Source organism: Sphingobacterium sp. SG20118, from assembly GCF_044740685.1.
In the GTDB taxonomy this organism is placed as follows: domain Bacteria; phylum Bacteroidota; class Bacteroidia; order Sphingobacteriales; family Sphingobacteriaceae; genus Sphingobacterium.
Genome location: NZ_CP172826.1, coordinates 2,537,546 through 2,595,216, shown reverse-complemented (window position 1 = coordinate 2,595,216; position 57,671 = coordinate 2,537,546). Strand labels below are relative to the sequence as shown.

Genomic DNA, 57,671 nt, shown 5'->3' with positions numbered 1-57,671 from the left:
TTGAGCATGCATTTCTAAAAAAACAATCAAAGGAGAATATTATTCGAAAAGAAGCTTTGAATACTATAATTACAACAAAAATCTGCCCTTTGTGTTGTGGTAAAAGATTAAATAATACAATATTATCTTGTAAAATTAATGGTAAAGATATTTCCGACTGTACAGCACTTTCAATAGATGAACTTTTAGACTTTATCGATTCGCTGCAAGCTACAACTTTTGAGATTATTCTTGTTGAGATTAAAAAGAAACTTCAAAGTATCGTTGACATAGGATTGCAATATTTGACGCTAGATAGAAGAACAGATACCTTGTCGGGAGGTGAAAGCCAAAGAATAAAAATGGTTCGAAATCTAGGTAATAATCTAACTGACTTACTCTATATATTTGATGAACCTAGTATAGGACTTCATCCTAAGGATTTACAAAACATCTCTTCAATCATTAGACAAATAAGGGATAAAGGCAATACAATTTTAATTGTTGAACACGATCCTGATTTAATTAAAATAGCTGATTGGGTTATAGATATGGGACCGAAATCTGGAACGAAAGGTGGAGAGATTATTTACGAGGGTACCTTTAACGGCTTGAAAAATTCGAAGGGAATAACAGGCTCCTATTTTGCAAAAACACCTGAAATCAATCATAATCCTAGACATAAAAAGGGGTGTTTTGAAATTTTAAACGCCAATCTTTATAATCTAAAAAATATCCATGTAGAAATCCCTCATAATGTTTTAACAGTAGTAACAGGCGTAGCGGGTTCTGGTAAGAGTACATTAATTAATAAAGAATTACCTAAATTTTATCCTGAAGTAACAATTATTGACCAAAGCTTATTTGCAGCGAGTATTCGTTCCAATTTACTTACATATCTAAATTTATCTGATGATATAAGAAAACGTTTTTCAACAGCAAACCATGTGTCCAATAAACTTTTTAGTAGAAACAGTGAAGGCGCTTGTAAAAATTGCAAAGGAAATGGAGTGGAAAAAATTGATTTGGCATTTATGGATGACATAGAACAACCTTGTGAAGTTTGTGGAGGCTCGGGGTTTAAACCAGATGTCTTAAAATATCTATACAATAATAAAAATATTGTTGCAATAATGGAGATGACAGTTGAAGAAGCAATCGATTTTTTTCCTGATAAATTGTATTACGACTCCTTTAGTATGTTGATTAAATTAGGTTTGAGTTACCTTACTTTGGGACAACGTTTGGACAGTTTTTCAGGTGGCGAAAGGCAACGTCTCAAATTATCGAAAGAGCTGAAATGCTCCAATAAAATAATCGTCCTTGATGAACCAAGCACAGGTTTACATCCTAGTGATACCGTAAAGCTCATGGGTCTTATAAATGATTTGGTTGATCATAATAATTCCGTGATAGTTATAGAACACAATCTCGATGTTATTGCCCAAGCTGACTGGGTTATTGATGTTGGAATTGGTGCAGGTAAATATGGTGGAGAAATTTTATTTACGGGAACGGTTTCTGATTTATTGAAAGATAATTTGTCTGTAACAGCAGCTTATTTACGGAAACATCTCTCTAATAGCCATTAATCACTAAACTCTTTTATAGCTAATAACTATTCCAATATTCTTCTTACTGTCTTTTGATCTAAGCTATATGTGAACTTTTTGAAATATTGATTACTTTAAGTTATAGGTAGGTGTGTACGAACCCATCCCCAAGCTTCTGTTCTCATCCCATTGGAAACAAAAAAAGCCTAATCTTTCGATTAAGCTTTTTTGTGATCCAGCTGGGATTCGAACCCAGGACCCATACATTAAAAGTGTATTGCTCTACCAGCTGAGCTACTGAATCGTACTCTAATTGTTAGAAGTTTCCTTCGTTGTTTGGAGTGATGCAAAGGTAGAAAAATCTACCATATAGGACAAATATATTGGCTATTTTTTTTTAAATATGTTGTAACGTATTCTCTTTTAAAAGTTTATTTTTCTTGTAAGGTGAATGGATGGGTGTGAAATCCAAAACAAAAGGGACGATTCTGATTGAATCGTCCCTTTTATTTGCTCCATAGGCGTTTGTTATTCGACAACTACACCCATGTTGCTGAATTTCGCAATACGTTCGTCTACCAAAACATCTTTATCCTTAGCGATCAAAATCGCTAAATCTTCTACTAATTTTGCTTTCAGGTATTCTGCCGCTAATTCTGGATTTTGGTGTGCTCCACCTAATGGCTCCGTGATGATACCATCAATAAGACCATTACCCAGCATGTCTTTAGAGGTTAATTTCAACGCTTCTGCAGCCTTCTCCTTATGATCCCAACTTCTCCATAGGATAGAGGAGCAAGACTCAGGAGAGATCACCGAATACCAAGTGTGCTCCAACATGTATACACGGTCACCGATACCGATACCCAATGCACCACCTGAAGCGCCTTCACCGATCACGACACAGATAATCGGAACTTTTAAGACCGACATCTCCAGTAGGTTGCGCGCAATGGCTTCACCTTGACCTCTTTCTTCTGCTTCTAGACCTGGATAAGCACCCATGGTATCAATCAATGTGACTACAGGTTTGTTGAATTTCTCTGCCATTTTCATTAAACGAAGTGCTTTACGATACCCTTCAGGATTTGCCATACCAAAATTGCGGTATTGACGCTCTTTTGTATTTTTTCCTTTTTGATGACCGATAACCATAACAGATTGTCCACCGATAGAGGCGAATCCGCCAACAATCGCCTTATCATCTCTTACGGTACGGTCTCCATGCAATTCGATAAAATCATCACAGATCATGTTAATGTAATCGAATGTTTGGGGTCTCTCGGGGTGACGTGACATCTGCACATTTTCCCAACCAGACAAATTACCGTATATTTCTTTTTCAGCGTTCGCTAATTTTTCTTTTAGTTCCAACACAGTAGCACTCATATCGACTTTAGTCTTTACGGCTACTTGTTCCACTTTTTCTATTTGCAATTGCAAATCTGCAATTGGCTTCTCAAAATCAAATGTAGTTTTCATATATAGTTGTTATGAAAAAATCAGATCGCTAAATTAGTGCATTTTTTCCGAAATTAAAATTACGTATGACATTTACATTGGAAATGCTTTATTACTTTTGTGTTTCAATAAAGTAGAGATGGCTTACTTTTTGTTTGATTATAATTATCAATTTATACATATGTCAAAAAAATTACTATTCATTATAGGTTTGTCTTTTTCTTCTGCAACGTGCTTGTTTGCACAAACTTACCCGGAGGTTGTGTTTGAAAACAGCCTCTTGTCAGGTAATTATGCTAAAAGTATAGTAAACTATTCTGGAGATAGTTGGGTGCAGAATGTTAAAAAGAATTTACCCAGTACGGACTCTTTGTTTTTCACTCCAGGGAACTCGCTTTCACTCCGTTATCTGTCTTCTAACGCGGGTAACTGGAATGTTACCTTATTAAATGATCGTCACAAAGTCTATTACCAAGTATTGGCTAATGATGTGTTGACAATCAAAATGTATGTGCAAACGGCACATACAAAACCGAAGTCATTGCCTAAAATCCAGTTGATCCAGGGGGATTCGCAAACGAACAGTTTAGAATTGGCTCCTTTTATTGATGATTTTGATCATGATACTTGGTTGAATGTAGAAATTCCGCTTTCGAAATTTTCAAATTTGAAAGCAGGTGAATCGGTGTCCGAAGTGGTGCTTCATCAAAATATGGCGGATGAAATGACACATCAGGTATTTTTAGACCAAGTGGAGTTCTTGCCTAAGAATCCATCTCGGGTGAAACTGTCTTCTGGCGCTATCTTATCGCAGGTGTCAAGCGTAGATAAGCAGGTCGAGTTGCAGTGGCAATTGCCATTAACTCCGAGTATACGTTATATCAAAATCTATAGATCTTCGGATAATGTTGATTTCAAACCAATCGCTATTCGCCCGGTATTCATGCAAAAATGTTATGATTTGGTTGATGAGTTTGACAAAACTTATTATTATAAAATTGCATGGGTAGACTACGATTATTTGGAATCACCATTTTCAGTTGTCAAGGAGATTAAGGCGAAACCTGCTAGTGATTTGGAATTGTCAGATTTAATCAAACAGGCAAATGTCAATTATTTTATCGAAAATTATGATATTAACAGCGGTCTTTTTCTTCCTAACAAATCCAATAAAAGGGCTATTGTTTCGATTGAAGAATCGGGTTACGCCATTCTATCTCTTTTAATAGGAGTTGAAAACAACCAGATTTCTCGACAAGCAGTTTTAATGCGATTGGATCGAATGATGAAATTTTTGAGCAAGGTGCAACATCATGAAGGGATATTTACTGCATTTTATGACGGTAGACTAGGTGTTCCATTTTACCGTAATAATGTGCAAGAATATGATGTAAAGGCAACGGCGACTTTATTGGAAGCGATGCTTGTAGCACGCGAATATTTCTTTAAAGACGAATCGCAGGAAAAATCTTTCCGCGAAGCGGTAACGGCGTTATGGCGACGTGCCAATTGGACTAAATATACTTCCAGCTCAAATCCCGATGCGCTTATTGACAGGTGGTCATCAATCGATAGTAATTTATATTCGAAAAAACTAAGTGGCCTGGAGGATGGACTAAGTGCTTATTTATTAGCCATGTCATCGCCAACGTTTGCCTTGAGTGAAGCGAGTTATAAAAATGGTTATGCTCGAAAGTATGATTCTACTGATAGTTCAGTTATTGTGCCTTCTCTAATCATGGGGAATGAGTCAAGTGTGCAATCGGATATACAATTTATCATGCCAGACGCGGTATCGGTAGAGGAGCATCAGGTAGAAGATAGTTTAATCTTTGAAGATCACATTTTATATGGTAAGAAAATTGAAATCGGAGATCTGAGCTCATCCATGATGGGTTTTTATAGACCATTTTTAACCTTGGATCCCCGTGGGAAGTACGATGGTCACGTGGATTATGGTCAATTGGCGAGCAATTATATCCTTGCTTATAAACGAAGAGATAATGAATTGAACTTAGGTTTCTAGTTATACCGATATCTGGGGAGTGCAAAATCCTGCGGATAGTTTGGGCCAATATTTGGTGAACCCGGCTATTTCGATTGGCGCTGTTGCTTTTGAAAAGGAAATTGGCCAAAAATCTTTACGTAAGTTTTATGAGCAATATGCACCGGTACTCTTTACCCAATATGGATTTAGATCGTGGATTGATTTGAAAAACAATGACGTTTCGGATGGATTTACGGCTAGGAATCAAGCTACTGTTGCTATTTTAATGGAGAATGCCAAATCTGGATTGATATGGAAACTGTATGACCAGATACCTGAAATAAATGCGACACTTAAAAAGATCTATCAGAAAAAGTAAGGGGGCATAGCGCTCCAGAATTCACTTTTTTTTATATCTTTACAGTTAGTTTTGGCTTTCATAAAAATCTAAACAATCAATGATTAAAAAAATAAATAGTATAGCTGTTGCTGTGCTTTGTTCGCTTTCTATCTTTTCATGTAAACAACAGGCTGTGATCGTTAATCCAGGGGCTGTCGTTAGTATTGATGGTACAGATGATGGTTTGAAAAATGTAAAACGTGATTTTGAAGATGCTACACGGACAAGCGAGGGTATTAAATTTACCATTTCTTCGGATTTACTTTTCCCTACAAACTCTTCTTATTTGACTGAGAAGGCTAAATTGGAATTAAGTAAAGTGGCGACACTTTTGAAGGAAAGTAGCAGTAAAATCCGTGTTGATGGCCATACTGATGCGACAGGAACTGTGGAATATAACCAATGGTTGGCAGAGAAAAGGGCTAATTCGGTAAAGAAATTTTTGACGGATGCTGGTATTTCTGGTGCACGCATTTCCGCTAAGGGTATTGGTCAGACTAAACCTGTAGCTGATAATAAAACACCTGAAGGACGTCAAAGAAATAGACGTGTTGAGGTGGTTATCTTAGATGAAAAATAAGACGATCTAATAACATGATATAAAAGGCTTTCCTCAGGAAGGCCTTTTTTTATGTTCTTATTTTATTGTAGCGCCTTCTGCAATCTCTTTTTTTATTATTCCTCTTGAACTGATATAGAGGTTTTTTAGTATATTATTATGTCTCGTATATCCTAGGTTAATCTCGTTCTAGTTTGGCAATGAGACTGGCTTTGATTTGTGTGTAGGCATGATCTTTGGCCTCAGCATATGAAATATCGTATTTACGTTGAAATTGTTTGATTTCAAGAGGGAACTGTTGACTTAGTTTATCGTAATATTTGTCAAGTTCTGTGTGAGTCGGCAAGTTGTAGCTGATTTGCAATTGAAACCTACGTAACAGCGCTTTGTCGATAATTTCCGCATGGTTGGTTGCAGCAATCAATAGGGCTGTTTGAGGAAGATAGTCGATGAGCTGGATCAACGTGTTGACCAAGCGTCTCATTTCACCCACATCCTTGTCGTCGTTGCCCCTTGCTTTGGCAATTTGATCAAATTCATCTAAAAAAAGAACGGATCGCTCACGTCCTGCCTTATCAAATACCTGTTTGATATTTTGTGATGTTTCTCCAATGCGCGCAGAAACTATCGTGCTGAGGTTGAGGATCAAGATTGGCTTGTCTAGTGCTTGGGCAATGGCCTTGGCAGTGGTGGTCTTCCCGCATCCAGAACTACCATGTAATAAGACTTTATTGTTTACTGGAAGTCCATACTGAAGGAGTTCGGTGCTATAGATGTGCTCTTTTATCAATTGCTGAATGGCCTCTTGATTTTCAGTGTGGAGGAAAATATCAGCCAGTTCGGTTTGTTCTTTTTTGTTGATGATTAGATCAGAAATATTCATGGTGGCAATTTATTAATTTTTCGGATATTTTCGGGAATACATAGTGGAAGAATGACGAACGCTTTACGTCCGCCACCCACCATAGGTTATTTCCACCAATGATAGTAATTGTGCTGGCCATCATATTCGAATCCACATCGCGGGTACAATCTATTACCCACATCATTTGTTTTTTCGGTTTCCAACATCAATCCACATGCATCGGTCTCATCGCACCAAAGTTTATTGCGACCGATCAAAGCAATGGATAGTCCCTGACCACGGTAATCGGGATGCGTACCACACGATCATTATCTGACAACGGCGACCTTGACTGTTGAGTGAAGTTTGAAATTATTGGCTTTGGCTGAGTTGATCAAGGAGGGAGATCTGAAGCGGCACTTGAAGAAAGCGAAGAAATGCTACCATCAAAGACGCGACTATCTTGATTTGTTATTGCAAAAACAGCTGGGGGATTATCTTACATATGACCTGCCTTCTGGAGGCATGGCTATATGGTTGATATTGAGACCTGAATTTTCAATTGAGAAATTGCAGCTTAATCGTTCATTGAAAATTGCTCGAATAGCTGTCGAACAGAATGCTTTTCGTTTTGGCTTCGCCTCTTTAACGGAAGATGAATTAAACCGTGCTGTTTCAGAGCTCAATAAAGCTTTTAAAAAAATGGAATAAGCTCGTAGTCATGATGATGTATTTGGAATTGATAAATACCAAAGAATTGATGGTCGTAATCCGAAAAAATATAGCGTGCAATTTTTTTAAAAATGACGCATTTTCCAGTTTAAGTGAGGAATAATTTTGTAAATTAGTAGACTTTTGAAAATAGCAATTTAGTGTTATTTTTGTGGTTGTTATGGCTTGATTTTTAGCTGTTTAGAAAAGGATAAAAGAAGAAGGTATGTACATTATATTTGATACGGAAACAACAGGATTGCCCAAACGTTGGGATGCGCCGATTACAGATACTGATAATTGGCCGAGATGTATTCAAATAGCTTGGCAGTTGCACGACGATATGGGTAACCTGCTGGAGCATGAGGATTACTTGATTAAACCAGATGGTTATAATATTCCTTACGATTCCGAGAAAATTCATGGTATATCGACTGAATTGGCTGCCGAACAGGGTGTTCCAATTCAAGACGTATTAGTGAAATTCAATGCTGCATTGGCAAAAGCTAAGTTTGTAGTGGGGCAAAATATTGGTTTTGACCTCAATATCATGGGCTGTGAGTTTTATCGCTATGATGTCGAGTCGCCAATGGGTGATATGGCTATTTTGGATACTTGTACGGAAGTAACTGCAGGCTTACTGCAATTACCTGGAGGTCGTGGTGGTCGGTTTAAATTGCCTAATTTAACGGAACTCCATTCTTACCTTTTTGGTGTGCCTTTTGCCGAAGCGCACAACGCTACGGCCGATGTGGAGGCAACAACTCGTTGTTTCTTCGAATTGGTAAGGAGAGAAGTTTTTACCCTTGATCAGTTACAGGCGGATACAGGTTATTTTGTTGATTTTAAGCAAAATAATCCTATTGTAATCCCAACTGTCGGATTGAAGCATGTGAATCTAAAAGCAGCTTCAGATGAAATCCGCAAACGTAATAAACCAAGTGGTGAGCAAAATATCGTCATCGACCATGATGTGCTGAACGATTTTGAAAATGCAGATTTTGCGCATTTGCATAATCACTCTCAATTTTCGGTGCTTCAATCTACAATCTCTATTGCTAATCTGGTAGATACAGCTGCTAAATACCGGATGCCTGCTGTTGCGCTAACAGATCATGGTAATATGATGGGTGCATTTCACTTTGTGTCCAAGGTTGGTGATCATAATAAGGCTGCGAAAGCTAAAAATGAAGAGTTAGAAGCTGCTGGAGAGAGTCCTACTGAGAAGATAATCAAGCCTATTGTTGGCTGTGAGTTTTTCGTATGTGACGACCACTTTGACAAGAAGAGAAAAGATAACGGTTATCAGATTGTCTTTTTGGCTAAGAATAAAAAAGGTTATCATAATCTCGCAAAGATGGCATCTGTAGCCTATACGGAGGGCTTTTATTATGTACCCCGTATCGATAGAAAGGTCGTTGAACAATATAAGGAGGATTTAATCGTCTTGTCGGGTAATTTACAAGGTGAGGTGCCAAATAAGGTGCTCAATATTGGTGAAAATCAAGCTGAGGAAGCTTTGCTTTGGTGGAAAGAGCAATTTGGATCTGATTTTTACATGGAATTGATGCGCCATGGTCAGGAGGATGAGGATCGGGTAAATACGACATTGATTAGTTTGGCACGCAAGCATGATGTGAAATTGATTGCGACCAATAATACTTATTATATCAACCAAGCGGATGCACATGCGCATGATATTTTGTTGTGCGTGAAAGACGGTGAAAAGTTAAGTACACCAAAGGGTCGTGGTCGTGGATTTCGTTTTGGATTGCCTAATCAAGAATATTACTTCAAACCTGCTGCAGAAATGAAGAAAATATTTAAAGATGTGCCCGAAGCTATCATCAATATTCAAGATATCGTTGACAAGATTGAGATCTTTACTTTATATCGCGATGTTTTATTGCCTGCATTTGATATTCCTGTGGAGTTTCAGTTTGAAGAGGATCAACAGGACAAAGGTAAAAGGGGAGAAAATAAATACTTAAGGTATCTGACGCTTGAGGGTGCTAAACGCCGTTATAAGGACGGTGTGACCGATGCTATTATGGAGCGCTTGGACTTTGAGTTGACTGTTATTGAAAAGACAGGTTATCCTGGTTATTTCTTAATTGTACAGGATTTTATTGCAGAAGCGCGCAGAATGGGGGTCTCCGTTGGGCCTGGGCGTGGTTTCCGCAGCGGGTTCTGCTGTTGCTTATTGTTTAGGTATTACCAATTTAGATCCTATTCAGTATGATTTGCTATTTGAGCGCTTCTTAAATCCGGATCGTGTTTCAATGCCCGATATCGATATTGACTTTGACGATGAGGGACGTGGACGTGTGATGCAGTATGTTATTGATAAATATGGTGCGTCACAAGTTGCCCAAATTATCACCTATGGTACAATGGCTGCGAAATCTTCTATAAAGGATACCGCGCGGGTATTGGACTTACCTTTACAAGAGGCTAATGAAATTGCTAAATTGATTCCAAACCTGAAATTGGCCAAGATCTTTAATATGGATGAAAAGGCTTTGAAAGAAACGTTGCGTGCGGATGAATTGGAGGCTGTCAATCGTTTAATAGCCATATCTGAAGGTGCTGGTCTAGAAGCTGAAACCATTAAACAGGCGCGTGTATTGGAGGGGTCAATGCGTAATACTGGAATCCATGCTTGTGGGGTTATCATCACTCCGGATGACATCACGAATTTTGTTCCGGTTTCGTTGGCAAAAGACTCGGATCTGTATGTGACGCAGTTTGATAACTCGGTTGTTGAGTCTGCAGGATTGCTGAAAATGGATTTTTTGGGTTTGAAAACGTTGACCTTGATTAAGGATACGGTTGCAAATGTTAAGCTGAGCAATGGGCTCGAGTTAGATCCGGATGAGTTTCCAATCGATGATTTGTTGACTTACGAGTTATTCCAAAGGGGAGAAACTGTCGGAGTGTTTCAGTATGAGTCACCTGGTATGCAGAAACATATGAAGGATTTGAAACCTACTGTTTTTGCAGATTTAATCGCGATGAATGCGCTTTATAGACCCGGTCCAATGGAGAATATCCCGAGTTTTATTAAGCGTAAGCACGGTACGGAACCTATTGTATATGATTTGGATGCTTGCGAAGAGTATCTGCAAGAGACTTACGGTATTAGTGTGTACCAAGAGCAGGTAATGCTCCTTTCGCAAAAATTAGCGGGATTTTCTAAAGGTGATGCCGACGTTTTACGTAAGGCCATGGGTAAAAAGCAAAAGGCTGTCTTGGATAAGATGAAGCCGAAGTTTATTGCCCAAGCAGAGGAAAAAGGCCATAATCCGAAAGTTCTGGAAAAAATCTGGACCGACTGGGAGGCATTTGCAAGTTACGCCTTTAATAAGTCGCACTCTACCTGTTATGCATGGATCGCTTATCAAACGGCTTATTTGAAAGCACATTTTCCAGCTGAATATATGGCAGCTGTACTTTCTAATAACATGAACGATATTAAGCAGGTCACCTTCTTTATGGAGGAGTGTAAGCGAATGGGATTGGAAGTATTGGCCCCGGATGTAAATGAGTCCCACTATAAGTTTACGGTGAACGACCGTGGTGCAATTCGATTTGGGATGGGTGCTGTAAAAGGTGTTGGGGCAGGAGCAGTAGATACCATTGTACAGACGCGTGCTTCAGGACCTTATAAATCAGTTTTTGATTTAGCAAAACGTATCGATCTACGTGCAGCCAATAAAAAAGCATTTGAGAGTTTGGCTTATGCCGGTGGTTTTGATGGTTTTCAAAATATGCATCGTGCGCAATATTTCCATGCAGAGGATAACTCGACCGGATTGGAGAAGGCAATCAAATTTGCGCAGCGTTTTAAAGAAAATGAAAATTCTGCTCAAGCGAGCTTATTTGGAGGGGAGGGAATGGCAGATCTTCCGGAACCTGTTTTGATGTCGTGTCCACCTTGGGGTCTTATCGAGAAGTTGAAATACGAGAAAGAAGTGATTGGTATTTACCTGACGAGTCATCCTTTGGATAATTATAAATTTGAAATCAAGCATTTCTGTCAGAATAAAGTGAGTGATCTGCAATTGATCAATAAGGTGAAAGCTTCTGAAGTGGAGGAGGATGTTCTGTTAGATTTTAATCGGATCAAAAATAAAGAAGTTGTCATTGGGGGGATTATTGCACTCGCGAATCATCGAATAGCGAAGTCTGGAAAACCTTTTGGCTCATTTATCATTGAGGATTACTCTGATTCTTATGAAATTATGGTATTTGGTGAGGATTATGTGAAGTTTAAAGGCTATTTGGAGGAAGGCTATTTTGTTCAACTTCGTGGTTTGGTGCAGGAGCGATTTAAACAGGTGGGTAACTGGGGTTTTGAGATTAAGGCCATTCAGCTATTGTCGGATTTAAGGGAAAAAATGGCGAAAATTTTCACGATAAATATAGCGCTCCCAGCATTGAATGATATCTTTTTAGAAGAGATGAAACAAGTGTTGGATGCAAATGAAATTGAGGGTGTTGTACCTAATTGTCAACTGCGTTTCAAAATTTTCGACCCACAGGATGAAATTTCAATTGAAATGCCATCCAAATTGAAACGTATCAATTTGACAAATGAATTTTTAGATGCGATTGAGCGGTTTGAAGGGGTAAATTATCGATTGAATTAAATGTTGTCGATTTAAGATTACGGACATCTTTTTTAGATCTCCTTTTTCATAATAGTTCTTGATGGTAGAGAAGAAATCGATAAAATTGTTTATTTATGACACAATTACAATGGTAAATAAAACAATTTTATCTAAGTTTGTTTTATAAATGAGTAAATAATATTTATCAAATAACTTCGGTTAAAAAAATAAGAGTATGGCTTTAGAAATTACAGATAGCAACTTTGAAGAAGTTGTATTGAAATCGGAAAAACCAGTATTAGTTGACTTTTGGGCAGAATGGTGTGGTCCATGTCGTATGGTAGGTCCAATTGTAGAAGAATTGGCAAATGATTACGGTGATAAAGCGGTAATCGGTAAAGTAAACGTGGATGAAAATCCAGAAATATCGGTTCGTTTCGGTATCCGTAACATTCCTGCTTTATTATTCTTCAAAAATGGTGAAATTGTTGATAAACAGATTGGCGCAGTGCCTAAATCGGTTTTAGCTGAAAAATTAGATAAACAAATGTAGTTTTTCTTATATATTTTACAAAAAGGGGGTAAATTTTATATTTACCCCCTTTTTTTTGGCTATTTATTTTATCATATGTGCATATTTTATATTTTTATTTGATTTATTTGAATGTTTTGTTTGTTTTTTTTAATAATTATAGAAATAGTAGTTGGTAATTACACAAATTTTACCTTAATTTGGTTATTGATTTAAAAATAGAAATAATATATGATGTTAATTTGATATTTATTTCAGTTTTTGGTTATTATTTTTAAGTTTAGTTCTTTTTTTTGCGATAAATTATAAATAATGATATTTTTTAATATTTATGTTTGATTTTATAGTATTTTTTAATATTTATACATGAAATTACACTTGTTTTTATGGAATATCACTTTTTTCATCTCCATTTATGGAGTATGATGGTTATATCGTATTATATTTGATTGTTCGCTCATTTTTTATGGAAAGTTCTGTTAAAACTTTCCATAAATGAAATGATTATAATCTTCAGAAGCACGTGGTGCAACTTGGAGCATTATTTATAAGATTTCCTTTCAATTTCCCTTTCAATTCTGAAACGCACAACATCGCTCGATGTGTGCGTTTCTTATATGTGTTAGAATTTATATAAGTTTATTGGTCTCTTCTTTATGGTTGGAATACAATAGCGTATATTGTTGTTTTATTCGGAGTATAGAAAGTTGGTTTTTCATTAACATGTTTACTTTATCATAAGTGAGCCTATGTTTAGCAGAAGGCGGTATATGGCAAACTTTTTAGTGTATCAGGCCTGAAATGATGTTGATGGTGAGCGCTACTACAAATGTATTGAGTGCAAATGCAAGTAGACCATGGAATAAAACAACTCTTCTGATCTTTCGAGATGATACCTCGACATCTGATACTTGGAATGTACAGCCAAGTACAAATGAGAAATAGGCAAAATCTACATAGTCAGGTTTTTCACTTCCGGGGAAATCCAAGCCTTTTCCAGGGGAGCCTTCGGCATAGAATAAATGAGCATAATGAAAAACATAGGTGGTATGGACTAGAAACCAAGAGCTGATGATGCTCATAACGCAGATACCAATGCTAAGCCCTTTGGACATGTCGGTTTCTAGTATCTGCTATAATAATGAGAAGTACGGCAAATAAGCAAGTGAAACTAGCCAAAAGTATGAATATGGTAACAAATAAGCGGCTACCATCTTCAGAAGCGGCTTTTTTAATAATCTGAGTCACGGGCATCTGGTAAAAGATATACCAGGACAAGGCGCTGTAGCTCATACAGAAGGTTATCCAAAAAAGTAGCGTAGTCATGATTAGATTGATTCCGTACCAGCTGCTGATGGCTACTGTAACTAGGCTGATGGTAAATGAAATTAGGCTTTTTTGAATCGGTGTAAAATCCTGAATTTTATTTTTCAATTTCATGGTTAACAATCAAATTGTACATTCTGTTGGAAGCTGCTCTTCTCGATATCATTATTATTTATCTGAGAAGATAGGATCAGCCTGATACTGTTTTCTTCGTAATCAGTAGGGTCGGAGATAATAAAGTCAAGTTTTCCATCGCGATCGATGTCGCCTACAAACAAAGTTTTGATAAAAGTATCGTTGAATTGCTCGACTTGAAGCATGTTGGCTTCTGTAGATTCATTATGGGAATAGGTGAGTTTATAATTTTTAACATCGTGAAATATTTCTTCGTGACCTTTGTCATTGGTCTGTACCTGTGTACTGGTAATATCTCCATAGCCTTTCAATTGATACTTCTGGCTATTGAAATTATATATTACACTTTCCCCAGGCCAAACTTCTGCTTGGATTATTTTTAGGTGGTCGACTTCTCCAGATTTTAAAAAAGGGAAATTGAGGAATAGGATCGAATTCCGTTTTGAAACTACAGTTTTGGTTTCAACTTCTGCACACTCATTATAGCCATCTTCAATCTTATAATCTATGGGCGCTAAATGATAATGCCCATTTTCTTCGTATAGATCAAGCCAATTCTCATCTAATATTTTGCTTGGATCTTCCATGCCTTCAAAAATACGGTAAGTATCAATCATGAAAATGGATGGACTTAAATTGGTAGCCGATGGTTTGTCACCAACGGCTAGTCCTTGACTTGAGCTATCAATGGATGGGCTTGCAACGCTATCTAATGCGGCATGTTGTCTGACTTGGGTATTTTGTTGACAAGATTGAAAAGTCAGGACAAAAAATAGGATTGGAAGGCTTATATATTTCATCGTGCATTATATTATATAATAAACATAGATAAATTTGCTTAGATACGCAATATAATTGCGAGGATATAAAAGTAAATTGACTCTATGTAGTAACCATTTATAAATTATAATGCACGATGTAAGTTTAACTTTCTAATCAGTCAATGCTTCTTTTAATAAGGTAAATGACTCAAGGCATTTTTCATCATCATAAATATACGATATGACCATAAGTTCGTCAATTTGGAGTTCTTCGATGAAAGGCTCCAATTGTCTTCTGATAGTTTCTTTGTTGCCAATAAAACTACAGGCAAGCATATTGTCTGCCGCTTGTTCAATGCTCGGAATACCTTTGTATATGACTTCGAAAGTGGGTGGTGATAAAGGCGCTCTCGTGTTGGTCAAGATGCCTGCAAATAGATTTTTGACACTGGTAGATTGTAATTGCGCTTCTTCGTTTGTTTTGGCAGCAATAACATTGACACAAACGATGAAATATGGAGCAGAAAGCGTTTCCGAAGGTTGGAAGTTCTGATGGTAGATTGCACTAGCCTGGGCTAGCTGCGCTGGCGCAAAATGCGCGGCAAATGCGTAAGGTAGACCTAAGCTAGCAGCTAAATAGGCACTATCTGTACTTGAACCCAGTATATAAAGGGGAACGTTTAAACCTTCGGCAGGAAAAGCACGCACTTTAGCATCAGCATTGTCATCGCTGAAGTATTGTTGCAATGCTGCTACGTCTTGTGGAAATTGGTAAGCTGTATTGAAATTGTTCCGACGTAAAGCCATTGCTGTTTCTTGATCCGTCCCCGGGGCTCTTCCTAAGCCCAAGTCGATGCGATTTGGAAACAAGGTCTCTAAAGTGCCGAATTGTTCTGCAATGACCAATGGAGAATGATTGGGCAACATGATACCGCCTGAACCGACACGGATCGTTTTGGTATTGGCTGCGATATGTTGAATAATCAAAGAAGTAGCCGAACTGGCGATATATTCCATGTTATGGTGTTCAGCTACCCAAATTCTCTTATATCCAATCTTCTCAATATGTTGCGCTATTGTAATTGTTCTGTTGTATGCTTCTGATGTTGTGCAACCTTTTTTGATTGGCGCAAGATCTAAAGCTGATAAAGCAATATTTCTCATATTTTAAAATTATGCTTTATTTTAGAAAACTATGTAATGCTATTGTCGATTTCATATTTTCGTGTCGCATGGATGACAATTAAGGTGCCGGTAGCATCTGTAGTAAAGAAACTGTGCTTCATACCCCCATCTGCAATTTTAAATTTCTTTTTCAGAACTTCTGTTTTTAAAGGGAAATTTTTAGCTACTGCATTGGTCTTAATCTTCTCTTTTGATTTTTTGAAGTTTGTAAATGGTATGACTTCGGTGATGTCGTAGATCTTGCCTAAAAAATCTGGTCTATACCTATTTGATGTATAGAGGTGTGTATGCTGATGTAGTTTTTTGAGGTCAAATGCTGCTGCTGTACTTTTGAAAGCACCGGCTTTGGTTAGGCATACATCAGGTTCGTATAGGTACTGTAAAGGTGTGGAGTAATCAACTGTTGTTGCAGACTCGAGCTGTTGGTTAAAGGTAAACTTTTGAACGTTATCACCAAAAATACGTACTGCGGTAATATCAGGTTGTCCGGAAAATTCTTTTTCTTGAATGAACAAGAGCTCTTTGCAGTCGTTGTTCAGACTGATTACGTATATTCCGCTGACATGTTCCAATTCGGAAAGTGCTGCAGTAATATCTAAAAGAGGAGCGACCTTAGTTATGATATGCGATGCTTTTTCTAAGAATGATTTCTGCAGCTTAACGATATTAGGCTCACAGTCACTAAGCATGAAGACTTTTTGATGGGCAACTCTTCGAGATGGGTCTATGTAAATGTAGTCTACTTTAAGGTCTTTTTTTTCAGCAATATAGCCAACTCCATCCGAAGCGATAACTTCGATATTTCCAGCATTTAATTGGGTCGCATTGTATTGCGATATGGTTGCTAAAGTACTGTTGATCTCGCAAGATATCACTTTCGTTGCTTTTTTTGAAAAGTAATAATCATCGACACCGAAACCACTGGTGATATCAATCAATGTGCTACCTTTTGTGATTAAAGATGCTTTAAATTGCGCTGTTTTTTCCGAAGAGCATTGCTCTAAATTCAATTTGTCAGGGTAGTAAATGGTTGCAGTTTCAGCCCATAAGGGTATTTTTTTTCGACACCTTTGCTTCCCGTCTATTTGTGAAGCGAGCTCGGAGGATGTAATTCCTTCAAAAGGAGATTTTTTTAATGCAAGCTGAGCGGAAGATTCATCTTCATGTTGATTTATAAAATCTTGAACTTCCTTTTGAAGGATACGTGTATTCATCTATATTTTTTTTACGAGTAGCTGGCAGGTGTATGTATCTTTAAGCTCACTGATGACTTCTTTATTAATCAATACACGATTGATTGTTTCTTGGTTGTAATATCGGATTGTGATCAATTCCAGACCAGTTTCAATATTGACTTTGAACTTTTTCTTGAGTTCTTCCAATACATCGATCAGGTTTTGGCCGGTATCATCTACAGCAACTGAGAAATTGATGGCACTGTTGTGCATCATATTGATCTTGATCCGAAATTGGTGGAATAGATTGAAAATATCCCGGAGATTATCTTCCACAATAAATGAAAAGTCACGCGGTGATATCGATACCAAGATCTGATTGACTTTAAAGATAAAGGATGGGACAGGTAGTGAAGCATTTGTGCTCTTGATTTTTGTACCCGGTAGTTTCCGGATTCAAAAATGAACGAACATTGAGCTGTATATTTTTATTTTGGAGTGGTTTTATCGTTTTTGGATGTATTACCGTTGCTCCATAGTAAGTCAGTTCAATGGCATCCGTGTATGATAGCTCGGGTATCAATTCTGTTTTTTCAAACCATTTTGGGTCAGCGTTCAATACGCCAGGAACGTCTTTCCAGATGGTGACATATTCGGCATTCAAGCAAGATGCAAAAATAGCTGCTGAATAGTCTGAGCCTTCTCGCCCAAGAGTAGTGGTGAAATTTTCAGATGTAGAGCCTATAAAGCCTTGTGTGACAGCAATATATTCATCCAATATTGAGGGGATTTCTGTTCGAATAATTTCCTCGGTTTTTTCCCAGTTCACTTGTGCTTCTGTATAGGTATTGTCGGTCATGATATAATTACGCGCATCTAACCATTTGGATTTTTCTCCGATATGATGTAAGTATGCTGCAAGTATTTTAGACGAAACAAGTTCTCCTGTAGAAACAATCTGATCGAATAAATAATCAAAGGGATCTTGTGGATCTTCTTCAAGTATCCATTCAATTTCTACAAAACAGTTGGCAATTTCATCAAAAATAGGATGATTATGATCATCAAATAAATCAGATAAAATGTTGAAATGAAATGCTTTGGCCTTTTCTAGAATTTCAAACGCTTTACCTGTATGATGGTAATACGCTTTTGTAACTTCTTCTAACAAATTGGTTGTTTTTCCCATGGCCGAAACTACGACCAATAGTGCGTCAACTTTATAGTTAGAAATAATATGTGCTGAATTTTTTACACTTTCAGCATCTTTGACTGATGCGCCACCAAATTTAAAAACTTGCATCGATTTGTTGAGGTTGATTGCTAATTAATACTGTTGATATATTCTAATCCCTTATTTGAAATCAAGTGTTTGATATCCGTATAGGGGACTTGTAAGGTTGTGTTACCTCCAGAGTAAGGTTTGATTTCATAAACATTGTAATAGAACAATAGGCCTTCTTTGTTTAAGGCAAAATTATTGGCAAGCGTAAACTTACCTCCTTCAAAAAAGAACTTATCGTTTAAGGATTCGGTTTCAGATAACTTTTCCGATTTTCGAAAATACCCTTCAGCAATTTTAATCAATTCTTTCTGGTTTTGGGGGGCAACGATATCCGCTAATGTTATCTTTTGATCCGTATGGATGTCAAAATGATTGAATAGGGTAAAGTGATCACCGTGTGCTCCGCCAGTATATTCAGATTGATTGGTGCTAATACTGATAAATTTAGGTGTGTTTTGGTATACGTTAGCTTGTAAATTGCGAAACCATGTTGATGAAGATTGTCCATTGTTTTCTTCTACATATTCATCATATGCATCTACAAACCTTTTCGCAGCCACACTGATTAGAGAGTCACCATCTAAATTAATGGATGTACTCAACAATGTATTGATCAGTGTGTCTTTAAATTGCGGATACTGTGCCTTAAAATAGGTAGTGTCTATTTTTTCGCCATCTTTCATGAAAAATTTACTATACCTATGCACCTCTTTCATGTCATAATGAAGGGTATCTCCACTCATTGCTTCTTGGATTTTTGATGTATGTTCATTGGTACATGAAGTACTGCTGAACAAAGCAAAAATCACATATAGGTTTAAATAGTATTTTGGTTTCATTAAACTTAACCGTCCTTTTCTCTTTAATATGTTATCGATACATTAATCCATTCGGCATCGAAATCAGCTTTATATTTTTTATAAAATTGAATAGCAGGTTCATTCCAGTCTAACACCTGCCAAACCATGCCCTGATATCCTTTTGATTTACCAAAATTAAGAGTTTCTTCGAAAAGTTGTTTGCCAATTCCATAGCCACGCATACTTTCTGTCACAATTAGATCTTCAAGATAAAGTCTTCTTCCTTTCCAAGTGGAATAACGAATGTAATATAGTGAAATTCCGACAATTTTCCCATCTAATTCTGCAACAAAAGCTCCCCAAATAGGATTTTCTCCAAAACCTGCATCGATAAACTCTTGCATTGAGACAGTTACGGCATCTGGTGCTTTTTCTAAAATTGCAAGCTCGCGGATTAAATCTAACATCGCAGGGCAGTCAGCCTCTACAGCATATCTAATAATAGCTTTAGTCATTGTTTTTTAAATGTTTTATTACACGTTTACCAAAAATAGTACTTCCAAGTCTAACCATTGTAGAGCCTTTTTCTATTGCTAATTTGTAATCCGATGACATGCCCATGGATAGGGTGTCGAAATTTTCATTTTTGCGATAGAAACTTGCCTTGATACCATCATAAAGAGATTTCAATTCATAAAATTCTTCTTTTATTTCTTTTTCGTTCTCGGTATTCGTGGCTATACCCATTAATCCACGGATATTGATGTGTTTTAAAGCCAAAAACTCTTCGTCGCGTAACATTTCAACCAATTCGATATGATCAAAACCAAACTTCGTATCTTCTTCAGCAATATCAACCTGCAATAAGCAATCAATCGTACGTTTGTTTTTAGCTGCTTGTTTATCTATTTCTTTTAATAGTTTGAAAGAATCAACTGAGTGGATCAAAGTGACAAATGGTGCTATATATTTTACTTTGTTCGATTGAAGGTGGCCAATGAGGTGCCATTCAATGTCTTTCGGTAGGGATTCGTATTTTTCAACAAGCTCTTGAACTAGATTTTCACCAAAAACACGCTGCCCAGCTTCATAGGCTTTCATGATATCTTCATTTGGTTTTGTCTTTGATACAGCGACTAGCTGAACGCCCAGCGCCTTAACTTCTAAATTAATCGCTTCTAGGTTACTTGCAATACTCATGATAATTGTATATTTAAGAATTCAAAGGGTGACAAATGTCAGGCCTTTTTATAAATTTGTACAAAATTACGAAATGCAACGATTAATACTGAATGTACTTACGCTGATTTTTTTATTTGTTTCTTGTAAAAGTACGAATGAGAAAGATATTATTCCAAAAAAGGATTTTGTGAAGGTCTTAACGGAGATTTATACTACTGATGCTTATCTGTCAACTTTAAGTCAGGATAGTGCTAAGCGTGTTATTTTTTCGCTATATGACCACACTTTCAAAAAATATGCGTTAGATTCTACAAGTTTCAAGGAGAATTTGTCATTTTATGCGAGCGATGCCGAATCGATGGATAAAATATACGATGAAGTGGGGAAGAATCTAAAAAAGATGAATGAGGGCTATATGAAAATCGAAAAGGAGAAGAACGACGCCATACGCAGGAAAGATTCTATTCAAAATGCTTCTATTCAAGATAGCTTATTGCGGGTCCGCAACTGGGTGGAACTATATGAATTTCAGAAAAAAATGATTTTGAATTATAAACCGGATAGTGTTCGCTTTGATTATAAAAAGGCAGTCCGTGTGTTTTTTGAAGGAACAGGGTTAAAAGGAGGGTATAATTTGGGTACATTTTTGATGAAGGCAGACAGCCTATATGCGAGTCCGAAATTGGATTCAACAGCTGTTGTTAAAGCTGATTCGATAGCTGTTTCAAAAATTGAAAATAAATCTACGAATAGGGCCAAGGAAGGAGATAAGATGCCACTAAAAGAAGCGCCAAAACCAAGGTCGAATGAGAAAGAGGTTAAAAAATCTAGTAATCCTCCCATTTTATTGGATAGAAATAACGGCAATAGGCTGAATTCATTAGATGCTAAGCCGGTTAAATAATACGAATATAAAACATGATTTATCCTAATAACGCAAGTGATAAGCTCGGTTTTGCCGAGATTAAGGAGTTGATAAAACAAAAATGTATCAGTGAGTCGGGGCGTAATTTGGTTGATAAAATACAACCGCAAACTCGATTTGATCAGATAGATAAATTTTTACGTCAAACAAATGAATTCAAGGATCTATTGACTAGCGATGACGCGCTACCAGTAGATCATCTATATCCTATCCGGACTTTAGTTGAAAAAGCAAGAGTTGAAGGTGCTTTTTTAATGGAGGAGGAGTTCCATCGTGTTCTTCTTTCATTGAAAACTGTTTACGCCATTATTCGATATTTTAATGATCGAGAGGGGCAGTACCCAAATTTAGAATTGCTATTTGAGCATCTTCCAATAGAAAAACAGATCATACGTGATATCGAGATGATCATTGATGACCGTGGTAAAATGAAGCACAATGCTTCTCGACTTTTACTAGATCTTTCTCAAGGTATTTTGAAAGCAGAACAAGAGGCACGTAAGCGGATTGATATTATTTTTAAGACTGCACAAAATAGTGGTTGGACAGCAGATGGCAATTTAACTATCAGGGATGGTCGACTTTGTATTCCTATTTTAGCGGAGAACAAACGTAAGCTAAAGGGGCTTATTCACGATGAGTCTGCTACAGGTCAAACAGCTTATATAGAGCCAGAAGAGGTGTTTCACCTCAATAATAAAGTGAGAGATCTAGAGTTTGAACGTAGACGTGAGGTGATTCGAATTCTTGTTGAATTGACGTCCAAACTCAGACCGCATATCCCGTTGATGTTATCTTACGATGGCTTATTGACAAAGGTGGATTTTGTACGTTCAAAGGCTATGTTCGCTTTGGATATTGGGGCGGAAATGCCTGAATTATCGAAAGAGCCAGAGATTGACCTTGTGAATGCTCGTCACCCATTGCTTTCTTTGCATGCCCAACAGGAACGGACGACAATTGTGCCCCTGAATATTAAGATTGATGAGATACAAAGGGTCATTGTGGTTTCAGGACCTAACGCTGGTGGTAAATCGGTCTGTATGAAAACTGTAGGTTTGATGCAATTGATGTTGCAATCGGGCTTGTTGATACCGGCTGATGCCAATTCAAAATTAGGGGTCTTCAAACAAATATTTGCAGATATTGGTGATGATCAATCGATAGAGAGTGATTTGAGTACTTATAGTGCGCATCTCTCTAAGATGAAATACTTTACTGAGTTTGCAAATGCGCGTACTTTGGTTTTGATCGATGAATTTGGGACTGGTACAGACCCATTGTTTGGTGGCCCAATTGCAGAGGCAGTTTTAGAAACGTTGAATAAGAAAAACATTCGTGGTGTAGTGACTACCCATTATTCTAATTTGAAAGTTTTTGCTAATCAGACTACAGGATTGGAGAATGCATCGATGTTGTTTGATAATGTGGCTATGAAACCGCTTTATATTTTGCAAATCGGTAAACCTGGTAGTTCTTACGCTTTTGAAATTGCGCAAAAAATAGGATTGAATAAGGAAATTATTCATTTAGCAAAAATGAAAGTAGGAAACCACCAGAAAAAGGTCGATACACTTTTGGTGGATTTGGAGCGCGAGAAGAAAGAGATATTCGATACCAAGGTGGCGATAACGAAAAGAGAAAAAGAGTTAATTCGTATCAAATCCGATTATGAAGAGTTGCAGTCTTATTTGGAAGATAATAAAAAAGTTATTCTCAAGAAGGCAAAAGAGGAAGCGCAGTCACTAATTAAACAGTCTAATAAATTAATCGAAAATACGGTAGCTGAAATTAAATTGGCACAGGCCGACAAAGAAAAAACTAAACTTATAAGGGCGAACTTGGATAGTTCATTTTCTACTATGCTACCCAAGGATAAGAAGATAGAGAAGAAGCCAGTCGCGGTTGTGGATCTTAACGAGCAAATTGCTGTTGGAGATTGGGTGAAGATCATTGATTCTGATAACGAAGCTGTTGTACTGGAGATTGCTAAGAATAATTTGATATTGGCTATGGGAGAGTTGAGGACAGTTCAGAAGCGTAAAAATGTCATTAAATTAGCGGGAAAAGACTTGAAAAAAGCAGCTAAGGCTGGATCGAAGACCCTTTCAGCACATGCTGTTGCAGATTTTAATCCAGAAATTGACCTTCGTGGTATGCGAACAGAAGATGCGCTGTACGAGTTGGAAAAGGTGCTGGATAGGGCAGTAATGATTGGTTACCCATCGTTGAAAATTATCCATGGTAAGGGTGATGGAATCCTTCGTAAATTTATTCGAGACTATCTAAGGAAATATAGTCATGTCTCTCGATTCGAAGATGAACATCAGGATCGTGGTGGGGATGGTATTACATACGCTTATTTGTAATAATGGTGAACTAGCTGTGATATAGTACTCTTCCAGATAAAGTTTATATCTTAAAAGAATATCATTACTATTGATGTAAAAATATCTTCATTAAAAAAAAGTTCAGTAGATTATTCTACTGAACTTTTTTTATGAAGTGAATAATTGCTATTAATCCTCTAGTTCCATTATTTCTTCTGCTAAGTCTTCCCAATTTTTTTGTAATTGTTCTAACTCAGCTTTGGATGAATTATAATTGCGCGTATATTCCTGCAGTTTAACAGCATTTGAATAGATTACTTCCGTCGCTAAATCCGATTCCAGTGCTTTCACAATAACTTCTTTTTCAGCAACTTTTAGTTCTAGCGCTGCTAGTTCTTTATTTTTTTTGCTAATCAATTTGAATTTATCATCAGATGGAGCAGTTTTTGCTTTTTTAGGTTCTTCCGCTACCGCTTTTTTCTCTACCACTTTTTCCTCTGGTTTGATTATGCGTTTTGAATTCCAATCTTCAAATTCTTGGTAAGTACCTGGATACTCTTTGATTTTTTTATCTTCGATATACCAAATTTTGTTTGCCACGTGATCTAAGAAGTAACGATCGTGGGATACCACAATCAACGTACCTTCAAATTGTTGCAATGCTTGAATCAAAATATTCACCGATTGCATATCCAAGTGGTTGGTAGGCTCATCGAGTGCCAAAAAGTTAGCATCAGCTGTCAATGCTTTTGCTAGGGCAACGCGTGATTTCTCTCCTCCTGAAAGGACTTTAATCTTTTTAAAGGCATCGTCACCTGAAAATAAGAAACAACCTAATATGGAGCGTATTTCTGTTTCCGAATGTTTAGGAGCAAAAGCTTGCATCTCTGCAATAATACTATTTTCTAGATGTAATGCTTCTAACTGATGCTGTGCAAAGAAAGTTTGCGATACATTATGGCCATGTTCAGATTTCCCTTCGAATTCTAGATCTGCGCCAGCGACTATACGTAATAAGGTAGATTTACCCTTCCCGTTTGCACCGATTAAAGCAATTTTATCGCCTTTTTCGATGATACCTTCTGTGTCTTCTAGTATTTCGAGGTTTGGATAAGACTTAGAAACCTTTTCTAAGGTTACGACGTGTCTTCCTGATGGTTTCGAAAATTTAAAGCTGAAGTTTACAGTTGGGTTGTCATCATCTACATCTTCTACTTTTTCCATCTTATCCAAAGCTTTGATACGTGACTGCGCCATTTTCGCTTTTGAAGCTTTGGCTCTGAAACGTTCGATCAAACGTTCCTCTTGTTTAATCTTGGCTTGTTGGTTTTTAAATTGACCAGCTTGAATCTCACTTCGCGATGCTTTTTCTTCTAAATAGTAACTGTAGTTACCGGCATAGAGTGTAAGCTTGCCTTTTCTTGACTCTACCGTCTTCTTAATAATACGGTCTAAGAAATATCTATCGTGAGAAACGATAACAATGGCACCTTCAAATCCTTGCAGATAATTTTCTAACCATTTAATGGATGGTAGATCCATGTGGTTGGTTGGCTCATCCAGTAATAAGATGTCTGGTGTTTGCAATAAGATACGGGCTAGCATGACACGCATGCGCCATCCTCCAGAGAAGGTAGCTAAAGGACGTTTCTGTTCATCTTCTGAAAAACCTAGACCTGCTAAAATTTCATGCGCACGAAATTCGATACTGTAGCCATCTAAGGCCTCAAATTCCATTTGCTTGTCACTTAATTTATTTAGAATATCATCAGAATAATCTGTTTCTAATTTTTGGAGTAAGGTTTCTATTTCTGAATGCAGCTGATTTTGGCGTTCAAAAGCCTCCATTGCTACATGTAAAATACTTTTATCAGAATGATAAGATAATAAATCTTGGTTAAGGTAACCAAGCTTCAAGTCCTTAGCCATCGATATACTGCCAGAAGTAGGTGAATATTGCCCTACAATTAATCGCAATAAAGTAGATTTACCAGTACCGTTAGCACCAATTAGACCGACTTTATCGCCAGGTTTAATATGCCAGTTAGCCTCATCATACAATGCGCGTGAGCCTATTTCAAATGTTAAGTTATTTATTGATATCATTTCGATTGCAAAAGTAATGAAATTTCTTCTTCTTTAGCTACCTTTGTAACATGTACAAGTTGGTAAAACCTATTTTCTTTTCAATGGATCCTGAATCTGCGCACCATACGGTGACAGGAGGGTTAAAAGTATTCTCAAAAATCTGGGGTTCTCAAAAATTATTAAGTAGCCTGTATACTTATGAAAACTCGAACTTAGCGCGTGAAGTGTTTGGTCTAAAGTTTAAAAATCCAGTAGGATTAGCAGCCGGATTTGATAAGAATGCTGAATATATTACCGATATGGCTAATTTTGGTTTTGGTTTTATCGAAATTGGTACTGTAACACCAAGGCCTCAACCCGGTAATGATAAACCGCGTATGTTTCGTTTAGTGCCCGACAAGGCATTGATCAATCGCATGGGTTTTAACAATCAAGGTGCTGATGTGGCCGCTAATCGTCTCAAACATTTATCTGCCGATGATCGCAAAGGTCTATTGATTGGGGGAAATATTGGTAAAAATAAAATAACTCCAAATGAGCAAGCGGTAGATGATTATATATACTGTTTTAATGCATTATTTGATTATGTTGATTATTTCGTTGTTAATGTAAGTTCCCCTAATACGCCAGGGTTACGTGACCTGCAGGAAAAAGAACCTTTGAAACATATTTTGAATACACTTCAAGAATTAAATGAACGTAAAACCAGTAAGAAGCCAATATTATTGAAAATTGCACCCGATTTGACCAATAGTCAATTGGATGATATTGTCGAGATTGTGCAGGAAACTGGCATTGCGGGTGTTATAGCGACAAATACGACTATTTCTAGAGAAGGATTACGTAGTGATGCAAATCTGGTAAAAGAAATGGGTGGTGTGAGCGGTGCTCCGTTGACGAAACGTTCGACAGAAGTCATTCGCTATTTAGCTGTAAAATCAAATCGTTCTTTTCCAATAATTGGCGTCGGTGGCGTTCATTCTGCTGCAGATGCTATAGAAAAGTTAGATGCGGGTGCAAGTCTTATCCAAATTTATACAGGATTTATTTACGAAGGTCCTGCTTTAGTTTCGGAAATCTGTAAAGGAATTGCCCAAGCGGGTAAGTAGAAGCTAGATTTTATATATAAAAAAGCGCGTTCTTACCATATAGTAAGAACGCGCTTTTTTATTTTGGATAAGATTATACCAATGGAGCAGGAGCTTCTTCTTCAAATAATGGTAAATCTTTAATGATGTTGTACCAAGTGAAAATCTTTTTTATGTCTGATGAATACACACGTGATTCATCATGACCTGGTGCAATTTCACGGAAAGTGTCGCGTAATGCTTGACCATCTGCTTTTGCATCTACTGTCAATCCTTTTTCTTTGATTGTTTCAAAAACATTCAATAAACGAATTTCTTCTTCCTCTCCGTAGATTGTAATGTCTTCTAAAGTTGCCATTTTGGTAGTAGATAAGCTAACTACTGATTTTATTTTAGCGCTATCTAAAGACTCTAAAATAAACCCTCCTTTATTTTGTCCAATTAATTTGAACAAACCTGGTTTTCCTGTTACAGAAACTAATGCTCTTAAATTCATAATACACTTTTACTTATCGAGAACTAGTCTTCGATAACTTCAATACTTAAAATACGATCACCTTGACGGATCTCATCTACTAGATCAACATTTTCGATAACTTTACCAAAACAAGTGTGGTTTCTGTCTAAATGTGCTGTATTGGTACGGCTGTGGCAAACGAAGAATTGAGATCCACCTGTGTTACGACCAGCATGAGCCATCGATAATACACCTCTGTCGTGGTATTGGTTTTCTCCAGTCAATTCACAATCAATTTTGTAACCTGGGCCACCTGTTCCTGGCATACCAGAAGCACCCTCACGTGAATTTGGGCATCCACCTTGAATAACGAAGTCTGGAAGCACACGGTGGAATGTTAATCCGTCGTAATATCCTTCTTTCGCTAATTTGATGAAATTTGCAACTGTATTTGGAGCATCTGCTGTATAGAATTGTACAGTCATGTCGCCTTTTTCTGTTTTGATAATCGCTTTACTCATTTTATTAAAATAAATATGTTCAATTACAAATATAAGATTTCAAAACGATTTGAAAAAAAGAATACTTGATCGAATTAAGTAAGAAGCATTAATATTTATTTAAATAATTGATTCTAATAATTTTATCTTTTATATTTAGACTTAAATTACTTCATAATATAGACCTTAAATTCAATTTATTTTAATGATATGAGCAAACTGGTTATTCGGGAGTGGGCAGAGTCTGATCGCCCACGAGAAAAATTGTTGGAACAAGGACGTCGGGTTTTGTCAGATGCAGAGCTTTTGGCAATTTTAATTGGTTCTGGATCTCGGGATGAAACTGCTGTGGAATTATGCAGACGAATCTTATCCAGTGCGCAACATAATCTGGATAATCTTTCCAAAATGGAAGTTATTGATTTATGTAATTTTAAAGGAATAGGAGAGGCAAAAGCTATTAGTATTATTGCGGCCCTTGAATTGGGACGTAGAAGAAAGGAATCTATTCAAATTGAAAGACCTGTACTCAATAGCAGCAAGCGCGTATATGAATATTTTAAATATCAATTACAAGATCTTCCTCATGAAGAATTTTGGGTATTATATCTTAATACAGCATGTAAAATTTTAGATAAACAGTTGATCGGTAGAGGGGGAAATGATTTTACACCAGTTGATGTCCGGATTATCTTAAGAAATGCTTTGAATTGTAAGGCAAATTCGATGATTTTGATTCATAATCATCCTTCAGGAAACCTTACATGCTAGTCAAGCAGACAAGGTAATAACTAAAAAAATCATCGACGCTGCTAAACTCATGGATATTAAGGTCAATGATCATGTGATTTTTACCGACAATGCGTACTACAGTTTTCGAGATGATGGATTATTAGATTAATAACCGAAAAACTGAGCACAAGCAGGTTGAAAAATATTGGGTTTTCCCCGTGAGAATGGGGAAATTAAATCTCCCCACTTTCGTTTAATCGTTAAATTTTCTCTTTTGTCTCCTATAGAGGATATAGACAATTGCCAGTAAAGCGACAACTGCAAGAATGATATAACTTGAATTAGAATTTTGTTGTGTATTAATGGTATCTGCAAAAACCAAGTTGCCTACCATAATTAGTAGAATTGTTAACCACTTAGCCATAATTTATAATATTTTATATATTTAGTAACTCCACAATGTAGTGAATATAATATTATGAAGCAAATTTTCGGCCATCTTTTTATTTAGACCAGACATTTGCACTTTTTTAACAAAAAAACGTTGGATCTGGCACAGATCCAACGTTTTTCACCTGCGAAAAGCAAGCTAGGGTTGGTTGATATTCGGTTTCTTAATGTATTATTTAGTCAATCTCAGCAATGAAGTTTCCTGTTTGATTAATTTCAGATTTAAATGCTGTAATTTTCTGTAAATTGACTGTTCCGATTACATATTTAAAATTTGGAGCGTAATATCTTTCGATGATGTTAGAAAAGCCTAATTTTTCGATTAAGCTATCGTCCTCATATCTTAAATACACTTTGATTTCATGGTCGGTACTATATGACAGTGCATTTGTGTTTAAGTGTTTTTTGTATTCATACCTATAATCATAGCGCAACGCTGTGATATCAGATAATACCGCAGAACCTGTTGGATGACCTCCAGCTCCTTTACCATAAAAAAACTGCTCATCCGCGAAAGCAGCCTTTACAAGTACGCCGTTGTTTTCGTTTTCAACATTGAACAAAATGTTATCAGCGCTGATGAACTTTGGGATGACATAAAGGACAACTTTATTTTGATCGATTTCTCGAGCTGTAGGGATAAGTTTTATTTTAAAATTTTTCTCTTTAGCAAAGCGTATGTCTTGAACACCCAATTTATCAATCCCTATGTTAAATACGTCATCTGGGTTGACATTTATACCGTATGCGTGAGCGGCAACAATCGTCAACTTGTACTTAGGGTCAAATCCACCGACGTCCAAGGTGGGATCTGTTTCTGCAAAACCTAAATCTTGAGCTTCTTTTAAAGCATCTGCGTATGGTTGGTTTTCATTAAATACCTTTGAGAGTATAAAGTTGGAAGAACCGTTAAAGATACCCGTTACAGCGTGCAATAGCTCGTTGTCGTAATACTCTTCCAAATTACGTATAATAGGAATACTACCACAAACTGCACCTTCGTAGAGTAGGCTTGTGCCATATTCTTGTTGGATGGAAGCTAATTCCTCTAAATGCGTAGCAATCATTTTTTTATTTGCAGATACTACATTTTTTCCAGATTTAAGCGCACGAACAGTTAATGCATAGGCAGCATCTGCATCGTCGATCAATTCTACAACGGTATTGATTTCAGGATCTGAGAGAATAGCCTCAGCATCTGTTGTGAATAATTCAGCAGGTAGTGATCTTTGTTTGTCAGCATTTTTGATGACAAATTTTTTAATTTCTAAATTTAAGTTTTTAGTCTTGATAATGTCGTACAATCCTTGCCCTACAACTCCGAATCCAAACATTCCAATCGTTAATTTCTTACTCATAGTTATTTTTTGCGCTTTATATAATGTTGCTATCTGAATTATTTTATTTTATCGAATGCTTGTTGTAAATCTGCTTTGATATCATCAATATGCTCGATACCGACAGATAAACGAAGTAAGCCTACAAATACTCCTGCTGCATTTTTTGCTTCATCACTAAGCTGTTGATGAGTTGTAGCCGCAGGGTGAATGATTAATGTTTTTGTATCTCCAACATTTGCCACGTGACTGATTAATTCTAGACTGTCAATAAATTCATCAGCTTTTGTTACGTCGCCTTTAATTTGGAAAGAAAGAACAGCACCGTAGCCATTTTTTAGATATTTTTGAGCGTTAGCATAACTTGGTGAACTCTTTAATCCTGGATAGTTTACATTTTCTACCTGTGGATGTGATTCTAACCATTTTGCTACTTCTAACGTATTGTCTACATGACGCTGAACGCGTAGGGATAATGTTTCTAAACCTTGAATCAGTTGAAATGAGTTGAAAGGCGATATTGCAGGACCAAAATCACGTAGCCCTTCTACACGCGCACGGATAGCAAATTGGATATTGCCAAATGGGCCATTAATACCAAATACGTCTGCAAATACCAATCCATGATATCCTTCTGATGGTTCTGAGAATTGTTTAAATTTACCATTTCCCCAGTTGTAATTTCCACCATCAACGATAACACCGCCGATGCTAGTTCCATGACCACCAATCCATTTTGTTGCTGATTGAACAACTACAGAGGCACCGTGCTCTAAAGGTTTGAATAAATAGCCGGCTGCACCGAATGTATTGTCAACAATAAATGGAATATCATGTTTTTTAGCAACAGCAGCTATTTTGTCAAAATCAGGGATATCGTAACTTGGGTTTCCGATAGTTTCCAAGTAAAGTGCTTTTGTGTTTTCATCGATTAATGATTCAAAGTCTTCAGCTGTAGTTTCTTTTGTAAAACGTACATCAATACCTATTCTTTTGAACGCTACTTTAAATTGATTATAAGTACCACCGTAGACATTACTGCTTGAAACAAAGTTATCTCCAGCTTCTAAAATGTTGTTTAATGCAATAAACTGCGCTGCTTGGCCAGAAGCAACAGCTAGTGCAGCTACACCACCTTCTAAAGCAGCTACTCGTTTTTCAAAAACATCTGTTGTAGGGTTTTGAAGACGTGTGTAGATGTTTCCAAATTGTTTTAATGCAAATAAATTAGCGCCATGTTCTGCGTTTTCAAATACATAAGAACTTGTTTGATATATAGGCACTGCACGTGAACCAGTTGTTGGGTCAGCAACTTGACCTGCATGCACTTGAAGTGTTTCGAATTTCAAATTTTTATTTGTAGACATTGTAGTTATAATTAATTAGTTAAAGATTCATTAGTAAAAAGGGGATAGGGCTTCGCACATGAATATGTACTCGCAATCAATAAATTAAAAACAGATTGATTAACAAGAAAACGTAAACATGTGCCAACACATTCGCGTCGAAGTCGATGCAAAAGTTGAGCTTGTTACGTTGGTTTTAGAATTTACCTTCTTGTTTTGTTGTAATGTGATTATCATTGTCGTTTCATTTATATCCTCCAAAGCAGTATTACTTTGGACAGGAATTGGCACCTTTTCAAACGTATTTTGAAGGTTGCCAGTGGGTCATTGAGCCAGTCTCTCGCCACTTCTTTATAAATCAAGACCTGATTGAAAGGTTTTGATTAGATGTATTTCTATTTGAAGTACATTGCAAATATATGCCTTGATTTTTATAAAGCAAAATATTTTGTGCTATTTATTTAAATAATTAAATAAAACAAGGATTTAGAGGAGTGTAGATGGATTACGTGTTTGAGGTAACCAGAATAAAAAGATAGGAGCATTGCCTCCTATCTTTTTTATATAATGGTCCTTCGACACTTTACACACAATGTTTACAAGATGGTGTAAAGTGTCTATTTTATAATGCGCTTAATCTTATTCGATTTTTTAATGAGTTTATGTAGCTCGCTATAATTCTCGTCTTGAATGGCATCTTTCAAGGCTTGAAGCTGTTTGATGTTTTCTTCCAATACTTCTAATACGTTTACTCTATTTTGTTTGAAAATAGGAGTCCACATATCAGGTGAACTTTTCGCTAAACGTACTGTTGATTCAAATCCGGAACCTGCTAACTCAAAAATTCTACCTTGCGATTTCTCTTTTTCCAGAACTGTTAGGGCTAAAGCAAAAGAGGTCAAGTGTGAAATATGAGAGACATAGGCTGTGTGAGTGTCATGCTCTTCGGCTGTCATAAAAGAAGAACGCATTTCCAGCAATTCAGTAATAGAATCTGTTAGTTCGAAGGCATCTTCATCAGATTTAAATGCCTCTACGTAGACCATCATTTTATCTTTAAACAGATCTGGGAGCGCGGCTTCAGGTCCAGAATACTCTGTACCTGCCATAGGATGCGCAGCGACATAGCGTCCACGTTTAGGGTGGTCAGAAATCAATTGTAAGATATTTAGTTTGGTAGAGCCCATGTCAACGATAACCTGATCTGTTACTTGATCGAGTAACTTTGGTGCTAAAGCGATGATTGCATCTACAGGAGCAGTTAAAATGATAACCTTACATTTTCCCAAAGCTTCTTCCAGTGTCGCTTTGTGGTCAATGAAGCCAATTTGCATTGCTTTGTTAAGGTTTGCATCACTTTTGTCTACACCAAAAACTTGATCGCAGAATCTTTTTTCTTTTAGTTTCATGGCGACTGAGCCGCCAATTAAACCGACGCCAATAATGGCTATATTTATCATGTTATTCTAATCTTAATTCGTTTCCTTTGCTACCTTAATCCGTGTAATTGCCTCTTTTAAAACTTCAACTGAGGCGCATAAACTAATTCTAATATAGGTGTTACCTGCGCTGCCGAATATTCCTCCAGGTGTGATGAATACACGTGCGAGATCCAAAACTTCATCACTTAAAGTGTATCCTGACGCGTAATTTTCAGGAACTTTAGCCCAGACAAATAGACCCACCTGATTCTTTTTATAAACACAGCCCAGTAAATCCATGATAGCAAATACCAGAAGTCTTCTTTCGTTATAAATGGTGTTCAACTCTTGATACCATGCTTTATCCAGCTGCAATGCTTTTGCTGCAGCAAGCTGAGCTGGTAAGAACATACCCGAATCCATATTACTTTTGAATCGCAATACTTCATTGATGCGTTCTTCTGCGCCAACCAACATACCGATACGCCATCCGGCCATATTAGAAGATTTGCTGAGCGAATTTAATTCCAAAGCGACTTCTTTTGCCCCATCTATGGACATAATACTTTTAGGAGCGTCGGTCAATATAAAACTATATGGGTTATCATGACAGATCAAAATATGATGTGTTTTTGCAAAGGCAATCAATTCATGATAGAATGCTTCACTGGCACTTGCACCGGTTGGCATATGAGGATAATTGATCCACATTAATTTTACTTTCGACAGATCGTTTTCAGCAAGCTTTTTTAGGTTCGGTAACCAATCTGTTTCCTCAGCTAAATCATAGGTGATTGCTGTTGCCCCGCTTAGACGAACTGCTGCAGCATAGGCAGGGTAGCCAGGGTTAGGTATTAAAACCTGATCTCCTTCTTGTAAATAGGTCATGCAAATATGGACGATACCTTCTTTAGACCCTATCAAGGGTAAGATTTCTGTATTTGCATTGAATGTAGCATGATAATATCGTTGATACCAATCTGCAATAGCTTGTCTCAAAACCGGAGATCCTTTATAGTTTTGATAACCATGTACATTAGTCTTAGCCGCTTCCGTGCTCAATGTCTGAATCACTTCAGGATGAGGAGGTAGGTCAGGACTTCCAATGCCTAAATTAATCACGCGAGCCCCTGCTTTATTAAGCTCGTCAATCTCTCTTAATTTTTTGGAGAAATAATATTCTTCGGTTTGTTGCAACCTTTTGGCAACTTCTATCTGCATTATATTCTGGTATTTTACAATTTACAAAGACTAAATTAGGGTTTTTCTATTAAAATAATAGTAATTTGTCGCTTTAATTGCTAATTGTTGAAGAAAATTAATTCTATCATCCAGATGCAAGATTTTTTCTATAGGTAAGTATTCCTCACGTATTGCGGGTAATTTTACTATTTTTGCTACTTTAATATTATAAATGAAAACTTACTTTAGGTTATTATCTTTTGCCAAGCCCATTGAGAAATATGCAGTCCCGTACATTATCTGTACGTTAATCACGGTTGTATTTAGTACTTTAAACTTGGCCTTATTAGCTCCGTTATTACAGACTTTGTTTAATACTGATCAGGTTTCTGCACAGGCAGTATTAGAAAAACCAGAAGGATACTTTGATATTCTTGGCCATTTTAATTACTACGCTAGTTTAGCAAACCAACAATTTGGTGCTTACGGTGCTCTGAAATACGTCTGTATAGTCATCGTTATTTCTGTGTTTATTAGTAACTTATTTCGCTATTTAGCACAGCGTATAATGGAGAATTTACGTATACATACGTTGTTGAATTTGCGTAAGACAGTTTTTGACAATGTCATGGACCTGCATTTGGGTTTTTTTAATGGGCAACGTAAGGGTGATATTATTTCAAAAGTTTCATCTGATGTTCAGGTTGTACAATATTCTGTTACAGGTACCTTACAAGTTGCATTTAAAGAGCCTCTTCAGCTAGTTGCTTATTTAGTGATGCTCTTTATCATATCGGCAAAATTAACATTTTTTGCCATGCTCGTGATTCCTATATCGGCGTTTTTCATATCTAAAATTGTGAAAACTTTAAAGGCACAAGCAATCGCAGGTCAAACATCTTATGCCAATATGATTTCTTATCTGGATGAGGCTTTATCGGGAGTTCGTATCATCAAGGCATTTAATGGTACGAATTTCGTTAAAAAAAGATTCAATGATGAAAATGATCATTATGCAGGTATTATGCGTGCAATGGCGAGACGTCAACAATTGGGATCACCTGTTTCTGAATTGTTGGGTGTAATCATGGTTGCCATTATCTTGTTATATGGAGGTAATTTGGTTTTGTCAGGTAGTGACGAGTTTGGAGCTTCTGAATTCATTGCCTATATCGCTATATTTTCACAGGTTATGCGTCCTGCAAAGGCATTGACGGATGCCTTTAGTAATATCCATAATGGCATTGCGGCAGGTGAACGTGTTTTGGAATTGATCGACACGAAAAGTGAGGTGACGGATAAACCCAATGCGAAAGTAGTATCTGATTTCAATCAATCTATTGAATTACAGCAGGTTGATTTTGCTTATGGAGAGAAAGCTATTTTGAAAGGAATCAATTTAACCATCGAAAAGGGGAAAACAATTGCGTTGGTAGGACCATCTGGTGGAGGAAAATCTACGCTAGTTGATTTGATCCCACGTTTTATGGATGTCACTGCAGGTAAAATTCTATTTGATGGCATAGATTTAAGGGATTTGGATCAGGAATCCTTGCGAAGAATGATTGGAATGGTGAATCAAGAGTCTATTTTATTTAACGATAGTATCTTTAATAATATCACATTTTCGAATACAAATGCAACTCAAGAAGAGGTGGAGACTGCAGCAAAAATTGCAAATGCGCATGAATTTATCTTAAAAACTGAAGCAGGCTATCAAACAAATATTGGTGATCGTGGAGCAAAACTTTCAGGTGGCCAACGTCAAAGAATCTGTATTGCTAGAGCTGTTTTGAAAAATCCACCAATCATGTTGTTGGATGAGGCAACGTCGGCATTGGATACCGAATCAGAAAAACTAGTCCAAGATTCGTTATATAAACTCATGGACAATCGGACAACTATTGTCATTGCACACAGATTGAGTACCATTCAGAATGCAGATAAAATAGTTGTTATCGATGGAGGACAAATTGTAGAGTTTGGAAGTCACAGCGAATTGATTCAAAAAGAAGGCTTATATAGAAAATTGATAGATATGCAACAATTCACAGACTAATTGTTGCTGACCTCATATTGATGTACCAAAAACAAGGCTAAATTCTACGGATTTAGCCTTGTTTTTGGTACATTTGCTATAGACTAGGAGACATGCTAATGGATGCTAAAGAAAAATTAAACTTCTTAATCTCTAATCCACTTTTGGATAGTGAGTTAAGAGGTATAGCAAATAAAGTGATGCAAGAAGAACGTATCACATTTGATGAAGGTGTATACCTTTACGAAAAAGCCGAATTGGGTTATTTGGGTGTTTTGGCGAATTATATTCGCGAGAAAAGACATGGAGATGTTACCTATTTCAACCGCAATTTTCATATTGAACCTACAAACGTATGTGTATACGACTGTAAGTTTTGTTCATATTCGCGTATGATTAAGGAACGAGCAGAAGGCTGGGAGATGGATGTAGAAGGAATGATGGATATCGTAAAGAAGTATGATGACGAAGCTGTCACTGAAGTACATATTACAGGTGGCGTTGTACCAAAACAAAATCTAGAGTTCTATGCAGAGTTCTTTAAAAAGTGCAAAGAGCATCGTCCTTCATTACATATAAAAGGGCTAACACCTGTAGAGTATTATTACATTTTCAAGAAGGCGAAGCTGAGCCATTATGAAGGTATGAAATATTTACAGTCCTGTGGCTTGGATTCAATGCCTGGTGGAGGCGCTGAAATATTCCATCCAGAAATCAGAGAAAAGATAGCGCACGATAAATGTACCGCTGAGCAATGGTTAGATATCCATGAGCAGGCTCATTCATTAGGTATGCATACCAACGCAACTATGCTATATGGGCATATTGAAGCTTATTGGCATCGTGTGGATCATATGGAGCGTCTTCGTCAACTACAAGATAAGACTGGAGGATTCCAAACCTTTATTCCATTAAAATTTAGAAATAAAGAAAATCAAATGTCCCATGTTCCTGAGGTTTCTGTTATTGAGGATTTAAGAAACTATGCAATAGCCCGTATATATATGGATAATTTTTCTCATATAAAGGCATACTGGGCAATGATTTCTCGTGATACGGCGCAGATGTCGTTGGCATTTGGGGTTGACGATATTGATGGCACTTTAGATGATACAACAAAGATCTATAGTATGGCAGGTGCTGAGGAACAAAATCCAGGTATGTCAACGCAACAATTGGTCGAGCTGATCCGGAATGTAGGTCGTCACCCAATTGAACGGGATACATTATACCATGTCGTCACGGATTATAAAGACGTGGTTTTTGAAGAGAACAGCAAGAAGAAGAATTATTATGCACTTCCTGTTGTAAATAATTAAGATATATTTTGAAAAAGACTTTTTACTTTATCCGTCATGGACAAACCGATCTGAACTTGAAAGGTATTGTACAAGGACGTGGCGTAAATTCACCGCTAAACGAAACAGGCTTGGCACAAGCTCAAGCTTTTTATAATTCTTATAAAGATGTTAATTTTGATAAAATCTATACGTCTACATTAATAAGGACTCACCAAACTGTTGCTAGTTTTATCAACGATGGGGTTTCCTGGCAAGAGTTAGCGGGTTTAGATGAAATCAGTTGGGGTGTTTACGAAGGTAAAGAGCAAAATGAATCTATCATGTCTGGTTTTAGCGAACTAGTTTCAGCATGGAAAAATGGTGAATTGGATGTCAGTGTAGATCAGGGGGAGTCTCCGAATGCATTGATGCAACGTCAAAGTGAAGCTATTCAACATATGGTAAAGCAAGAGCATGAAGAGACTATATTGGTCTGCATGCATGGTCGCGCCTTACGTATTATACTTTGCCTACTGACAGGTGTAGATGCCTCTAAGATGGATGAATTTCCCCATACAAACACTGCCCTATATAAATTAACGTATGTTAATGGTCAATTTGAAATTATTGACTATTATAATACTAAACATCTAGAGGTATTAACAAATGGATAAAGTGAGAGTATCGGCAGTTTCGTATACGAATACATTGCCGTTTTTAAATGGAATAAGACATTCTTCAGTTTTAGATCGTATCGAATTGAGTTTGGATAATCCAAGTGTCTGTGCGCAAAAAGTAATCGATGATGAAGCTGATTTGGGAATTATTCCCGTTGCAGCATTATTGAGTTTGCCAGAGGCACATATTATTACTGATTATTGTATTGGTACTGAAGGTGCTGTGGATTCGGTTTTTATTTTTTCTCAAAAACCGATTACTGAGGTTGAAACCCTCTATTTAGATAAACAATCGCGTACTTCCAATGGATTGGCTAGAGTTTTGTTAAAGCACCATTGGAAGAAAGAAGTGAAGATTGTGGATGATATTGAAGACGCTGATGCTTATGTATTGATAGGTGATCGTACTTTTGGTAAAAAAGATACCGTTGCTTTTATTTATGACTTGGGTTTGTATTGGAAAGAATTTACGGGCCTTCCATTTGCTTTTGCGGTTTGGGTAAGTAAAAAGGAGTTGCCAAGGGATTTTATTTATGAATTCAATGACGCTCTACGAGAAGGTGTTTCCAAACCAGAGGATGTAATTGTTGGATTGCCTGAATATGCAAATTTTGATTACCGTCATTATTTGACAGAAAGTCTAAACTATCATCTTACCGATGAAAAACGTGAAGCTATTAAAAAATATTTAACGCTATTGTCAGATTTAGATACATAATGCGTCAAAACAAATTAAAAGCGATTATACCTATAATAATCGCTTTTTAATTTGTTCGTATTTAAAATGAAAATTTATGAATAAGATCTATTTAGCAGGCGCTATGATTGTCGATCATGCTAATCGGCTATTGGTTGTCAGGAAGAAAGATTCTGTGTACTATATGATGCCTGGTGGAAAAATCGAAAAAGGGGAATTATCTGCTCAGGCACTCATCCGCGAACTTAAGGAAGAGTTAGATCTCAACATCTCTGCACGCGAATTGGAATATCTTGGTTTTCATGAAACCGATGCCGTTAACGAAGCTGATACCATAGTAAGAGGAGAGGTTTTTCGCCTTGAATTGAAAGAAAATGTGCAGATTGTTCCATTAGCTGAAATTGCTGAGGCTGTTTGGTTGACGGTTGATGATTATAAAAATTATAAATTAGCCCATCTGATTGAAGAATTTACAGTACCCATTTGGTTGGCGGGAACTTTTGAATACTAAAAATAAGTACTTATTTTTTATCCTAGATTACTGTTATGTTATCTTTTGCAAATGCCAAAATAAATTTAGGTCTTCATGTCGTTGGCAAGCGATCTGATGGTTATCATGATTTGGAAACTATATTTTACCCTGTGAAAATCTATGATGTAGTTGAAATAAATCCAATTCAAACAGGTGTAACAACATTTTCTTCTGAAGGAATTTCTATTCCTGGCGATGATATAAACCTATGCGAGAAAGCATACCGTATCGTTAAACAGGATTTTGATATTCCTGCAGTAGCAATCAATTTGATTAAACGAATTCCTATTGGTGCAGGGATGGGCGGAGGGTCAGCAGATGCCGCTTCTGTTCTTAAGATGTTGAATGAAACATTCAATCTTCAGGTGACAAATGCTCAACTCGAAGTCTATGCGAGACTGCTGGGTGCAGATTGTCCGTTTTTCATAGAAAACAAACCTGTTTATGCCACTGGTATAGGAACTGATTTTGAATCGATAAATTTGGATTTAAATGCGTATTATATTGTGGTAATCAATCCTGGGATCCATGTTTCTACTGTCGAAGCTTATCGAGGTGTGGAGGCCAGAAAATCTGAATTTGATTTAAGAACTATTGTCAAATTGCCGGTTCAAGAGTGGAAGTTTTATTTGAAAAACGATTTTGAGGATTCAATTTTTGAACAATATCCAAGAATAATGGAACTTAAGGACGCCCTTTACCTTTCGGGCGCACTTTATGCTTCGATGTCCGGTTTCTGGATCCTCTGTATTTGGTATATTTGATCGGCAAGTTAGATTGGATCATTTGAGGTCATTAGGCGAGATATACTACCCAATTGATTTATAATTAGCGTTCATTAACTTCCATTATTTTTAGGATGTTAAGTTTGAAGATGAAAAAACATTGGGCGAATTAAAGCGGTTGATGCTTACGTTATTAATAAGGTAAGCATGTTTTTCTTTTTACATAGCGGAAAAAGAAAAACATGGTTTAGTTTAACTACATGGCTTACTCATCTTCCAGTTTATAGTCAATCAATTCTTTAGCCTCTTCAAGTACCAGTTTTAATTTTTCAGAACCTAATTGAAGTGATTGTAGTGCTTTCTTGTTGCTGATAATATCTTTTACTAATATGATTTGGTTTTGAAGTAGTGTCTTTTTTTCTTCATCTGTCAAGGTTGTTAAGCAGGTAACAGGGTAAAAAACTGCTTTATCTACTCGTTTTTTGATGCTATTGTCTTCTGGATAATCCCAAGAAAGAAAATTGACCTGATAGTACTTTCCAAAATCTTTTGAGTCTGAAGTCAAATAGGCGTTGGTGACCAACCAGCCTTGTGTGAAAGTTCTATCTTTTCCAAAAAATTGATAGTTGAGGTTACTGATATCCTTAAATCGAGATAAGAAGTACATTGGAGTCGTCACTGAAATCTTTGCATCAATATCATTTCGAAATTTGCATTCGATAGCGAGCATTTCATCACCTTTTGATGCTACCACATCAATCTCATGTGTGACAGCATGACCTTGAACAGTTTGCCCCGTGGTACTTTCAAAGCCATATTCTTGAAATAAGCGTGCAATCCATTTTTCAAAATAAAAGCCTTCTGGTCCAAGCTCCCGAAGAGCTTTTTTGAGGCTATATCGTGCGGCATACGAATTACGTTGTGATTTTAAGGCTTCGAATGCTAATTGGTAGAGTTCTCTTGTTGTTATCCCGTCAAATAATTTTTCTTTTATCTGTGTGTATACTTTTTCCACTTGCTCATTATTGGCTCCAGAACGAGTCAATGAATGGTGTAAACTTTCGCTATTAAATGGAACTAATTCTCCTGAATATTTTTTTACCAGCATGCTATCTTTTATATTAAAAATGTTAATGGTGCAATTAGTATGCTAACCTTACTAAAAATAACTAAAAGAGTTCTTTAATTAAAATATATATACCGACAATAAATATAAACCATCCGAAAATGGGCTTTAGCTGTTCCGTGGCGATTTTTTTCTGTAAATAATTTCCTATTGCCACGCCCAGAATTGTGATGGAAAGCAATTTTAGTAAAAATATCCAGTCCATTTGTACATGGTCAACATCACCAAGAAAGCCGATAAGTGAATTGATCGTTATGATAAGAAGAGATGTTCCAATTGCTTTGCGAATTGGCATCTGGAGTAAAATCACCAAAGCAGGGATTATCAAAAACCCACCTCCTGCACCTAAAAATCCGGTAACCAATCCGATGCCAATACCCCAAGCAACCATTTTTGTCGTATGTTGTTTAATCGGATGATGTAGACCTGCTTGTACCGGCCTGTTTTTTATCATACTCCAGGATGAACCTAACATCAGTACAGCAAACGCAATCATAGTGAGCGTTGATTTTGTTAGCTGGAAATCATTGATGTCTAAAATGACTTCAGGAATGTGAATCAATAAGAGTTTTCGAACGATAAGCACAACGATGACGGATGAAATTCCAAAATAAGTAGCAGCAGCATAATCGACGCATTTTTCTCTTGATTTGATTAAGCTACCAATCATACTTGTGAAGCCTACGATAAAAAGAGAGTAGGAGGTCGCTAGTGTAGGATGTACATGGAATAGGTAGACTAATACTGGTACGGTTAATATGGAACCACCTGCACCGATTAATCCGAGCGTGATACCGATGAAAATAGACAAAAAGTAACCTATAATTTCCATCGTTGAAACATTGTGTGCCAAAGAACGGAATAATTATTAGGAATCAAAAACAAAATAATAGTGCATTTGTTATCATAGTGTAGGACAACTTATAAAATTTATATATATGGGTACGCTAGTAGATAAAGTAATAAGCAAAGTAAAAAGTAGGATAGATGAAAACTGTGAGAATGGCAAGATAGAAACCTCAGAACGTATACTTTCTGTTGTAGCAGGTGGATTTATACTCGGGGCAGGTGTTCGCTATTTAATTAAACATCCGCTCACCGCACTTTCTGGTTTATCTTTAGGCGGGGCACTAGTCTACCGTGGCGTGACAGGTCGTTGTGCCGTAAAGAAAGCAATCGAAGACGAAGGGGAGCGTGTTGAGGTTATCGAACATCATTATTTCGTGAAAAAAGATTAATTACGTCTAATAATTTAGGTTTATACTGAAAAGGTCTAATATGTCATGTATTAGGCCTTTTGTTTTTAAAACAAAATATTGCAGGATGATGCTTGCATTTTTTTTGATTGAAAGGGCAAAAATTGGAGCATACTTATCGCTAATTAATAAAAATAGTCTAAAATATGATTCTTTTATTTTTTCTATTCGATAAATAAGAAAAAAAAACCTACATTATCGTGATTTTTACAGTAAAGATAAAAAATATTGAAATTTACAGAATTTGGTTTAGCATCTTCTTTGGAAGAGGGCTTAGATAGCATGGGTTATGAAGATGCAACACCTATACAGGAACAGGCGATTCCTGTTGTCCTAAATAACAAAGATTTAATAGCGTGTGCACAGACAGGTACCGGTAAGACGGCTTCCTATTTATTACCTGTATTACATAAGATAGCAGAAGAACAATCTGATTATATCAACACCTTAATATTAGTTCCAACCCGAGAGCTTGCCTTGCAGATTGATCAGCAAATTATGGGGTTAGGTTATTTTACGGGAGCGACTTCTATTGCGGTATATGGTGGGGGTAATGGCATGGACTATGAACAGCAGCGAACTGCTATCAAAGAGGGAGCTAATATCATTGTTGCTACACCGGGGCGATTGATTGCTCACCTTGCTTCAGGAAAACTTCACTTTAATAAAGTGAAACATTTTATATTAGATGAAGCGGATCGTATGTTGGATATGGGTTTTCATGAGGATATTATGAAAATCATCAGCTTTCTTCCTGAAAAAAGACAAAACTTATTGTTTTCGGCTACTATGCCCCCAAAGATCAGAACTTTAGCAAAAAATATTTTACATGATCCTACTGAGATAAATATTGCTTTATCAAAACCTTCTGAAGGTATCAGCCAACAGGTATATATGGTATACGATGATCAAAAAATTGCTTTGATCCAGGATATTTTGAAGAACCCTATGTTTACAAGTACAATTATTTTTGCTTCTAAAAAAGATATTGTAAAACGATTGACGAGTGAATTGCATAAGAATGGAATTGCAGCAGAAGCTTTCCATTCGGATTTGGAACAGGCGCAGCGTGAAGATGTAATGAGTCGTTTCAAAGCAAGGCGAATAAATGTTTTAATAGGTACGGATGTTATCTCTAGAGGGATTGATATCGTGGGAATTAGTTTAGTCATTAATTATGATGTTCCTCCTGATCCTGAAGATTATATTCACCGAGTTGGACGTACTGCACGTGCAGCTACTACTGGCACCGCTATTACATTTGTCAATCAGAAAGATCAACAGCGTTTCGCCAAGATTGAACAGTTGATTGGTTCAAGTATTGAAAGGATTACTTTACCATCGGGTTTCTCTGAAGGACCAGTTTATGATCCAACGCGTTTTACAGAGCATAAAAAGAAGAGTGTGAAGAAGAAAAAATTCAAGAAATTTGTCAAGAAAGACGTTGTCGTGAATAAAGATTAATAAAAGAAGGTTTGATTTTGTCAAACCTTCTTTTATTAGGGAATGAGTATAGTTTCAAATCTATCTTAAGGAAGAGTGACGTATCGGTTATTGCAAACAATATTTCCAAAAGCCTGTTGTTGGATTAAAAATAGTCGTTGTTATGGTCTTCTATGGGAATTACATATATAACTGAATATTTTACTGTATTTTCGATTTAGAATTGATCTTGTATTAATTAATATCACATGAACCGTTGTAAATTTCAGCTGAAAAAGCAGGCATATTATATTGCTATTTCCTCTTTAATATCATTACCTGTAGTAACATTTGCGCAATCTCCGGAAAGATCAGAAGTGGATTCGGTTTTTACAGTGATCGATCCTACCTATAATCAGGTGAGCAAACTCCATCGCTTTTGGTTGGGAGATTCTTATCGGGAACTGTATAATACACCTGTTAAAATGCGGGTGATGAATCTTCAGAAAGAATTTGGAGGTCTTACCATTGTAAAATTAGGTGGCGGCATGCAGACGCAATCGTTAAGATTAAAAGATAACAGCGGTCGAGAATGGGTACTGCGTTCGATAAATAAGTTTCCGGAACGGAGCCTTCCAGAAAATTTAAGAAATACCATCGCTAAAGATATTGTACAGGATCAAATTTCGATTGCACACCCTTATGGTGCACTAACAGTACCAACATTTAATCGTGCTTTGCAAATACCGCATGTGAGCCCTTCTCTGGTATTTGTAGGGGATGATCCAGGATTAGGTGAATATCGTGAACTCTTTAAAAATAGAGCTTATATGTTCGAGCCTAGAGTGCCGTTAGAAGATGAGGATGCTAAGACCGATAATACACTCAAAGCACAACGGAAGCTGGAAGAGGATAATGATATTCAAGTAAATCAGCGATTGACTTTGCGTGCTCGACTATTGGATTTTATTTTGGGAGATTGGGATCGGCACGAGGATAATTGGCGCTGGGATGTGCAAAAGATTGAAGATAAAAAGATTTATGATCCTGTTCCTAGAGATCGGGATAAAGTTTATTACAAGACTTCGGGAGTATTCCCAATCTTATTATCAAAGCAATGGTTGAAAGCACATTTGCAACCTTTTGGAGATCATATCCGTCATATCGATCAATGGAATTTTAATGAAAGACACTTTGATCGTTATTTTTTAAATCAACTGGATAGAGAGGATTGGAAAGAGGAAATCAGCTATGTACAAAAGGTTGTTACAGATTCATTGATCGAAGTGGCGATAGCACAAATGCCTGACACGATAGTTCGATTGAGTGGAGAGCAATTGAAAGGCCACATTCGTGCAAGGAGAAACAACTTAATGGAGACAGCCTTGACGTATTATGCGAGTTTGGCTAAGAATGTCGATATAGGCACTTCAGCTAAAAATGAATTCTTCTATCTTAAATATAAGAAAGACGGTGCCATAGCGTTAGAAATTAGGAATAAGAAAAAAGACGGCTCAGTAGGTAGAAAATTGGTGAAAAGAACATTTTACCCGGATGAAACCAAAGAGTTGAGGATCTATGGGATTGCAGGGACTGACGTATATCAATTAGATGGGAATAATAAATCTCCAATAAAACTCAGGGTTATAGGTGGCAAAGGAACAGATACTTATCAAGTAGATTCCACGTTTGAAAATGGTAAACAGGTATATATCTACGATGATAATACTGACCAAAATATGTTTACGGGTACTACTTCTCTAAGATTGAAGTTATCGAATGATAGTTTGGTCCATCAATATGATCGTAATAGTTTCAAATATGATCGTACAGGGATTTTAGGTTCCTTACAATATGGGGTAGATAAAGGCCTTTTATTGGGAGCGGGCTATGTAATAGAGAAGCAAGGTTTTAGAAAAGAACCATATGCTTTTAAACAGGAGTTCTGGGGACATTATGCGACAGGGCGTCAATCCTTTAGTTTTAAGTATAATGCTGATTTTAAGTCGGTATTGAATAAAAATGATTTCTTGATCGAATTGGAATCCGATGGTCCAAAAAATCAGGAAAACTTCTTCGGCTTGGGAAATAACACGAAATATGAGCATCGTAAAAGTCGTGGTATTCAGTATTATCGAAATCGCTATGATATCGTTTATGCCAATTTTTTGTTAAAAAGGGACTTTGGTCAATATTGGAACTGGAAGACAGGGTCTTCTTCCGAGCTTATCTTCAGCGATGAGGGAGACAATAAAGGTCATTATTTTGAAAAGTACGCATCAGAGAATCCAAGTACACCAGTTTTTGGTAAATTTTTCTATACGGGAATTTTAGGCTCACTGCAATATGATAGCCGTGATCAAAAAGATAATGCAAAAGAAGGTATCTTTTGGTATAATTTAATCGAAGCAAAAACTCAATTGAAGACCTCAGATAACCAATATTTGAGAATAAAATCTATATTTAGCTTTTACAAAACTGATAAAGGAGACAGACTAACACTCGCCAATCGGACAGGTTTTGAAACATTGATTGGTAATCCTTTACTTTTTCAATATGCCCAATTGGGTGGGGAAAATAGTTTGCGAGGATTTAACTCAAAACGATTTTCCGGGAAAACAATGCTTTTCAACAATCTTGAATTACGACTTAAAGTGTTAAGTTTCGACTCTTATCTGGTTCCTGGTACGGTTGGCTTGATCGGTTTTCATGATATAGGTCGAGTTTGGATAGCAGATGAATCTTCCAGTCGCTGGCACAACGGATATGGCGGTGGATTCTATTTTATGCCAGCTGATCTTTTAGTAATTCAAGCTGTGGGCGGATTTTCTAATGAAGGGTTTCGGCCTTATCTAAGTTTAGGTCTTAGGTTTTAGCGTATAACCTAAACGTAAACAAATGGATTAGAAAAGAGATCGATTATACCTATCGATTTGTATGCTTTGGAAGATTAAATACATAAAAAATATGATCTCTAGAGCTAATATTAACCTTTCATATAGCCTTATAATAAAATAGGCTTATCGGTTGATTCGATAAGCCTATTCTATAAAAATCATGATTTATCTTCTATATACCCATTTCTTTTAATATAAATTGAGCATTGTCGATTTTGTCAGCTACCCATAGTACATAGCGGATATCTACACCAATAGAACGACTGTAGCTATCGTTCCATGCAAAATCATTGATAGTAGCGTCGTACGAACGGTCAAAATTAACACCTATCAATTCTCCATAGGCATTCATAATTGGAGAACCTGAATTGCCACCAGTGGTATCCATATTATATAGCATATTGACGGGGACATCATTCAATTCTTTTTTAACATAAGGACCAAAATTCTTCGCTTCCCAAGCTGTTTTAATCTCTGCAGGATATTCAAAGTCAGCTTCATCGAGATTTCCTTTTTGCAGAATACCAGCAACTGTTGTAAAAGGTTTCATGTAAGTCGCATCTACTGGAGAGTAACCTTTTATATTTCCGAATGTTAATCTTAATGTTGAATTTGCATCTGGGATAAAATTTTTGGTTTGATATTGTTCTTTAACGGCAACATAATCACCCATTAATTTGTTTAAAACACCATCTCTTCTTTTCTGCTCCGATGCAAATTGTTGGATGTCTAATTCCAGTGTAGATTGGAAATTGAGTAGTTCATCAGTATAAGCTAATAGCGTGCTGGGGCTGGATAGTAAACTGTCGTATACTTCAGCACTATTATTCAGCTTAGAAGCTTTAATCAAATCAGCACCATAAGCACCTATCAAATTATTATCTTGGAATTTTAAATTTTTAATGGTTTCAATCTGATTATTACCTTGGAAAGCATGAGCATCTGCCAGCATTTTTCCGAAAATACGTTGATCGGCATATAGACTGTAGCTTTCATAGATTCCCTTCAAAGCAGTTTTTAAGTTATTGATATTTTCCTTGAAAAATGCATTTTGCTTTTGCAGGTTACCTTGCTGTTGCATAGCTGCTTTAAAGGAGTTTATTTCTCTCGCTATACGCATCAAGCTTGTGCTTGTGTAAATGTTATTCATCCACATTTCCTTATATGCATCTTGATTGATTAGACTATATAGGTCATCAATATCATTCATTAAGGTGCCATATTTGGTTTTTAATACTGGTTTTTCATTAATAAATGCTCGTAGCGCTTGATCTTCCTTTTTCTTGGTATCGATTAAATCTATATTACGCAAACCCTTTAATTTGCCTTTATAATTTTTCAATACGTTCGCATTTCTTTTAATACGGGTAGCTAGGTACAATGCGGCATCATTATCTGTTTTACCAGCTTCAAACATGCGGTCATTTTGAAATTCGTATAAATGGGAAACATAGGGTAGGAGAAAGTTCTGCTGGTATTCAATATACTGGGCAGGACGGTGTCTGAATGTGCGTCCTGGATAACCTAAAATAAATACAAAATCATTCTCATTGACTCCCTTAGGATTTACCTTTAGAAATTTCTTTGGTTGATATGGGATATTATCTTTTGAGTATTTGGCAGAAGCACCATCTTTTCCGACATATGCACGTAAGAAAGAGTAATCTCCTGTATGTCTAGGCCATACCCAATTATCCGATTCGCCACCAAATTCACCGATATTTTGACGAGGGATATAAACTAATCTCACATCTTCTATGGTCTTGTAGCGAAACAGGACATATGTTTTGCCAATAAACATTTCCGATACCTCAGCTTTAATAGTCGGGTCTTGTTTCTGTGCTTGAGCAACGAGTTCTTGTTGTTTTTTCTTAATGGTATTTATTCTTTCAGAGGGGTCGGTTACATGGGCAACTGCAGCCAATATCTTGTCAGAAACATCTTCATAAGAATCTGTAATACGAATGGTTAGGCCTCTGGCTTCGATTTCTTGTTCATGAGATTGTGCGACGAAACCATTTTTTAAATAATTATTGATTGGCGTACTTGCTAATTGGACAGCAGAGAATGCACAATGATGATTGGTAATGATCAGACCTGTGGGTGACACGAATGAACCTGTGCAACCACTTACTTGCACCAACGCATCCACTAGACCAACTTTGCCAGGATTATATATGTCTTTCTCATTAATTTTTAGACCTGCGTTCTTTAATCCTGCTCTATTGAGTTCACTTAATGGGAACATACCTTCATCAGGCGATTTAGCATGTAGAGTAGGAGCAGTAGTTGCTAAAAGTAGGAGTAGACTCCATGACTTTGTATTCAATAACTTCATGTTTATTTATTTATATTAAGGAATAATTTATTCCCGATCCAAGTCCAAAGATAAAAAATATAAAGAACATCTGTTTAGCCTGAGAATCGACATTTGGTATGGAATATGTTTGTTACTTTTGTACAAATTAAATTGATAAGATGACTCTCATCCAGTTAGAATATATTGTTGCTGTCGATACATATCGTAATTTTGTAGCCGCTGCCGAAAAGTGTTTTGTAACACAACCAACCTTAAGTATGCAAATCCAAAAATTGGAGGAATCTATAGGTGCTAAGGTTTTTGACCGAAGTCGCCAACCTGTAGTGCCTACTGAAATTGGCAAAAAGATTATAGCTCAGGCGCGTATTATTCTTATTGAGAGTAAAAAGATAGCCGAAATAGTTCAAAATGAAAATGGAGAATTGGATGGAGAATTGCGAATAGGAGTTATTCCGACTATCGCACCCTATTTATTGCCTACTGTACTGACAAATTTTATGAATAAATTTCCTAAAATCCAGCTACAGATTTGGGAGTACACTACCGAGCGAATTATCCATGAGCTAAAAGTAGGAATTTTAGATTGTGGTATTTTGTCTACACCATTGCATGAACCTGGGATAATTGAAAAACCATTGTTCTATGAAAACTTTGTTGCCTACATTTCTGAGCAAAGTCCACTTTTTAATAAGAAGATGCTGAGCTCAGACGATATTGGAGACGATAAGTTATGGTTACTGAATGAAGGACATTGCATGCGTGGACAGGTACTCAATATTTGCCATCATAAGCATAATTATGATAATTCGGGGCGTTTTGAATATAATACCGGTAGTGTAGAGACACTTAAGAAAATGGTCGATATCAACTCGGGCATCACTATTCTACCTGAGTTGTCAATTGTCGATTATACGGAAGACCAGCTTAATCGAATACGTTATTTTAAATCCCCAGAAACCTGTGCGTGAGATTAGTTTGGTGACCACACAAAACTTTGTCAAAAAGAAAGCGATTGATGCATTATCACAAGAAATCATGGAAGCCATACCGGAGAAGTTCAAGACAAAGAAAAAAAAGGAAGTGTTAAGTTTTCAATAGTATCATAAATGAATTACAATACAATTAAGAGCATGCTCAATAATAAACTTAATGCACTTAACAATTGGCGGATGCATAAGATTTCGAATCGAAATTTCATCATTATATTGGCCTTTGTTGTTGGTATTATTGGCGGAGTAGCAGCTTCCGTGTTAAAAGCTTTGACACATTTTATCGCAAGTACGCTGCAAGATGATGTTGAGTGGCATTATAAATATTCGTTTTACCTATTTTTTCCTTTGCTAGGTATACTTTTAAGTGTTTTATACGTGAGAAAAGTATTGAAGGCAAAACATTTTGAACATGGTATTACACCTATCATATATGCCATATCCAGAAAATCGAGTTACCTCTCATTTCATAATATTTATTCCCAGATCATCACATCTGCTATGACCGTAGGATTTGGAGGGTCTTCTGGACTAGAGGCGCCAATTGCATTAAGTGGATCGGCAATAGGTTCTAATACGGGACGTTTTTTTGGATTACAGTATAAAGAGGTAACGATATTGTTGGCATGTGGGGCGGCAGCGGGTATTGCAGGAGCGTTCGATAGCCCATTAGCGGGTATGGTCTTTGCGATCGAGATTCTATTGCCAGAATTCTCCATTCCTGTACTGATTCCATTATTGATCTCGGCTGCCATGGCTTCCGTTGTAGCGCAATCATTATATAGCGAACCCTTATTCCATACATTTAGTACAGATTGGGAAGTATCAGCATTATTTTTCTATCTCTTGCTTGCCCTTTTAGTTGGGGGGTATTCGGTTTACTTTGCCAAAATAAGTAACATTGTTAAAAACTGGTTTGCTGCCATAAAGAATCCCTATAATAAAGTATGGGTAAGTGGTATTTCTCTAGGAGTTATGATTTTTATATTCCCAGCATTATATGGTGAGGGGTATATCGCTATTCAACAGATTTTAAATGGGCAGTTCAACGCTATTGTCAAAAACAGCTTGTTTGCTGAGTATCAGGATATCGGTTTGGTGATACTGGCATATTCGGTATTAACACTTTTTGCAAAATCTTTTGCTGCTTTATTTACATTGAATGGAGGTGGTAACGGAGGAGTATTCGGCCCAAGCTTAGTAATGGGAGGCTTGTTGGGTTTTGCTTTTGCTTATGGGATAAACCTTACCGGTATAACAGAGTTAAATGTTCCAAATTTTGTGGTGGTTGGTATGGCTGGCGCCTTGAGTGGTATCATGCACGCACCATTGACAGGTGTATTTTTAATTGCAGAGATTACAGGTGGTTACGGACTGATGGTACCGTTAATGTTGGTGACATCGATATCTTATCTCATCAACAGATCGATTCAGAAATATTCGATATACACCAAAGTTTTAGCAGATTCGGGAGATTTGCTATCATATGAAGATAAGGATAGGTCTGTACTGAGTATGATGAAGATCAGGTATGTCTTAGAAACTAATTTTGTTATATTGAGGCCCGATGAGACACCAAAAATGCGGCAATCTGATATTATACATAGCAAGCGTAATATCTTTCCGATAGTTACTGAAAAAGGGAAGTTATTAGGCATATTGTATAGCGAACGTTTATTTGCCATTTTATTGGGAGAGCAGGAGGGTATTGAAGAACCTTTTAGCAAATTGGCCGAAATACCCAGCGATATTGTCAAAATCCATGAAGAGGATATGGAATCTGTGATGTTGAAGATGAAGAAGGATGATGTTTGGATATTACCAGTTATCGATAAGGATGATAATTATCTAGGTTTCGTTTCGAAATCTAGTGTATTTAATAAGTATCGAGCACTATTGATGCGGCAAGGTAATTATCTGGAATAGTATTTATGGCTTTGAGATTACCCTCTCAAAGCCATAATTTTTGAAACATACTTTCCAATGATATCAAACTCCAAGTTTATTTTAGTACCTACTTCTACATGTTTAAGATTAGTATGTTCTATGGTATAGGGGATGATTGCAACAGAAAATTCGTCTATTTTTGAATTCACAACCGTAAGACTGATGCCATTGACCGTTATAGAGCCTTTCTCCACAGTGATGTTTTGAAGGGCAGGGTCGTATTGAAAAGTAAATAGGAAGCTGCCATCCAGATCTTGCTTACTTATGCAGGTTGCCACCTGATCAACATGTCCTTGTACGATATGTCCGTCGAAACGACCATTCGCCTGTGTACAACGTTCAATATTCACGACATCCCCAATTTTTAAGTCATTAAGATTTGTTTTTTGGAGCGTTTCATCAATCGCGGTTACTTGATGTACCTGATTTTCTATACCGACAACTGTTAAGCAGATGCCATTATGAGCGACACTTTGATCTATTTTTAATTCATTAGCGAGATTACTCTCAATAAATAAATGAATATTTGAATCTTCTTTGGTGATGTTTTTAACCTTTCCTAAGGTTTCAATGATTCCTGTAAACATGCTATTTTTAATTTTATCCAAAGATAAAGATAAAATAGAGATATAAAAACAGTTAGAATCATTCTAAATTGTAAATATTTAGCTATATTTTTGAATTAGTTTAAAATAAAGGAGTAGAAAAGTTGCATTGGTGTTGTGTATACACTATCTTTGCGGCATCATAATTTAGGTTTATAATTGGTTATAAAGGTTTTCATTCTCCCCGTTTGAAAACCTTTTTTGTTTTATAACGATAAAATTTATCCCCCAAGTCTTTAGGACTTCACTCTTTTGATTTTCCTCTCAACTTTTTAATAAAGAAGAATTTTTAAAATAATTTGCAATAGTGTAATTAATACACTATCTTTGTGGTATCATAATTTAGGTTTATAATTGGTTTAAAAGGTTTTCATTCTCCCCGTTTGAAAACCTTTTTTTATTATAAAACAATAAATAAACGCAGTTTCTCATCTCTATTTCTCAATAATTTTTTCACGATTCCTTTATTGGGTTTGCAAGAATAATAAATATATTTTACCTTTGGATAGGTTTAGGTTGATTACCTCATTCACGAGGTACTTTAAAGCCTGAGAAATCGCTCGATTCTCTCAGGCTTTTCTTATTTTTAGGCATATTATCAATCCTTTTTTTATTTTTGGAGATTAATCATTTATTCCATACTATGCGTTTATTATCTCTCTTTCTTTCGCTTATTTTATCGCAGTCATTATTTGCCCAAAAAGGCATTATGGTTGAATATCAAAGATCCAATAATGATAAAATTATTGAAAGCCAAGATCCCACTTTGGTTTATGCGGATGCTGACCAAACAACTATTACAAGTCGTAACATATTAAACGGCGAAGCGAAGACTCCATATGAGATTTTTGTTATCAAAAGACCTTCGAATGCCTATTTTAAATTGACACAGATCAATGCGAAGCAGCAGATAGCGACGATTGACTCCAATGCAATTAATAAGCAGCAATTGGAACTTACCAAGGAAACAAAAAAAATATTAGGGTATACGTGTTTTAAAGCAAAAACAACTGTAAATTCGAACAGTATCGAGATTTGGTATACGACAGAGCTCAACGTAAAAGGCGGACCTACCGATTTGGGTCAAGACCTCGGCTTTGTGCTTGAAGTGATCCGTAATGGAAATTCGAAGATTACTGCAAGTAAAATAGAACAATTGAAATCTTTACCAAAAACACTGGCATTACCTGCCTCATTACAGTATGTAGATGATCTTACTTATAAGGATGTTCTGTGGAAAAGTAGGTTTGTACAAGTTCCGGTATTCGATAAAGAGAAAATCAGTTTTTCTGATGATAGTAAATCTGACAGTATTCTACGCTTTGCAAATGGTACTGTAATTGTCAAAAAGGTGAAATTTCCAAAAATTGGAGCAGGGCAGACGGTTTTCGTACAGTTGACAGAACAGTCAAAAGGAGATGCCTATGACCGCACCGGATCTGTCTTCATTATTCCTCAGGATCAAGATCTTTCTTTCTTAGATGGCATGCAAAAGGGTATGGATACGCTACCACTATATGATAATGGAAATGGTAAGAAATATCAAGGTGTCATTCGAACCTCAAATTATACTCCAATTCTAGAATTGATGCGTTTTTTTACACCATTTGGTGTTAGCCAGTTCAACTATTTGAAATTGAAAGGTAAAACTTGGCAAGACTCCGTGATGTATAGACAGGACATCAGTGAACTTGCAGGCGCTTTGAGCGACCAAGAAGTCTATATCGGCGCGTTTATTGGTAATTATGATAAAAATGGGCATGAAGTGAGTCTTGAAATAACGGTTCATCCTGGATTTGATAAAAAGCAGTCTTTCAAAAAACTATTACCTATTTTCAATAGCACAAATGTGATGGAAATGGGTGGTCAGGAGTATGGCACCATGTTCGATAACGAACAAGGCTTATCGGTTACTTTTGAATTAAAGGAAGATGCAGCAAATGTACAATTGCGCTATACAACAACAGGTCACGGAGGCTGGGGAAATGGAGATGAGTTCGTCCCGAAGACCAATAGCCTTTATTTGAATGGAGCACCTTTGTTCAGTTATACACCTTGGCGTAATGATTGTGGATCTTACCGTTTGAGTAATCCAGCTTCTGGCAATTTCTCCAATGGATTATCCTCATCGGACCTGAGTCGTTCAAATTGGTGTCCCGGAACCGTCACTTATCCGATATTTATCGATATAGGGACATTAAAAGCAGGAAAACATACCATTCGTGTACAGATTCCTCAAGGAGCAAGCGAGGGTACAAGTTTCAGTAGCTGGAATGTAGCTGGGGTATTGCTATATGACTAAAACAGAAGGGGCTGAAAATATATATTTTCAGCCCCTTTTGCTTCATGTTTATCAATTATACGTTGAATCTAAAATGCATAATATCGCCATCTTCAACAATATATGTCTTTCCTTCTACAGATAATTTACCAGCTTCTTTACAAGCGGCTTCAGAACCTAATTCTACGAAATCATTATACTTGATAACCTCTGCACGGATAAATCCTTTTTCAAAGTCAGTGTGAATCACACCAGCTGCTTGAGGAGCAGTGAATCCCTTTTCGATCGTCCAAGCGCGCACTTCTTGTACGCCAGCTGTAAAGTAAGTCGCTAAGTCTAAAAGTGAATAAGCAGCAACGATTAACTTAGATACACCAGACTCTTTCAAACCTAAGTCATCCAAGAACATTTGACGCTCTTCAAAACTTTCTAACTGTGCTATTTCTGATTCGATTTGAGCAGAAATAATCAATACCTGCGCATTTTCATTTTTAACAGCTTCTTTTACTTGGTCTACATAAGCATTTCCCGTATTAACAGAAGCTTCATCGACATTACATACATATAGTACAGGCTTAGCAGTCAATAAAGCTAAATCTTGAATAAATTCAAAATCATCCTCTGTGATTGCGGCAGTACGAGCAGATTGACCTGCTTCTAAATGGTCTTTGACAACAGATAGGATTTCATAGGTGCGTTTAGCATCCTTGTCTCCCCCCGTTTTAGCCATTTTTTCTACTTTTTGAATACGTTTTACAACGGTATCCAAATCTTTTAATTGTAACTCCGTGTCAATGATTTCTTTATCACGGATTGGATCAACAGATCCATCAACGTGAATAACATTACCATCATCAAAACAACGTAAAACGTGAATAATAGCGTTTGTTGTACGAATATTTCCTAAAAATTGATTACCAAGACCTTCACCTTTTGAAGCTCCCTTTACTAAACCAGCAATATCAACAATCTCAATTGTATTTGGAACAATTTTTTGAGGGTTAACCAATTCTGCTAATTTATTAAGACGGGCATCAGGAACAGTGATTACCCCAACATTTGGTTCAATAGTACAAAATGGAAAGTTTGCCGCTTGTGCTTTAGCGTTAGACAAACAGTTAAATAGTGTTGATTTACCTACGTTAGGTAATCCAACGATACCGCATTGTAAAGCCATAAAATATGCTAGATTTTTGAATTTACGCAAAGATAAAAAATAAGTCGAAACTTTCTATGTATCTTTAATTATGTTGCAATGGTATAAGGTAGATAAGACGAGTTTTTATGAGCGAAATCAGATTTATGAGGTCGAGGCGGGCCGAATACGTGTTTGTATAGTACAATATGAACAAGGTTGGAAAGCATTTTCAAGGAAATGCCCCCATGCTGGCGCTTCATTTGTAACAGGATGGTGCGAAGGCGAGGAGCTTGTCTGTTCTTATCACCGACATCGATTCAATTTGAATACGGGTAAAGGTTGCCCAGGTCAAGGAGATTTTATTACGATATATCCCACAAAGGTAGAAAATGATGATCTTTATGTTGGTATTGAAAAATCCAACTCTTTTTTTGGTAAATGGTTTCAATGAGGTACAAATCCATGAAAGAATAGGCGCGAAAACAAGTTAGAGGTGTGTATATTTCTACTTATTTATCGTGAGATTGATTGTTATATGCTGAAAAATATGCTTAAGTTTAGCCCTCTCAATCTAACTATTAATGGCGTACCCATATCCTATGAATAAGGATAGTTTTGTCAACAACTAAGAAAAAAATGAAAAGAACCGTTCTATTTGCTCTACTTTCAATTTTCACCTCTAAAACTGCGGTTTTTGGTCAGCAAGATTCCATCATGATGGATAGAATCTATTATGAATCATTCTATCATGGGCAAGCTTTTGATAATTTGCGTTATCTGACGAAAGAAATTGGTCATCGTATAGCAGGATCTGCTAATGCCGACAAAGCTGTGAGCTGGTCTGAAAGTTTGATGGAAAGGATGGATTTTGACCGGGTTTATCTACAAGATGTAAATCTCCCTTATTGGGATAGGGGCCCTAAAGAGAAGGCATATATCGTCGATACAAAAGAACCTTTACAGATATTGGCGCTTGGAGGTTCCGTTTCCACTCCGGTGAATGGATTAGTTGCAGAAGTGATTGAAGTCGAACTATTGAGTGATCTAAAGAAGTACGGCGAGCAGGTAAGGGGTAAGATTGTCTTTGTTAATAAGCCATGGGATGAATCTATTGTAGAGACTGGTGTGGCCTATGGGTTAAATTCTAGCCAACGTAGCCGGGGACCATCCGAAGCTGCAAAGCTCGGTGCTGTAGCTTATCTATTTCGCTCATTATCTTCGTCATCAACAGATGATTATCCACATACAGGAGGTACAGGGTATGTAAAAGGCATTGATAGCATTCCAGCGATGGCGATATCCGCAGCCTCTGCTATTAAATTAGGCGAAACTTTAAAGGATAATCCCCATGCTCAGGTTTATTTAGAACAACATGCAGCATGGAAAGGGATTGTACA

The 57,671-nt window shown here is 36.7% G+C and carries 47 protein-coding genes, 1 tRNA gene, 4 pseudogenes and 1 riboswitch (2 of these 53 running past the window's edge); of the genes and pseudogenes, 26 read left to right on the top strand and 26 right to left on the bottom strand.

The annotated features are described in order from the left end of the window. Nucleotides 1-1,571 carry the 3' portion of an ATP-binding cassette domain-containing protein gene (locus ACFX5U_RS12110; protein WP_400260829.1) on the top strand. It extends 688 nt beyond the left edge of the window, so the window shows 1,571 of its 2,259 coding nt (coding positions 689-2,259); the start codon falls outside the window, past its left edge; it ends in the stop codon at nucleotides 1,569-1,571. Between the two features lie 192 nt (nucleotides 1,572-1,763). On the opposite strand, the gene ACFX5U_RS12105 is transcribed toward ACFX5U_RS12110, so the two are convergent. Both ACFX5U_RS12105 and ACFX5U_RS12100 read right to left on the bottom strand, forming a co-directional pair. Then, a tRNA-Lys gene (locus ACFX5U_RS12105) sits at nucleotides 1,764-1,836 on the bottom strand. A gap of 224 nt (nucleotides 1,837-2,060) precedes the next feature. Then, the gene (locus tag ACFX5U_RS12100) at nucleotides 2,061-3,014 is read right to left on the bottom strand and encodes an acetyl-CoA carboxylase carboxyltransferase subunit alpha (protein ID WP_038698765.1); all 954 of its coding nucleotides are present in this window, start codon (nucleotides 3,012-3,014) and stop codon (nucleotides 2,061-2,063) included. 160 nt (nucleotides 3,015-3,174) lie between these two features. Between ACFX5U_RS12100 and ACFX5U_RS12095 the strand changes: the two genes are divergently transcribed. The 3 genes from ACFX5U_RS12095 to ACFX5U_RS12085 all read left to right on the top strand — a co-directional run bounded on the left by ACFX5U_RS12095 (nucleotide 3,175) and on the right by ACFX5U_RS12085 (nucleotide 5,960). Continuing rightward, a complete protein-coding gene (locus ACFX5U_RS12095) occupies nucleotides 3,175-5,019 on the top strand; it encodes a hypothetical protein (protein WP_400260828.1) in 1,845 nt (614 codons plus the stop codon). Between the two features lie 19 nt (nucleotides 5,020-5,038). Further along, on the top strand, nucleotides 5,039-5,359 hold the full coding sequence (locus ACFX5U_RS12090) for a glucoamylase family protein (protein WP_400260827.1): 321 nt from the start codon (nucleotides 5,039-5,041) through the stop codon (nucleotides 5,357-5,359). Nucleotides 5,360-5,438: 79 nt separating this feature from the next. Continuing rightward, on the top strand, nucleotides 5,439-5,960 hold the full coding sequence (locus tag ACFX5U_RS12085; protein WP_400260826.1) for an OmpA family protein: 522 nt from the start codon (nucleotides 5,439-5,441) through the stop codon (nucleotides 5,958-5,960). A 157-nt stretch (nucleotides 5,961-6,117) separates the two neighbouring features. On the opposite strand, the gene ACFX5U_RS12080 is transcribed toward ACFX5U_RS12085, so the two are convergent. Beyond that, nucleotides 6,118-6,822 carry an AAA family ATPase gene (locus ACFX5U_RS12080; RefSeq protein WP_400260825.1) on the bottom strand — a complete coding sequence of 235 codons (705 nt, stop codon included), beginning with the start codon at nucleotides 6,820-6,822 and terminating at the stop codon, nucleotides 6,118-6,120. 86 nt (nucleotides 6,823-6,908) lie between these two features. Then, nucleotides 6,909-7,094: pseudogene (locus ACFX5U_RS12075) on the bottom strand (GNAT family N-acetyltransferase); the annotation flags it as partial. A gap of 70 nt (nucleotides 7,095-7,164) precedes the next feature. Between ACFX5U_RS12075 and ACFX5U_RS12070 the strand changes: the two are divergent. The 3 genes and pseudogenes from ACFX5U_RS12070 to trxA all read left to right on the top strand — a co-directional run bounded on the left by ACFX5U_RS12070 (nucleotide 7,165) and on the right by trxA (nucleotide 12,660). Next, a complete protein-coding gene (locus ACFX5U_RS12070; protein ID WP_400260824.1) occupies nucleotides 7,165-7,494 on the top strand; it encodes an aminotransferase class I/II-fold pyridoxal phosphate-dependent enzyme in 330 nt (109 codons plus the stop codon). A gap of 226 nt (nucleotides 7,495-7,720) precedes the next feature. Beyond that, nucleotides 7,721-12,146, top strand: a pseudogene (gene dnaE, locus ACFX5U_RS12065) (DNA polymerase III subunit alpha). Between the two features lie 196 nt (nucleotides 12,147-12,342). After that, nucleotides 12,343-12,660, top strand: a complete 318-nt coding sequence (gene trxA, locus ACFX5U_RS12060; protein WP_280567213.1) for a thioredoxin — start codon at nucleotides 12,343-12,345, stop codon at nucleotides 12,658-12,660. Between the two features lie 761 nt (nucleotides 12,661-13,421). Here the strand turns inward: trxA and ACFX5U_RS12055 are convergent. The 9 genes and pseudogenes from ACFX5U_RS12055 to ACFX5U_RS12015 form a co-directional block, all read right to left on the bottom strand. After that, nucleotides 13,422-13,932 (bottom strand): annotated as a pseudogene (locus tag ACFX5U_RS12055) (DUF1345 domain-containing protein). A 149-nt stretch (nucleotides 13,933-14,081) separates the two neighbouring features. Continuing rightward, complete coding sequence (locus ACFX5U_RS12050) at nucleotides 14,082-14,900, bottom strand: hypothetical protein (protein WP_400260823.1); 819 nt, start codon at nucleotides 14,898-14,900, stop codon at nucleotides 14,082-14,084. Nucleotides 14,901-15,032: 132 nt separating this feature from the next. Then, complete coding sequence (locus ACFX5U_RS12045) at nucleotides 15,033-16,025, bottom strand: LLM class flavin-dependent oxidoreductase (protein ID WP_280567220.1); 993 nt, start codon at nucleotides 16,023-16,025, stop codon at nucleotides 15,033-15,035. Between the two features lie 29 nt (nucleotides 16,026-16,054). After that, nucleotides 16,055-17,260 (bottom strand): hypothetical protein, encoded by a 1,206-nt coding sequence (locus ACFX5U_RS12040; RefSeq protein ID WP_400260822.1) that lies wholly within the window; start codon nucleotides 17,258-17,260, stop codon nucleotides 16,055-16,057. Further along, the gene (locus ACFX5U_RS12035; protein ID WP_400260821.1) at nucleotides 17,261-17,557 is read right to left on the bottom strand and encodes a hypothetical protein; all 297 of its coding nucleotides are present in this window, start codon (nucleotides 17,555-17,557) and stop codon (nucleotides 17,261-17,263) included. Nucleotides 17,558-17,606: 49 nt separating this feature from the next. Next, nucleotides 17,607-18,524, bottom strand: a complete 918-nt coding sequence (locus ACFX5U_RS12030; RefSeq protein ID WP_400260820.1) for an aspartate kinase — start codon at nucleotides 18,522-18,524, stop codon at nucleotides 17,607-17,609. A gap of 20 nt (nucleotides 18,525-18,544) precedes the next feature. Next, entirely contained in the window at nucleotides 18,545-19,345 is an 801-nt protein-coding gene (locus tag ACFX5U_RS12025; protein WP_400260819.1) for a DUF3298 domain-containing protein, read from the bottom strand. Nucleotides 19,346-19,368: 23 nt separating this feature from the next. Further along, nucleotides 19,369-19,821, bottom strand: a complete 453-nt coding sequence (locus tag ACFX5U_RS12020) for a GNAT family N-acetyltransferase (protein WP_280567232.1) — start codon at nucleotides 19,819-19,821, stop codon at nucleotides 19,369-19,371. Continuing rightward, nucleotides 19,814-20,506: a YggS family pyridoxal phosphate-dependent enzyme gene (locus ACFX5U_RS12015; protein WP_038698742.1), complete on the bottom strand. Its 693-nt coding sequence runs from the start codon at nucleotides 20,504-20,506 to the stop codon at nucleotides 19,814-19,816. The genes ACFX5U_RS12020 and ACFX5U_RS12015 overlap by 8 nt, the downstream gene beginning before the upstream one ends. 73 nt (nucleotides 20,507-20,579) lie before the next feature. On the opposite strand from ACFX5U_RS12015, the gene ACFX5U_RS12010 reads away from it, so the two are divergent. Together ACFX5U_RS12010 and ACFX5U_RS12005 are read left to right on the top strand one after the other, a co-directional pair. Then, on the top strand, nucleotides 20,580-21,392 hold the full coding sequence (locus tag ACFX5U_RS12010; protein WP_400260818.1) for a DUF4296 domain-containing protein: 813 nt from the start codon (nucleotides 20,580-20,582) through the stop codon (nucleotides 21,390-21,392). 14 nt (nucleotides 21,393-21,406) lie between these two features. Continuing rightward, nucleotides 21,407-23,782: an endonuclease MutS2 gene (locus ACFX5U_RS12005; RefSeq protein ID WP_400260817.1), complete on the top strand. Its 2,376-nt coding sequence runs from the start codon at nucleotides 21,407-21,409 to the stop codon at nucleotides 23,780-23,782. 150 nt (nucleotides 23,783-23,932) lie between these two features. Here the strand turns inward: ACFX5U_RS12005 and ACFX5U_RS12000 are convergent, their stop codons facing one another. Then, nucleotides 23,933-25,849: an ABC-F family ATP-binding cassette domain-containing protein gene (locus ACFX5U_RS12000; protein WP_280567242.1), complete on the bottom strand. Its 1,917-nt coding sequence runs from the start codon at nucleotides 25,847-25,849 to the stop codon at nucleotides 23,933-23,935. Nucleotides 25,850-25,899: 50 nt separating this feature from the next. On the opposite strand from ACFX5U_RS12000, the gene ACFX5U_RS11995 reads away from it, so the two are divergent. Beyond that, on the top strand, nucleotides 25,900-26,940 hold the full coding sequence (locus tag ACFX5U_RS11995; protein WP_400260816.1) for a quinone-dependent dihydroorotate dehydrogenase: 1,041 nt from the start codon (nucleotides 25,900-25,902) through the stop codon (nucleotides 26,938-26,940). 73 nt (nucleotides 26,941-27,013) lie between these two features. Here the strand turns inward: ACFX5U_RS11995 and ACFX5U_RS11990 are convergent, their stop codons facing one another. Beyond that, nucleotides 27,014-27,415 carry a DUF5606 domain-containing protein gene (locus tag ACFX5U_RS11990; RefSeq protein WP_038698732.1) on the bottom strand — a complete coding sequence of 134 codons (402 nt, stop codon included), beginning with the start codon at nucleotides 27,413-27,415 and terminating at the stop codon, nucleotides 27,014-27,016. 23 nt (nucleotides 27,416-27,438) lie between these two features. Continuing rightward, nucleotides 27,439-27,897, bottom strand: a complete 459-nt coding sequence (locus tag ACFX5U_RS11985; protein ID WP_038698730.1) for a peptidylprolyl isomerase — start codon at nucleotides 27,895-27,897, stop codon at nucleotides 27,439-27,441. 189 nt (nucleotides 27,898-28,086) lie between these two features. On the opposite strand from ACFX5U_RS11985, the gene ACFX5U_RS11980 reads away from it, so the two are divergent. Continuing rightward, complete coding sequence (locus tag ACFX5U_RS11980; RefSeq protein ID WP_400260815.1) at nucleotides 28,087-28,647, top strand: RadC family protein; 561 nt, start codon at nucleotides 28,087-28,089, stop codon at nucleotides 28,645-28,647. Nucleotides 28,648-28,696: 49 nt separating this feature from the next. Next, nucleotides 28,697-28,777: a JAB domain-containing protein gene (locus ACFX5U_RS11975; protein ID WP_400263590.1), complete on the top strand. Its 81-nt coding sequence runs from the start codon at nucleotides 28,697-28,699 to the stop codon at nucleotides 28,775-28,777. Nucleotides 28,778-28,861: 84 nt separating this feature from the next. Here the strand turns inward: ACFX5U_RS11975 and ACFX5U_RS11970 are convergent, their stop codons facing one another. The 5 genes from ACFX5U_RS11970 to ACFX5U_RS11950 all read right to left on the bottom strand — a co-directional run bounded on the left by ACFX5U_RS11970 (nucleotide 28,862) and on the right by ACFX5U_RS11950 (nucleotide 34,383). Beyond that, nucleotides 28,862-29,032 carry a hypothetical protein gene (locus ACFX5U_RS11970; RefSeq protein ID WP_400260814.1) on the bottom strand — a complete coding sequence of 57 codons (171 nt, stop codon included), beginning with the start codon at nucleotides 29,030-29,032 and terminating at the stop codon, nucleotides 28,862-28,864. A gap of 202 nt (nucleotides 29,033-29,234) precedes the next feature. Next, the gene (locus ACFX5U_RS11965; RefSeq protein ID WP_038698726.1) at nucleotides 29,235-30,416 is read right to left on the bottom strand and encodes a homoserine dehydrogenase; all 1,182 of its coding nucleotides are present in this window, start codon (nucleotides 30,414-30,416) and stop codon (nucleotides 29,235-29,237) included. 38 nt (nucleotides 30,417-30,454) lie between these two features. Then, nucleotides 30,455-31,762, bottom strand: a complete 1,308-nt coding sequence (locus ACFX5U_RS11960; protein WP_400260813.1) for an O-acetylhomoserine aminocarboxypropyltransferase/cysteine synthase family protein — start codon at nucleotides 31,760-31,762, stop codon at nucleotides 30,455-30,457. 224 nt (nucleotides 31,763-31,986) lie between these two features. Further along, nucleotides 31,987-32,101: riboswitch (SAM riboswitch) on the bottom strand. Nucleotides 32,102-32,358: 257 nt separating this feature from the next. Further along, nucleotides 32,359-33,201 carry a prephenate dehydrogenase gene (locus tag ACFX5U_RS11955; RefSeq protein WP_400260812.1) on the bottom strand — a complete coding sequence of 281 codons (843 nt, stop codon included), beginning with the start codon at nucleotides 33,199-33,201 and terminating at the stop codon, nucleotides 32,359-32,361. 12 nt (nucleotides 33,202-33,213) lie between these two features. Further along, nucleotides 33,214-34,383 (bottom strand): pyridoxal phosphate-dependent aminotransferase, encoded by a 1,170-nt coding sequence (locus tag ACFX5U_RS11950; protein ID WP_280567255.1) that lies wholly within the window; start codon nucleotides 34,381-34,383, stop codon nucleotides 33,214-33,216. A gap of 193 nt (nucleotides 34,384-34,576) precedes the next feature. On the opposite strand from ACFX5U_RS11950, the gene ACFX5U_RS11945 reads away from it, so the two are divergent. The 6 genes from ACFX5U_RS11945 to ispE all read left to right on the top strand — a co-directional run bounded on the left by ACFX5U_RS11945 (nucleotide 34,577) and on the right by ispE (nucleotide 40,332). After that, entirely contained in the window at nucleotides 34,577-36,403 is a 1,827-nt protein-coding gene (locus ACFX5U_RS11945) for an ABC transporter ATP-binding protein (RefSeq protein ID WP_400260811.1), read from the top strand. Between the two features lie 98 nt (nucleotides 36,404-36,501). Next, a complete protein-coding gene (gene mqnE / locus ACFX5U_RS11940; protein ID WP_038698718.1) occupies nucleotides 36,502-37,701 on the top strand; it encodes an aminofutalosine synthase MqnE in 1,200 nt (399 codons plus the stop codon). Nucleotides 37,702-37,709: 8 nt separating this feature from the next. Beyond that, complete coding sequence (locus ACFX5U_RS11935; RefSeq protein WP_038698716.1) at nucleotides 37,710-38,336, top strand: histidine phosphatase family protein; 627 nt, start codon at nucleotides 37,710-37,712, stop codon at nucleotides 38,334-38,336. Beyond that, nucleotides 38,329-39,057: a menaquinone biosynthesis protein gene (locus ACFX5U_RS11930; protein ID WP_280567262.1), complete on the top strand. Its 729-nt coding sequence runs from the start codon at nucleotides 38,329-38,331 to the stop codon at nucleotides 39,055-39,057. The genes ACFX5U_RS11935 and ACFX5U_RS11930 overlap by 8 nt, the downstream gene beginning before the upstream one ends. A gap of 76 nt (nucleotides 39,058-39,133) precedes the next feature. After that, entirely contained in the window at nucleotides 39,134-39,547 is a 414-nt protein-coding gene (locus tag ACFX5U_RS11925; protein WP_400260810.1) for an NUDIX domain-containing protein, read from the top strand. 35 nt (nucleotides 39,548-39,582) lie between these two features. Continuing rightward, the gene (gene ispE / locus ACFX5U_RS11920) at nucleotides 39,583-40,332 is read left to right on the top strand and encodes a 4-(cytidine 5'-diphospho)-2-C-methyl-D-erythritol kinase (protein ID WP_400260809.1); all 750 of its coding nucleotides are present in this window, start codon (nucleotides 39,583-39,585) and stop codon (nucleotides 40,330-40,332) included. 226 nt (nucleotides 40,333-40,558) lie between these two features. Here ispE and ACFX5U_RS11915 read toward each other — a convergent pair whose 3' ends face one another. Further along, on the bottom strand, nucleotides 40,559-41,401 hold the full coding sequence (locus tag ACFX5U_RS11915) for an ATP cone domain-containing protein (RefSeq protein WP_038698708.1): 843 nt from the start codon (nucleotides 41,399-41,401) through the stop codon (nucleotides 40,559-40,561). A gap of 61 nt (nucleotides 41,402-41,462) precedes the next feature. Then, nucleotides 41,463-42,251, bottom strand: a complete 789-nt coding sequence (locus ACFX5U_RS11910; protein ID WP_400260808.1) for a sulfite exporter TauE/SafE family protein — start codon at nucleotides 42,249-42,251, stop codon at nucleotides 41,463-41,465. 106 nt (nucleotides 42,252-42,357) lie between these two features. Here ACFX5U_RS11910 and ACFX5U_RS11905 point away from each other — a divergent pair, with 106 nt between their 5' ends. The 3 genes from ACFX5U_RS11905 to ACFX5U_RS11895 all read left to right on the top strand — a co-directional run bounded on the left by ACFX5U_RS11905 (nucleotide 42,358) and on the right by ACFX5U_RS11895 (nucleotide 46,973). Then, the gene (locus tag ACFX5U_RS11905; protein ID WP_038698704.1) at nucleotides 42,358-42,657 is read left to right on the top strand and encodes a DUF2892 domain-containing protein; all 300 of its coding nucleotides are present in this window, start codon (nucleotides 42,358-42,360) and stop codon (nucleotides 42,655-42,657) included. Between the two features lie 246 nt (nucleotides 42,658-42,903). After that, nucleotides 42,904-44,139 (top strand): DEAD/DEAH box helicase, encoded by a 1,236-nt coding sequence (locus tag ACFX5U_RS11900; RefSeq protein WP_038698702.1) that lies wholly within the window; start codon nucleotides 42,904-42,906, stop codon nucleotides 44,137-44,139. 227 nt (nucleotides 44,140-44,366) lie between these two features. After that, the gene (locus ACFX5U_RS11895; protein WP_400260807.1) at nucleotides 44,367-46,973 is read left to right on the top strand and encodes a hypothetical protein; all 2,607 of its coding nucleotides are present in this window, start codon (nucleotides 44,367-44,369) and stop codon (nucleotides 46,971-46,973) included. A 193-nt stretch (nucleotides 46,974-47,166) separates the two neighbouring features. Here the strand turns inward: ACFX5U_RS11895 and ACFX5U_RS11890 are convergent, their stop codons facing one another. Next, the gene (locus ACFX5U_RS11890) at nucleotides 47,167-49,332 is read right to left on the bottom strand and encodes a S46 family peptidase (RefSeq protein ID WP_400260806.1); all 2,166 of its coding nucleotides are present in this window, start codon (nucleotides 49,330-49,332) and stop codon (nucleotides 47,167-47,169) included. A gap of 140 nt (nucleotides 49,333-49,472) precedes the next feature. Here ACFX5U_RS11890 and ACFX5U_RS11885 point away from each other — a divergent pair. Both ACFX5U_RS11885 and ACFX5U_RS11880 read left to right on the top strand, forming a co-directional pair. Continuing rightward, nucleotides 49,473-50,412 (top strand): annotated as a pseudogene (locus ACFX5U_RS11885) (LysR substrate-binding domain-containing protein). 32 nt (nucleotides 50,413-50,444) lie between these two features. Then, entirely contained in the window at nucleotides 50,445-52,229 is a 1,785-nt protein-coding gene (locus ACFX5U_RS11880) for a chloride channel protein (RefSeq protein WP_400260805.1), read from the top strand. A gap of 17 nt (nucleotides 52,230-52,246) precedes the next feature. On the opposite strand, the gene ACFX5U_RS11875 is transcribed toward ACFX5U_RS11880, so the two are convergent. Beyond that, nucleotides 52,247-52,837 (bottom strand): riboflavin synthase, encoded by a 591-nt coding sequence (locus tag ACFX5U_RS11875; RefSeq protein ID WP_038698696.1) that lies wholly within the window; start codon nucleotides 52,835-52,837, stop codon nucleotides 52,247-52,249. Nucleotides 52,838-53,564: 727 nt separating this feature from the next. Between ACFX5U_RS11875 and ACFX5U_RS11870 the strand changes: the two genes are divergently transcribed. Further along, a complete protein-coding gene (locus ACFX5U_RS11870; RefSeq protein ID WP_400260804.1) occupies nucleotides 53,565-55,157 on the top strand; it encodes a GLPGLI family protein in 1,593 nt (530 codons plus the stop codon). Nucleotides 55,158-55,212: 55 nt separating this feature from the next. Here ACFX5U_RS11870 and ychF read toward each other — a convergent pair whose 3' ends face one another. Beyond that, nucleotides 55,213-56,313, bottom strand: coding sequence for a redox-regulated ATPase YchF (gene ychF, locus ACFX5U_RS11865; protein WP_038698692.1), 1,101 nt, complete (start codon nucleotides 56,311-56,313; stop codon nucleotides 55,213-55,215). A gap of 70 nt (nucleotides 56,314-56,383) precedes the next feature. On the opposite strand from ychF, the gene ACFX5U_RS11860 reads away from it, so the two are divergent. Beyond that, on the top strand, nucleotides 56,384-56,725 hold the full coding sequence (locus ACFX5U_RS11860; protein WP_051959903.1) for a Rieske (2Fe-2S) protein: 342 nt from the start codon (nucleotides 56,384-56,386) through the stop codon (nucleotides 56,723-56,725). A gap of 185 nt (nucleotides 56,726-56,910) precedes the next feature. Next, nucleotides 56,911-57,671, top strand: the 5' portion of a protein-coding gene (locus ACFX5U_RS11855) for a M20/M25/M40 family metallo-hydrolase (protein ID WP_400260803.1). 622 nt of this gene lie beyond the right edge of the window; only the first 761 of its 1,383 coding nucleotides appear in the window; it begins with the start codon at nucleotides 56,911-56,913; its stop codon lies off the right edge, out of view.

Coding starts and splice junctions, on each gene's coding strand:
- ACFX5U_RS12100 (WP_038698765.1), bottom strand. CDS start 3,014: ATGAAAACTACATTTGATTTTGAGAAGCCAATTGCAGATTTGCAATTG.
- ACFX5U_RS12095 (WP_400260828.1), top strand. CDS start 3,175: ATGTCAAAAAAATTACTATTCATTATAGGTTTGTCTTTTTCTTCTGCA.
- ACFX5U_RS12085 (WP_400260826.1), top strand. CDS start 5,439: ATGATTAAAAAAATAAATAGTATAGCTGTTGCTGTGCTTTGTTCGCTT.
- ACFX5U_RS12080 (WP_400260825.1), bottom strand. CDS start 6,822: ATGAATATTTCTGATCTAATCATCAACAAAAAAGAACAAACCGAACTG.
- trxA (WP_280567213.1), top strand. CDS start 12,343: ATGGCTTTAGAAATTACAGATAGCAACTTTGAAGAAGTTGTATTGAAA.
- ACFX5U_RS12050 (WP_400260823.1), bottom strand. CDS start 14,900: ATGAAATATATAAGCCTTCCAATCCTATTTTTTGTCCTGACTTTTCAA.
- ACFX5U_RS12045 (WP_280567220.1), bottom strand. CDS start 16,025: ATGAGAAATATTGCTTTATCAGCTTTAGATCTTGCGCCAATCAAAAAA.
- ACFX5U_RS12040 (WP_400260822.1), bottom strand. CDS start 17,260: ATGAATACACGTATCCTTCAAAAGGAAGTTCAAGATTTTATAAATCAA.
- ACFX5U_RS12030 (WP_400260820.1), bottom strand. CDS start 18,524: ATGCAAGTTTTTAAATTTGGTGGCGCATCAGTCAAAGATGCTGAAAGT.
- ACFX5U_RS12025 (WP_400260819.1), bottom strand. CDS start 19,345: ATGAAACCAAAATACTATTTAAACCTATATGTGATTTTTGCTTTGTTC.
- ACFX5U_RS12020 (WP_280567232.1), bottom strand. CDS start 19,821: ATGACTAAAGCTATTATTAGATATGCTGTAGAGGCTGACTGCCCTGCG.
- ACFX5U_RS12015 (WP_038698742.1), bottom strand. CDS start 20,506: ATGAGTATTGCAAGTAACCTAGAAGCGATTAATTTAGAAGTTAAGGCG.
- ACFX5U_RS12010 (WP_400260818.1), top strand. CDS start 20,580: ATGCAACGATTAATACTGAATGTACTTACGCTGATTTTTTTATTTGTT.
- ACFX5U_RS12005 (WP_400260817.1), top strand. CDS start 21,407: ATGATTTATCCTAATAACGCAAGTGATAAGCTCGGTTTTGCCGAGATT.
- ACFX5U_RS12000 (WP_280567242.1), bottom strand. CDS start 25,849: ATGATATCAATAAATAACTTAACATTTGAAATAGGCTCACGCGCATTG.
- ACFX5U_RS11995 (WP_400260816.1), top strand. CDS start 25,900: ATGTACAAGTTGGTAAAACCTATTTTCTTTTCAATGGATCCTGAATCT.
- ACFX5U_RS11990 (WP_038698732.1), bottom strand. CDS start 27,415: ATGAATTTAAGAGCATTAGTTTCTGTAACAGGAAAACCAGGTTTGTTC.
- ACFX5U_RS11985 (WP_038698730.1), bottom strand. CDS start 27,897: ATGAGTAAAGCGATTATCAAAACAGAAAAAGGCGACATGACTGTACAA.
- ACFX5U_RS11980 (WP_400260815.1), top strand. CDS start 28,087: ATGAGCAAACTGGTTATTCGGGAGTGGGCAGAGTCTGATCGCCCACGA.
- ACFX5U_RS11975 (WP_400263590.1), top strand. CDS start 28,697: ATGGATATTAAGGTCAATGATCATGTGATTTTTACCGACAATGCGTAC.
- ACFX5U_RS11970 (WP_400260814.1), bottom strand. CDS start 29,032: ATGGCTAAGTGGTTAACAATTCTACTAATTATGGTAGGCAACTTGGTT.
- ACFX5U_RS11965 (WP_038698726.1), bottom strand. CDS start 30,416: ATGAGTAAGAAATTAACGATTGGAATGTTTGGATTCGGAGTTGTAGGG.
- ACFX5U_RS11960 (WP_400260813.1), bottom strand. CDS start 31,762: ATGTCTACAAATAAAAATTTGAAATTCGAAACACTTCAAGTGCATGCA.
- ACFX5U_RS11955 (WP_400260812.1), bottom strand. CDS start 33,201: ATGATAAATATAGCCATTATTGGCGTCGGTTTAATTGGCGGCTCAGTC.
- ACFX5U_RS11950 (WP_280567255.1), bottom strand. CDS start 34,383: ATGCAGATAGAAGTTGCCAAAAGGTTGCAACAAACCGAAGAATATTAT.
- ACFX5U_RS11945 (WP_400260811.1), top strand. CDS start 34,577: ATGAAAACTTACTTTAGGTTATTATCTTTTGCCAAGCCCATTGAGAAA.
- mqnE (WP_038698718.1), top strand. CDS start 36,502: ATGGATGCTAAAGAAAAATTAAACTTCTTAATCTCTAATCCACTTTTG.
- ACFX5U_RS11930 (WP_280567262.1), top strand. CDS start 38,329: ATGGATAAAGTGAGAGTATCGGCAGTTTCGTATACGAATACATTGCCG.
- ACFX5U_RS11925 (WP_400260810.1), top strand. CDS start 39,134: ATGAATAAGATCTATTTAGCAGGCGCTATGATTGTCGATCATGCTAAT.
- ispE (WP_400260809.1), top strand. CDS start 39,583: ATGTTATCTTTTGCAAATGCCAAAATAAATTTAGGTCTTCATGTCGTT.
- ACFX5U_RS11915 (WP_038698708.1), bottom strand. CDS start 41,401: ATGCTGGTAAAAAAATATTCAGGAGAATTAGTTCCATTTAATAGCGAA.
- ACFX5U_RS11910 (WP_400260808.1), bottom strand. CDS start 42,251: ATGGAAATTATAGGTTACTTTTTGTCTATTTTCATCGGTATCACGCTC.
- ACFX5U_RS11905 (WP_038698704.1), top strand. CDS start 42,358: ATGGGTACGCTAGTAGATAAAGTAATAAGCAAAGTAAAAAGTAGGATA.
- ACFX5U_RS11895 (WP_400260807.1), top strand. CDS start 44,367: ATGAACCGTTGTAAATTTCAGCTGAAAAAGCAGGCATATTATATTGCT.
- ACFX5U_RS11890 (WP_400260806.1), bottom strand. CDS start 49,332: ATGAAGTTATTGAATACAAAGTCATGGAGTCTACTCCTACTTTTAGCA.
- ACFX5U_RS11880 (WP_400260805.1), top strand. CDS start 50,445: ATGCTCAATAATAAACTTAATGCACTTAACAATTGGCGGATGCATAAG.
- ACFX5U_RS11875 (WP_038698696.1), bottom strand. CDS start 52,837: ATGTTTACAGGAATCATTGAAACCTTAGGAAAGGTTAAAAACATCACC.
- ACFX5U_RS11870 (WP_400260804.1), top strand. CDS start 53,565: ATGGTTGAATATCAAAGATCCAATAATGATAAAATTATTGAAAGCCAA.
- ychF (WP_038698692.1), bottom strand. CDS start 56,313: ATGGCTTTACAATGCGGTATCGTTGGATTACCTAACGTAGGTAAATCA.
- ACFX5U_RS11860 (WP_051959903.1), top strand. CDS start 56,384: ATGTTGCAATGGTATAAGGTAGATAAGACGAGTTTTTATGAGCGAAAT.